The organism is Phenylobacterium sp. (genome assembly GCF_030681155.1).
Lineage (GTDB): Bacteria > Pseudomonadota > Alphaproteobacteria > Caulobacterales > Caulobacteraceae > Phenylobacterium.
Window position 1 is genome coordinate 1 of the sequence record NZ_JAUXXE010000017.1, and the last position, 53,869, is coordinate 53,869.

General features: G+C 66.3%; 60 protein-coding genes and 3 pseudogenes (1 of these 63 cut by a window edge). 43 read left to right on the plus strand and 20 right to left on the minus strand.

Annotated features, from left to right (window positions below):
- On the plus strand, positions 1-924 hold a 924-nt coding region (locus Q8M13_RS02945), incomplete at its 5' end, for an RNA polymerase sigma factor (protein ID WP_305298123.1).
- A 63-nt stretch (positions 925-987) separates the two neighbouring features.
- On the opposite strand, the gene Q8M13_RS02950 is transcribed toward Q8M13_RS02945, so the two are convergent.
- The gene (locus Q8M13_RS02950) at positions 988-1,641 is read right to left on the minus strand and encodes a DUF642 domain-containing protein (RefSeq protein ID WP_370869930.1); all 654 of its coding nucleotides are present in this window, start codon (positions 1,639-1,641) and stop codon (positions 988-990) included.
- A 273-nt stretch (positions 1,642-1,914) separates the two neighbouring features.
- Complete coding sequence (locus Q8M13_RS02955) at positions 1,915-2,703, minus strand: THxN family PEP-CTERM protein (RefSeq protein WP_305298125.1); 789 nt, start codon at positions 2,701-2,703, stop codon at positions 1,915-1,917.
- 294 nt (positions 2,704-2,997) lie between these two features.
- On the opposite strand from Q8M13_RS02955, the gene Q8M13_RS02960 reads away from it, so the two are divergent.
- From Q8M13_RS02960 to Q8M13_RS02980, 5 genes are all read left to right on the plus strand, one after another.
- Positions 2,998-3,675, plus strand: a complete 678-nt coding sequence (locus Q8M13_RS02960; RefSeq protein ID WP_305298126.1) for a hypothetical protein — start codon at positions 2,998-3,000, stop codon at positions 3,673-3,675.
- A 108-nt stretch (positions 3,676-3,783) separates the two neighbouring features.
- Positions 3,784-4,122 (plus strand): VOC family protein, encoded by a 339-nt coding sequence (locus Q8M13_RS02965; protein WP_370869926.1) that lies wholly within the window; start codon positions 3,784-3,786, stop codon positions 4,120-4,122.
- 95 nt (positions 4,123-4,217) lie between these two features.
- The gene (locus Q8M13_RS02970) at positions 4,218-4,631 is read left to right on the plus strand and encodes a DoxX family protein (RefSeq protein WP_305298127.1); all 414 of its coding nucleotides are present in this window, start codon (positions 4,218-4,220) and stop codon (positions 4,629-4,631) included.
- A gap of 17 nt (positions 4,632-4,648) precedes the next feature.
- Complete coding sequence (locus tag Q8M13_RS02975; RefSeq protein WP_305298128.1) at positions 4,649-5,023, plus strand: DUF1801 domain-containing protein; 375 nt, start codon at positions 4,649-4,651, stop codon at positions 5,021-5,023.
- Between the two features lie 119 nt (positions 5,024-5,142).
- Complete coding sequence (locus Q8M13_RS02980; RefSeq protein WP_305298129.1) at positions 5,143-6,069, plus strand: LysR substrate-binding domain-containing protein; 927 nt, start codon at positions 5,143-5,145, stop codon at positions 6,067-6,069.
- 117 nt (positions 6,070-6,186) lie between these two features.
- Here Q8M13_RS02980 and Q8M13_RS02985 read toward each other — a convergent pair whose 3' ends face one another.
- Positions 6,187-6,846, minus strand: coding sequence for a hypothetical protein (locus Q8M13_RS02985; protein WP_305298130.1), 660 nt, complete (start codon positions 6,844-6,846; stop codon positions 6,187-6,189).
- A 271-nt stretch (positions 6,847-7,117) separates the two neighbouring features.
- Between Q8M13_RS02985 and Q8M13_RS02990 the strand changes: the two genes are divergently transcribed.
- Complete coding sequence (locus Q8M13_RS02990; RefSeq protein WP_305298131.1) at positions 7,118-7,894, plus strand: hypothetical protein; 777 nt, start codon at positions 7,118-7,120, stop codon at positions 7,892-7,894.
- 58 nt (positions 7,895-7,952) lie between these two features.
- On the opposite strand, the gene Q8M13_RS02995 is transcribed toward Q8M13_RS02990, so the two are convergent.
- Together Q8M13_RS02995 and Q8M13_RS03000 are read right to left on the minus strand one after the other, a co-directional pair.
- Positions 7,953-8,399: a chemotaxis protein CheW gene (locus Q8M13_RS02995; protein ID WP_305298132.1), complete on the minus strand. Its 447-nt coding sequence runs from the start codon at positions 8,397-8,399 to the stop codon at positions 7,953-7,955.
- A complete protein-coding gene (locus Q8M13_RS03000) occupies positions 8,399-9,892 on the minus strand; it encodes a methyl-accepting chemotaxis protein (RefSeq protein WP_305298133.1) in 1,494 nt (497 codons plus the stop codon). The genes Q8M13_RS02995 and Q8M13_RS03000 overlap by 1 nt, the downstream gene beginning before the upstream one ends.
- Positions 9,893-10,149: 257 nt before the next feature.
- On the opposite strand from Q8M13_RS03000, the gene Q8M13_RS03005 reads away from it, so the two are divergent.
- Positions 10,150-11,019: an SDR family NAD(P)-dependent oxidoreductase gene (locus Q8M13_RS03005; RefSeq protein ID WP_305298134.1), complete on the plus strand. Its 870-nt coding sequence runs from the start codon at positions 10,150-10,152 to the stop codon at positions 11,017-11,019.
- Positions 11,020-11,057: 38 nt separating this feature from the next.
- On the opposite strand, the gene Q8M13_RS03010 is transcribed toward Q8M13_RS03005, so the two are convergent.
- Positions 11,058-11,972, minus strand: a complete 915-nt coding sequence (locus Q8M13_RS03010; protein ID WP_305298135.1) for a hypothetical protein — start codon at positions 11,970-11,972, stop codon at positions 11,058-11,060.
- A 158-nt stretch (positions 11,973-12,130) separates the two neighbouring features.
- Between Q8M13_RS03010 and Q8M13_RS03015 the strand changes: the two genes are divergently transcribed.
- Positions 12,131-12,490 carry a hypothetical protein gene (locus Q8M13_RS03015; RefSeq protein ID WP_305298136.1) on the plus strand — a complete coding sequence of 120 codons (360 nt, stop codon included), beginning with the start codon at positions 12,131-12,133 and terminating at the stop codon, positions 12,488-12,490.
- A gap of 71 nt (positions 12,491-12,561) precedes the next feature.
- Positions 12,562-12,720, plus strand: coding sequence for a hypothetical protein (locus Q8M13_RS03020; protein WP_305298137.1), 159 nt, complete (start codon positions 12,562-12,564; stop codon positions 12,718-12,720).
- Between the two features lie 64 nt (positions 12,721-12,784).
- On the opposite strand, the gene Q8M13_RS03025 is transcribed toward Q8M13_RS03020, so the two are convergent.
- Complete coding sequence (locus Q8M13_RS03025) at positions 12,785-13,540, minus strand: PEPxxWA-CTERM sorting domain-containing protein (RefSeq protein WP_305298138.1); 756 nt, start codon at positions 13,538-13,540, stop codon at positions 12,785-12,787.
- A 207-nt stretch (positions 13,541-13,747) separates the two neighbouring features.
- Between Q8M13_RS03025 and Q8M13_RS03030 the strand changes: the two genes are divergently transcribed.
- Positions 13,748-13,975 (plus strand): hypothetical protein, encoded by a 228-nt coding sequence (locus Q8M13_RS03030; RefSeq protein WP_305298139.1) that lies wholly within the window; start codon positions 13,748-13,750, stop codon positions 13,973-13,975.
- A 64-nt stretch (positions 13,976-14,039) separates the two neighbouring features.
- Here Q8M13_RS03030 and Q8M13_RS20930 read toward each other — a convergent pair.
- The 3 genes and pseudogenes from Q8M13_RS20930 to Q8M13_RS03040 all read right to left on the minus strand — a co-directional run.
- Positions 14,040-14,153, minus strand: a pseudogene (locus Q8M13_RS20930) (PEPxxWA-CTERM sorting domain-containing protein); the annotation flags it as partial.
- 63 nt (positions 14,154-14,216) lie between these two features.
- A pseudogene (locus Q8M13_RS03035) lies at positions 14,217-14,735 on the minus strand (discoidin domain-containing protein); the annotation flags it as partial.
- 72 nt (positions 14,736-14,807) lie between these two features.
- Positions 14,808-16,076, minus strand: coding sequence for a lipopolysaccharide biosynthesis protein (locus Q8M13_RS03040; protein ID WP_305298141.1), 1,269 nt, complete (start codon positions 16,074-16,076; stop codon positions 14,808-14,810).
- A gap of 188 nt (positions 16,077-16,264) precedes the next feature.
- On the opposite strand from Q8M13_RS03040, the gene Q8M13_RS03045 reads away from it, so the two are divergent.
- From Q8M13_RS03045 to Q8M13_RS03130, 19 genes and pseudogenes are all read left to right on the plus strand, one after another.
- Positions 16,265-17,794 (plus strand): CoA transferase, encoded by a 1,530-nt coding sequence (locus Q8M13_RS03045; protein ID WP_305298142.1) that lies wholly within the window; start codon positions 16,265-16,267, stop codon positions 17,792-17,794.
- A gap of 4 nt (positions 17,795-17,798) precedes the next feature.
- Positions 17,799-19,178: a carbohydrate porin gene (locus Q8M13_RS03050; RefSeq protein WP_305298143.1), complete on the plus strand. Its 1,380-nt coding sequence runs from the start codon at positions 17,799-17,801 to the stop codon at positions 19,176-19,178.
- A 119-nt stretch (positions 19,179-19,297) separates the two neighbouring features.
- A complete protein-coding gene (locus Q8M13_RS03055) occupies positions 19,298-20,047 on the plus strand; it encodes a DUF899 domain-containing protein (protein WP_305298144.1) in 750 nt (249 codons plus the stop codon).
- A complete protein-coding gene (locus Q8M13_RS03060; RefSeq protein WP_305298145.1) occupies positions 20,044-20,265 on the plus strand; it encodes a hypothetical protein in 222 nt (73 codons plus the stop codon). Before Q8M13_RS03055 ends, Q8M13_RS03060 begins: the two co-directional genes overlap by 4 nt.
- Positions 20,266-20,285: 20 nt before the next feature.
- On the plus strand, positions 20,286-20,639 hold the full coding sequence (locus Q8M13_RS03065; RefSeq protein WP_305298146.1) for a helix-turn-helix transcriptional regulator: 354 nt from the start codon (positions 20,286-20,288) through the stop codon (positions 20,637-20,639).
- Positions 20,623-21,144 carry an SRPBCC domain-containing protein gene (locus Q8M13_RS03070; protein WP_305298147.1) on the plus strand — a complete coding sequence of 174 codons (522 nt, stop codon included), beginning with the start codon at positions 20,623-20,625 and terminating at the stop codon, positions 21,142-21,144. Before Q8M13_RS03065 ends, Q8M13_RS03070 begins: the two co-directional genes overlap by 17 nt.
- Positions 21,141-21,794 carry a glutathione S-transferase family protein gene (locus tag Q8M13_RS03075; protein ID WP_305298148.1) on the plus strand — a complete coding sequence of 218 codons (654 nt, stop codon included), beginning with the start codon at positions 21,141-21,143 and terminating at the stop codon, positions 21,792-21,794. The genes Q8M13_RS03070 and Q8M13_RS03075 overlap by 4 nt, the downstream gene beginning before the upstream one ends.
- Before the next feature lie 100 nt (positions 21,795-21,894).
- On the plus strand, positions 21,895-23,382 hold the full coding sequence (locus Q8M13_RS03080; RefSeq protein ID WP_305298149.1) for an MFS transporter: 1,488 nt from the start codon (positions 21,895-21,897) through the stop codon (positions 23,380-23,382).
- A 14-nt stretch (positions 23,383-23,396) separates the two neighbouring features.
- Complete coding sequence (locus Q8M13_RS03085) at positions 23,397-23,747, plus strand: DUF2200 domain-containing protein (RefSeq protein ID WP_305298150.1); 351 nt, start codon at positions 23,397-23,399, stop codon at positions 23,745-23,747.
- 124 nt (positions 23,748-23,871) lie between these two features.
- Positions 23,872-24,042 carry a sulfatase-like hydrolase/transferase gene (locus Q8M13_RS03090; protein ID WP_305298151.1) on the plus strand — a complete coding sequence of 57 codons (171 nt, stop codon included), beginning with the start codon at positions 23,872-23,874 and terminating at the stop codon, positions 24,040-24,042.
- The gene (locus tag Q8M13_RS20935; RefSeq protein WP_370869931.1) at positions 24,039-24,275 is read left to right on the plus strand and encodes a PEP-CTERM sorting domain-containing protein; all 237 of its coding nucleotides are present in this window, start codon (positions 24,039-24,041) and stop codon (positions 24,273-24,275) included. Before Q8M13_RS03090 ends, Q8M13_RS20935 begins: the two co-directional genes overlap by 4 nt.
- A 645-nt stretch (positions 24,276-24,920) precedes the next feature.
- Positions 24,921-25,031, plus strand: a pseudogene (locus Q8M13_RS20940) (PEPxxWA-CTERM sorting domain-containing protein); the annotation flags it as partial.
- A gap of 173 nt (positions 25,032-25,204) precedes the next feature.
- Positions 25,205-25,885 carry a MarC family protein gene (locus Q8M13_RS03100; RefSeq protein WP_305298153.1) on the plus strand — a complete coding sequence of 227 codons (681 nt, stop codon included), beginning with the start codon at positions 25,205-25,207 and terminating at the stop codon, positions 25,883-25,885.
- 63 nt (positions 25,886-25,948) lie between these two features.
- The gene (purB, locus tag Q8M13_RS03105) at positions 25,949-27,271 is read left to right on the plus strand and encodes an adenylosuccinate lyase (protein ID WP_305298154.1); all 1,323 of its coding nucleotides are present in this window, start codon (positions 25,949-25,951) and stop codon (positions 27,269-27,271) included.
- 242 nt (positions 27,272-27,513) lie between these two features.
- Complete coding sequence (locus Q8M13_RS03110; protein WP_305298155.1) at positions 27,514-28,737, plus strand: CAP domain-containing protein; 1,224 nt, start codon at positions 27,514-27,516, stop codon at positions 28,735-28,737.
- A 73-nt stretch (positions 28,738-28,810) separates the two neighbouring features.
- Positions 28,811-29,302: a pyridoxamine 5'-phosphate oxidase family protein gene (locus Q8M13_RS03115; protein WP_305298156.1), complete on the plus strand. Its 492-nt coding sequence runs from the start codon at positions 28,811-28,813 to the stop codon at positions 29,300-29,302.
- A 102-nt stretch (positions 29,303-29,404) separates the two neighbouring features.
- Positions 29,405-30,949: an ATP-binding protein gene (locus Q8M13_RS03120; protein WP_305298157.1), complete on the plus strand. Its 1,545-nt coding sequence runs from the start codon at positions 29,405-29,407 to the stop codon at positions 30,947-30,949.
- Positions 30,950-31,017: 68 nt separating this feature from the next.
- Positions 31,018-31,263, plus strand: a complete 246-nt coding sequence (locus Q8M13_RS03125; RefSeq protein ID WP_305298158.1) for a hypothetical protein — start codon at positions 31,018-31,020, stop codon at positions 31,261-31,263.
- Between the two features lie 143 nt (positions 31,264-31,406).
- Entirely contained in the window at positions 31,407-32,831 is a 1,425-nt protein-coding gene (locus tag Q8M13_RS03130) for a coniferyl aldehyde dehydrogenase (RefSeq protein ID WP_305298159.1), read from the plus strand.
- 205 nt (positions 32,832-33,036) lie between these two features.
- Here Q8M13_RS03130 and Q8M13_RS03135 read toward each other — a convergent pair whose 3' ends face one another.
- The 4 genes from Q8M13_RS03135 to Q8M13_RS03150 form a co-directional block, all read right to left on the minus strand.
- Positions 33,037-33,777 carry a PEPxxWA-CTERM sorting domain-containing protein gene (locus Q8M13_RS03135; protein WP_305298160.1) on the minus strand — a complete coding sequence of 247 codons (741 nt, stop codon included), beginning with the start codon at positions 33,775-33,777 and terminating at the stop codon, positions 33,037-33,039.
- 257 nt (positions 33,778-34,034) lie between these two features.
- Positions 34,035-34,814: a PEPxxWA-CTERM sorting domain-containing protein gene (locus Q8M13_RS03140; protein WP_305298161.1), complete on the minus strand. Its 780-nt coding sequence runs from the start codon at positions 34,812-34,814 to the stop codon at positions 34,035-34,037.
- 114 nt (positions 34,815-34,928) lie between these two features.
- Positions 34,929-36,623 (minus strand): hypothetical protein, encoded by a 1,695-nt coding sequence (locus tag Q8M13_RS03145; protein ID WP_305298162.1) that lies wholly within the window; start codon positions 36,621-36,623, stop codon positions 34,929-34,931.
- Positions 36,624-36,914: 291 nt separating this feature from the next.
- Complete coding sequence (locus Q8M13_RS03150) at positions 36,915-37,238, minus strand: DUF1476 domain-containing protein (RefSeq protein WP_305298163.1); 324 nt, start codon at positions 37,236-37,238, stop codon at positions 36,915-36,917.
- Positions 37,239-37,482: 244 nt separating this feature from the next.
- On the opposite strand from Q8M13_RS03150, the gene purC reads away from it, so the two are divergent.
- The 6 genes from purC (at position 37,483) to Q8M13_RS03180 (ending at position 41,463) form a co-directional block, all read left to right on the plus strand.
- Positions 37,483-38,241 carry a phosphoribosylaminoimidazolesuccinocarboxamide synthase gene (gene purC, locus Q8M13_RS03155; RefSeq protein ID WP_305298164.1) on the plus strand — a complete coding sequence of 253 codons (759 nt, stop codon included), beginning with the start codon at positions 37,483-37,485 and terminating at the stop codon, positions 38,239-38,241.
- The gene (gene purS, locus Q8M13_RS03160) at positions 38,241-38,480 is read left to right on the plus strand and encodes a phosphoribosylformylglycinamidine synthase subunit PurS (RefSeq protein ID WP_305298165.1); all 240 of its coding nucleotides are present in this window, start codon (positions 38,241-38,243) and stop codon (positions 38,478-38,480) included. Before purC ends, purS begins: the two co-directional genes overlap by 1 nt.
- Positions 38,477-38,857 carry a hypothetical protein gene (locus Q8M13_RS03165; protein WP_305298166.1) on the plus strand — a complete coding sequence of 127 codons (381 nt, stop codon included), beginning with the start codon at positions 38,477-38,479 and terminating at the stop codon, positions 38,855-38,857. Before purS ends, Q8M13_RS03165 begins: the two co-directional genes overlap by 4 nt.
- A gap of 7 nt (positions 38,858-38,864) precedes the next feature.
- Positions 38,865-39,353 carry a DUF3291 domain-containing protein gene (locus tag Q8M13_RS03170; RefSeq protein WP_305298167.1) on the plus strand — a complete coding sequence of 163 codons (489 nt, stop codon included), beginning with the start codon at positions 38,865-38,867 and terminating at the stop codon, positions 39,351-39,353.
- Between the two features lie 10 nt (positions 39,354-39,363).
- The gene (purQ, locus tag Q8M13_RS03175; protein WP_305298168.1) at positions 39,364-40,026 is read left to right on the plus strand and encodes a phosphoribosylformylglycinamidine synthase subunit PurQ; all 663 of its coding nucleotides are present in this window, start codon (positions 39,364-39,366) and stop codon (positions 40,024-40,026) included.
- A 165-nt stretch (positions 40,027-40,191) separates the two neighbouring features.
- Positions 40,192-41,463 (plus strand): cytochrome P450, encoded by a 1,272-nt coding sequence (locus tag Q8M13_RS03180; RefSeq protein WP_305298169.1) that lies wholly within the window; start codon positions 40,192-40,194, stop codon positions 41,461-41,463.
- A gap of 20 nt (positions 41,464-41,483) precedes the next feature.
- Here Q8M13_RS03180 and Q8M13_RS03185 read toward each other — a convergent pair whose 3' ends face one another.
- Both Q8M13_RS03185 and Q8M13_RS03190 read right to left on the minus strand, forming a co-directional pair.
- On the minus strand, positions 41,484-41,885 hold the full coding sequence (locus tag Q8M13_RS03185; RefSeq protein ID WP_305298170.1) for a hypothetical protein: 402 nt from the start codon (positions 41,883-41,885) through the stop codon (positions 41,484-41,486).
- Between the two features lie 82 nt (positions 41,886-41,967).
- Positions 41,968-42,861 (minus strand): DMT family transporter, encoded by an 894-nt coding sequence (locus Q8M13_RS03190; protein ID WP_305298171.1) that lies wholly within the window; start codon positions 42,859-42,861, stop codon positions 41,968-41,970.
- A 305-nt stretch (positions 42,862-43,166) separates the two neighbouring features.
- Here Q8M13_RS03190 and Q8M13_RS03195 point away from each other — a divergent pair, with 305 nt between their 5' ends.
- On the plus strand, positions 43,167-43,724 hold the full coding sequence (locus Q8M13_RS03195) for a hypothetical protein (protein ID WP_305298172.1): 558 nt from the start codon (positions 43,167-43,169) through the stop codon (positions 43,722-43,724).
- A gap of 9 nt (positions 43,725-43,733) precedes the next feature.
- Here the strand turns inward: Q8M13_RS03195 and Q8M13_RS03200 are convergent, their stop codons facing one another.
- A complete protein-coding gene (locus tag Q8M13_RS03200; RefSeq protein WP_305298173.1) occupies positions 43,734-44,201 on the minus strand; it encodes a hypothetical protein in 468 nt (155 codons plus the stop codon).
- A 138-nt stretch (positions 44,202-44,339) separates the two neighbouring features.
- Here Q8M13_RS03200 and Q8M13_RS03205 point away from each other — a divergent pair, with 138 nt between their 5' ends.
- Positions 44,340-45,359: a DUF2804 domain-containing protein gene (locus Q8M13_RS03205; protein ID WP_305298174.1), complete on the plus strand. Its 1,020-nt coding sequence runs from the start codon at positions 44,340-44,342 to the stop codon at positions 45,357-45,359.
- A gap of 5 nt (positions 45,360-45,364) precedes the next feature.
- On the opposite strand, the gene Q8M13_RS03210 is transcribed toward Q8M13_RS03205, so the two are convergent.
- Entirely contained in the window at positions 45,365-46,645 is a 1,281-nt protein-coding gene (locus Q8M13_RS03210; RefSeq protein ID WP_305298175.1) for an MFS transporter, read from the minus strand.
- 134 nt (positions 46,646-46,779) lie between these two features.
- Here Q8M13_RS03210 and Q8M13_RS03215 point away from each other — a divergent pair, with 134 nt between their 5' ends.
- Entirely contained in the window at positions 46,780-47,922 is a 1,143-nt protein-coding gene (locus Q8M13_RS03215; protein ID WP_305298176.1) for an aminotransferase class I/II-fold pyridoxal phosphate-dependent enzyme, read from the plus strand.
- 3 nt (positions 47,923-47,925) lie between these two features.
- Here Q8M13_RS03215 and Q8M13_RS20945 read toward each other — a convergent pair whose 3' ends face one another.
- Entirely contained in the window at positions 47,926-48,039 is a 114-nt protein-coding gene (locus Q8M13_RS20945; RefSeq protein WP_370869929.1) for a hypothetical protein, read from the minus strand.
- 37 nt (positions 48,040-48,076) lie between these two features.
- Positions 48,077-48,412, minus strand: a complete 336-nt coding sequence (locus Q8M13_RS03220; protein ID WP_305298177.1) for a hypothetical protein — start codon at positions 48,410-48,412, stop codon at positions 48,077-48,079.
- Positions 48,413-48,977: 565 nt separating this feature from the next.
- On the opposite strand from Q8M13_RS03220, the gene Q8M13_RS03225 reads away from it, so the two are divergent.
- The 4 genes from Q8M13_RS03225 to purL all read left to right on the plus strand — a co-directional run.
- Entirely contained in the window at positions 48,978-49,217 is a 240-nt protein-coding gene (locus Q8M13_RS03225) for a hypothetical protein (RefSeq protein ID WP_305298178.1), read from the plus strand.
- Positions 49,218-49,302: 85 nt separating this feature from the next.
- On the plus strand, positions 49,303-51,393 hold the full coding sequence (locus Q8M13_RS03230; protein WP_305298179.1) for a catalase: 2,091 nt from the start codon (positions 49,303-49,305) through the stop codon (positions 51,391-51,393).
- A gap of 53 nt (positions 51,394-51,446) precedes the next feature.
- A complete protein-coding gene (locus Q8M13_RS03235; RefSeq protein WP_305298180.1) occupies positions 51,447-52,028 on the plus strand; it encodes an RcnB family protein in 582 nt (193 codons plus the stop codon).
- A gap of 86 nt (positions 52,029-52,114) precedes the next feature.
- A protein-coding gene (gene purL / locus Q8M13_RS03240; RefSeq protein WP_305298181.1) for a phosphoribosylformylglycinamidine synthase subunit PurL crosses the window boundary here: on the plus strand, positions 52,115-53,869 show its 5' portion. 444 nt of this gene lie beyond the right edge of the window; 1,755 of the gene's 2,199 nt are visible here — the first part of the coding sequence; it begins with the start codon at positions 52,115-52,117; its stop codon lies beyond the right edge, outside the window.

A 53,869-nucleotide genomic window follows, 5' to 3' on the forward strand; every position in this document is an offset into this window, starting at 1 on the left:
CTGCTGTTCATCTGCTGCCATCCCGACCTGCCCGCCGTGCAGCAGGTGGCCGTCGCCCTGCGCATCGTCTGCGGCCTGTCGGTGGCGCAGATCGCCCGCGCATTCCTGGTCGGCGAAAGCGCCATGGAGCAGCGGATCACCCGCGCCAAGGCCCGCATCGGCCAAGCCAAGGTCGCCTTTGAAACCCCGGGTCCGGCAGAGCGCGCCGAGCGCCTAGCCGCCGTCGCCGCCGTCGTCTACCTGATCTTCAACGAGGGCTATTCCTCGACCGGCGAGGAGGCTGACCGCAAGGCGCCCTTCGCCGAGGAGGCGATCCGCCTGGCGCGCCTGCTGCTGCGCCTGTTCCCGGCCGAGCCGGAGATCATGGGGCTGACGGCCCTGATGCTGCTGCAGCACGCCCGGGCTCCGGCCCGCTTCGCGCCCTGCGGAGAACTGATCCTGCTTGCTGACCAGGACCGCACGCTGTGGAACCGCGCCCTGATCGCCGAGGGTCTGGCCCTGCTCGACAAGGCCCTGCGCCACGCCGCCCCCGGCCCCTATCAGGTCCAGGCCGCCATCGCCGCCTTGCACGACCGCGCCCCGCGCGCCCAGGACACCGACTGGCGCGAGATCGACGCCCTCTACGCGACGCTGGAGCGCATGACGCCCTCCCCGGTCGTGACCCTCAACCGCGCCGTCGCGGTCAGCAAAGTGGCCGGGCCGCAGGCTGCGCTCGACATGATCGAACCCCTGGCCAAGCCCCTAGGCGGCTACTTCTATTTCTACGGCGCCAAGGGCGGCTTCCTGATGCAGCTGGGCCGAGGCCGCGAAGCCTACGAAGCCTTCGACCGCGCCATCGCCCTAGCGGGCACCGCCGCCGAGGCCGCCCACATCCGCCTGCACCTGGACCGCTTGGCGAAGGATGCCGAGGCCGGCGCCCGCTGAGCAGCAAAAAGCCCGCCTCCAGCACTGGAGGCGGGCCAATTTCGCTCAGTTCAGATCGCCGTCTCAGGCGAGGCTGAGTGCGTCCCGGCGACGGGCGGTGCGGACCATCGAGCCGGCCACGCCGAAGCCGATGATCATCATCGCCCAGGTCGCTGGTTCAGGAACCGCCGCCATCACCGAAACATTGTCGAGCGCCGCGCCCCAGCAGCAGTTGGCGGGGTTGTCGCTCGTGCCGGTGAAGACAATCTGGGTGAAGGCCCCGGTCGCGACGAACGACATGCTGCGCGACGACCACACCATGTTGTTTCGGGTGTTGGCCGAACTCAGCACGTATTGGGCCTCACCAATCTCAGCGCCCCCGGCGCTGACGGTGATGAGGCGCCCGGCGTCACGATACATGTCGGGATTGCCGGAAATGTCGAACGTCAGGTTATAGGTCCGGCCCGCCTGGGTCGCGATGGTCTGGGCGATGGCGCCGCGACCGAAGCCTCCTATGAGATCAAGGCTATAGCCGTCGCCATCCGACGATTGCCATGCGCCGTTGGACCAATCGACGTAGTTGGTGAGCACTGTCCAACCGGCGATCTGCGCGGGGGTTACGGCCGAAACGGTAGTGAAGCCAGTCCGCGTGTCGCCCTTGAACCCGCCATTGACGACGAGTTCGGTGGCCGCGCTCGCCGCGCCCGCGGTGGATAGCGCAGCGACGACGCCGGCCATGAGCAGTTTGAGTTTCACGGAATACTCCCCTCGATTGATCGAATGCTTGGAGAGGTGCGCCCTCGCCTCCGCGGTCCCGAGTTGGGACAAGCCACGCTTCCAATAGCTAGGCCGATCACCACAATCAAAAGGTGCGAACGGCGACTTGTGAACCGCCGTTAACAATTCGCCGAACGGGCGAAATCCTTCGCGCCAGTCTCCCTTCACAGGGGCAAAAAGCCGAAAGGCCCGCCCCCAGGGGTGGGAGCGGGCCAAGGTCGTGAGCCGGGTCGATCAGGCGGCGCTGAGTGCGTTCCGGCGGCGATTGCTGCGAACCATGGTCCCGACGCCGCCAAAGCCGATGATCATCATCGCCCAGGTCGAGGGCTCGGGAACGCCCGCCGCCAGGCTGTAGAGGTTGATCTTGCCCTGGATGAAGGCGCTGTTGCTGGCCTGTTCCTTGGTCCAGAAGCCGTCGCTCGGATTGCCGCCGACCAGGAAGCCGGCGATGTCCAGGGTGTAGGTGTCGGCACCGATCATGAAGGTGTCGGAACTCGCATTGAAGTTCATCGTCACCCGATCGGCGCAGCCGTTCACGTTGATGCCGCTGTTGTTCGCCCCGCCGTTCGCGCAGCTGTTGCCCTGGTTCGGCGTCTCGAAGTGGGTGAAGTTGTAGGTGAAGGTGCGGTCGCCGAGATTGACGTTGTCGACGATGACCTCAGCGGTGAACAGCAAGGTGATCCCGGTGATCGAAGTGCCCGAGCTGATCGGGAAATTCAGATGCTGGAACTCGCCCATGGTGAACGCGCCGGACGAATAGGGCGAGTTCACGCTGATCGGCCCAAAGTCCGATCCAATGAAGTTATAGCCGCTCTGGCCATAGCCTTGCGCGACGCCCCAACGCACCTGGGCGTTGGCGCTGTCGTTGTTCGTGTAGGTCGCGCTCGACCCGATCGCGTTGGACCACGCCCCGCGGACGTTTTCGAATGACACCGTCGCGGCGGCTGCGGGCGCAGCCAGAACCGTCGTCAAAGCAAAAGCTGAAATCGCGACAGCGCGCGCAGTCGAACCAATATTTTTCATGTTAACTCCCCGTTAAGCAGCCTCAATCCGCCCAATAACGGTCACAAACTTGCGCGTCAAATATCCACCGTTCACTTTTCCACGCGATTACTTATATTTCTCCTCACTAGCGAAATTTTACATTCTGTCATCACAAGATTCGCCTCACAGGAACTGCAAATCAAAATTTGTATTGCGAAGATTCAGCTCACCTTGAACAACTGACGCCCAAGGCGGAAACCTAACCCCCAGGGCAGACCCATGCTTGCCGGCGCCCAGGTGACGGGTCATCTAGCCGGACGTCAGGGGGCGATCATGGCCAAGAGCGAACTTCAGGGCCTGCTTGAGCAGCGGCTGACCGAGGAACTCGGCGAGGCTGAGGCCGCAGCACGCCTGACCGGCCAGATATTCGAGATCGCCTTGAGCTGGCGCCCGCCTCAAGCGCCCGCGGCCCAGGTCTCACGGATCGTGGCCTATGCGTTTGGCAATCGGCCTCGCGATGGGGCCGGGCCAAACGACCTCGCCGACCCTGGCCCTGTGAACGAGGCCCTGGCCCAGGCGGTGCGCGCGATCCACCGGCTGAACCCCGTCAAGATCTACGCCCAATGGGAGATCGCCCGCTTCCTGGTCGATCAGCCCGGCATGGCGGACATGGTCTCAATCGAGCCGGTCTATCTGCCGGACGGAACGCTGGAATATCTCTCGACCGATGGCGTCGCCGCGGAGGTTCTCCGCCACGAAGGCGGCGCGGCAGCGTCGATGGGCGCCGTCGCCATCGTCGCCCACAGAGACCACGCCAAGCGCTGCGTCCAGATTTCGCGCCGCCACGGCATGAACGCCATCGTGGCCGCGGAGATCGAACTGCCCGTCACCTACGACCCCCTTTCGGGGCAACCCTGGACGCGCCGCCGCGATATCTACCTGGCCCACGATCTCGCCGCCCAGTTCATCGCCCTGCGCAGCCAGGCGATCGCCGAACCGGGCGAGATCTAGTTCACCGCCAGAGAAATCCGACGGTCCCTGTCGGAAACGCCAAAACCGGTTCGTCCTTGGGTCATCTGCAGCACAGACTGCGACGATCAATCGAAGAGGACGGAAACGATGGCCAGTGAAACCATGACCCCGCCGACCGTGACCGGCGTCACGCCCTACATCAACGTCCAGGGCGCCAGCGAAGCCTCGGCCTTCTACCAGAAGGCCTTCGGCGCCAAGGAGTTGATGCGGATGCCGGCCGAGGACGGCAAGCGCCTGATGCACTGCCACCTCGAGATCAACGGCGGACCGCTCTTGATGAGCGACTGCTGGCCTGAGGAAGGCCACCCGCACCAGCCCTCCAACTCCTTCACCATGCACCTGCAGGTCGACGACATCGACGCCTGGTGGAAGCGCGCGATCAACGCCGGCGCGACCCCGGTGATGCCGGTGGCCGACATGTTCTGAGGTGACCGCTACGGCACGCTCCGCGACCCCTTCGACGTCAACTGGTCGCTCGGCCAGACCAAGCGCTGACCCTCAGCCGAGCCGGAGCCAAACCCATGGTCACCATCACCGACACCGCGCCCGCCACCACCCTAAAGCTGATGCTCTGGGCGGGCCGTATCCTGACCGGCCTGGTCGTCGCCTTCATGACCTTCGACACGGTCATCAAGCTGATCGATCTGCAGGTCGTGCGCGACAGCCTCGACCAGCTCGGCTACCCGGCCGCGCTTGGCCCCACCATCGGCGCGATCGAGCTGATCTGCCTGCTGCTCTACATCTTCCCGCGGACCGCGGTGCTGGGCGCGGTGCTGCTGACGGCGGTCATGGGCGGCGCGATCGCCAGCCACCTGCGGGTCGGCGACCCGCTGGTCTCCCACACCCTGTTCGGCGTCTATCTCGGCGCGGCGATCTGGGGCGGCCTCTATCTGCGCGACGCCAGGCTGCGCGCCATCTTCCCGATCCGGCTCTAGTAAAGGAACGCCCTCCCATGTCCGACAAGGTGGACGCCTACATCGCCGGCCTCGATGGTTGGCAGGCGCAAAGCGCCCAGCTCCTGCGCCGCGAGATCCTCGCCGCCGGCGACCTGGCCGAAGACTTCAAGTGGGGCCACCCGATGTGGTCGGCGAGCGGCGCGGTCTGCCTGTTCAAGAGCTTCAAAAGCCACATGACGCTCGCCTTCTGGCGCGGCGCCCAGATGACCGACCTCGACCCGCGCCTGGAGCCTAGCGGCGGGTTCCAGATGGCCGCGATCAAGCTCACGGGCCCAGACCAGATCACCGCCGAGGAAGTCCGCCGCCTGGTCGCCGCAGCCATCGCCCTCAACCGCGAACATGGCGACCCGATGACGATGGCCAAGACCTAAGCGCCGCCTTTCCTCCCCTGCGAAGCGGGGGAGGAAAGGCTAGGCCGGAGCAGGCACACCTTCGCAACGCTTGCCCGGAAGCTTGCGAAATTCCGCCCCAACGTCCTAATGACAGGACGATGCGCGACCTCAACGACCTCTACTATTTCGTCCAGGTGGTGGACCACGGCGGCTTCGCACCGGCCGCCCGGGCGCTGGGCCTGCAAAAATCAAAGCTGAGCCGGCGGATCGCCCAGCTGGAAGAGCAGTTGGACACCCGGCTCATCCACCGATCCTCACGCAAGTTCGCCGTCACCGAGGTGGGCCGCGAGTACTACGAGCACTGCCTGGCCATGCTGGTGGAGGCCGAGGCCGCCCAGGCGGTGATCGACAGCGTCAAGGCCGCGCCGCGCGGCGTCATCCGCATGAGCTGTTCGGCCGGCCTGCTGACCTACCAGATGGGCGCCCTGGTCGCGCGCTTCATGGCGCTGCACCCCGAGGTCACGGTCCACCTTGAAAGCACCAGCCGCCGGGTCGACGTGATCGGCGAGGGCTTTGATCTGGCGATCCGGGTTAGCGAGCCGCCACTGGAACAGTCCGACCTGGTGATGCGCAAGCTGGACGAAAGCGTCCACCGTCTGGTCGCCAGTCCCGATCTGGTGGCCCTGCATGGCGCGCCCGCCGGCCCGGCCGACTTGGGCGGTTGGCCCAGCCTGGATTTCGGCCCGGCCCATCGCGACCACGCGTGGGCCCTCCACCATGAAGACGGCATGACCGCCGAGGTTCGCCACCACCCTCGGCTGATCACCGACGACGTCCACATGCTGCACGAGGGCGCGCTGCAGGGCCTTGGCGTCGTCCTCCTGCCGAGCGTGGTCGTGATCGGCGATATTAACGCCGGCCGGCTGATCGACCTGCTGCCGCAGTGGCGCCCCCGACGCTGGGTGCTGCACGCGGTGTTCCCGTCGCGCCGCGGCCTGCTGCCCTCGATCCGCATGCTGATCGACTTCATCGCCGAAGGCTGCGCCGCCCAGCACGTCCACGACGAAACCAACGAGACTGAATGAACGACCGACGCCATTGGCAGGTCGCTGTCGCAACAGCCCATCGGGCGGCGACAAACGCCAGAGCTCGGCTCAGCGCGCCTCGTGCATCCTTGGGTGAGCGAGGGCCCTCGTGGCTCCTCAGTCGAAGAGATGACTCTCGTAGGCGAGGCCAATCGCGACAAGAAGGATGATCGCCAACGCCTTCACCAATTGCCAGAGCGCGATGCTGAACGCTTTCCAGCGGCTCTTATCGCCACGGCTTAGCCACGCGGTCTGCACGGCGAGGTACCAGACTGTCGCCCCGGCCGCGAGCGCGCCCCCGGCCATCCGACCATGTTGAAGGCCATGCTCCATCGTCATGCCGATCTGCAGCAGCAGCGCGAACACTGACGCCGGGTAGCATTCGATGAAGAACGGCGCGCGCAAGGTGGTGCGCGACAGCGAGAGCCCCGAGGCCTTGACGTAACGCAGTGCGAACATCAGCGGGAAGAGCGCAAACACGAGCGACCGGAACACGATCAGATTCTGCTGCGACATCTGCAGGATGGGCGCATTGACCTGGCCAACAGGGTCGATGTGGAGCCCGATCTCGAGGAAGTGGGAGAGCAGCAAACTCAATAGGAGAAACAGCGGCGGCGACAGCGAGCGGTCAAACCGCTCCTCCTCCGGACGGTGGAACTGCGCCTTGCAATATTCGAGGGTCTTGAGCGGCTGGACCAGGGTGAGCAACACCGTGCGAGGATAGAAGACCAACCAGGTCATCACCTCGTAGAGAAGTTCCTCCAGCGACCGGAGCATCCTCATAAAATCCATGATCGGTACTCTCTCGCCTCAGTGATCAGGTGGAGTCTCACGAGGAATCGGTAAACGAGCTCTCATCGGAGCACGGCGTCACTGCCGGCACGGTGACATGGATCCGGACTATTGCATGCAAGCCAAGCGACATCCGCGCGCCAGCCGCCATTGACACGTTCGGGTGGAACGCTTTCGCGCCTTGACCCTTTTAGCGCTTCAGAATTTGCTGATGCGGGACCTAGTCTCCCTCAACCTAAAGTCATGGAGCCGGCCTGTGCCGATATCGTCTGAAAGCGCCCGCATCTTCGGGCTAGCCGCGCTGGCCGCCAACGCCCTGGTCGCCCTGCCCGCCGCAGCTCAGGTGACGCCTTCGGATGTTCGCGACTTGGTTGGCGCACGCGCGGCGAGCGGGGAGTCCGAATTGGCCTCCCGAGGGTATGTGAATGTCGGCGGACAAACCGGCGCCGATCGCAAATGGACCTATTGGTGGAATGACCGACGAGGCGTCTGCCTCACCGTCTCGACCGCGGAGGGTCGATACGATTCCCTGGTTTCAGCTCCGAACGCCGACTGCCGGCAGCGTGCCGATCAGGGGTTTGCGCCGCCGCCATTTGGATATGGCGGACCTGGCCGGGACGACTATCGCGAGCACATCGCGCTCATCTGTTATGGCCAGGGGGACAAGCTCACCACCCAGCCGCAGACCGGCTACCAATGGGACGATGACAAGCGGAAATATGTGCCCAAGAGCGGCTACGAGCTCACCCACCAAGACTACAGCACGTCTGTGACCATCGAGATCGATGGGGAGAGGGGCCGTATTCGTCCGGCCAAGAACATGCTGCCGCCACTCCGCTCCGGCGGGGCCGACGGCTGGTATGACCTCGCCAACCTTTCGATCTCCCGTGATTTCATCCGCGGCGAGTTTCGGCTCAACGGCGCGAACAAACCGAAGATGACCATCGATCGCCGCGCGGGTCACATCAGTCTTGATGGGCTGACCAAGTTCAACGGGACCTGCACGCCGCTCGACGCGGACCGCAAATTCTGACCGACGCCTGCTAGGGCTTATCCCGCAGCCTGATCATGGCTGCGGGGTTGTCGAGTTGCTAGGCCGCGGCCCGTTCGGTCGGCAGCACCTGGTCCAGCGACAGCAAGGTCACGATGCCCTCGTCGGTGGAGATGATCCCCTGCACGAACTCGCGCACATCGTCGGTTCCGACGCCGGGCGGCGGCTGCACCATATCCTCGGTCACCGCGATGATGTCGCAGACCGCGTCCACCAGCAGGCCGACCGGCACGCCATTGATGTGAGCGACCACCACGACGGACGATGAGTCCGGCGTGCAGGCCCCGAGCCCCAGCCGGGCGCTGAGATCGACCACCGCCAGCACCACGCCGCGCAGGTTGATCATTCCCATCACATAGGACGGCGCATGGGGCACGGGGGTCGAAGCGCTCCACCCCCGGATCTCCCGCACCGCCATGATGTCCAGGGCGAACTGCTGCCCGCCGATGCGGACGCTGATGAGTTCGGCGCCCGATCCGGCGTCCATCAGAACTCCTCCCAGGTGTCGGCGGCCGGAACCACCGCCAGCTTGCGCGCCGTCGCGCCCATGGAGATCGGGCCACGCGCCGGTTCGCTGCGAGTCGCCTGGCCCCGACGCGACGCTTGCGCGCGGCCCCTGGCCTCGCCGATCTCGAACTCCTCCATCAATTGGTCCAGCTCGCTGGCCTGGTGAGCCAGGGCATGGCTCGCCGCGGTCGACTGCTCGACCATGGCGGCGTTCTGCTGGGTCATCTGGTCCATCTCATTGATGGCGGTGTTGACCTGGCCAAGACCCACGGCCTGTTCCTGGGCCGAGGCCGCGATCTCCGTGACCAGTTCAGTGATCTTGCCGACCTCGCCGACGATGCGCTGCAGCGCCTGGCCGGTCTTGCCGACCAGATCGACGCCGGAACTCACCTGGGCCGTCGAGGCCGAGATCAGCGCCTTGATCTCCTTGGCCGCCTCGGCCGACCGCTGGGCGAGGGCCCGGACCTCGGAGGCGACGACCGCGAAGCCGCGACCGGCCTCGCCCGCCCGCGCCGCCTCGACCCCGGCGTTCAGCGCCAGCAGATTGGTCTGGAAGGCGATCTCGTCGATCACCCCGACGATCTGGCTGATCTGGGTGGCCGAGGCCTCGATCTTGCCCATGGCGCTGATCGCGTCGGCGACCACCGCGCCGGAGGCTTCGGCGTCGCCGCGCGCGGCGTTGACCACGCCCTGCGCTTCGCGTGCGCCCTCGGCGGTCTTGCGCACCGTGGCGGTGATCTCGTCGAGCGCCGCGGCGGTCTCTTCCAGATTGGCGGCCTGACGCTCGGTGCGGCGTGAAAGGTCGTCGGCGGCCGAAGTGATCTCGCCAGTGCCCGACCGGATCGCGCCCGCGGCGCCGGCCACATTGCCCATCACCTCGTGAAGGCGGTTGATCGCGGCGTTAAAGTCGGCCTGCAGCCGCTGATATTCCTCTGGGAAATGTCCGTCGAGGCGATAGGTCAGGTCGCCCGCCGCCAGCTTCGACAGCGCGGTCGCCGTCGCCTCCACCGCAAAGACCTGCTGCTCGCGCGCGGTGTTGCGCTCGGCGCTGCGGCGCAGATGCTCCTGCTCGGTCGCGGTGATGTCGGTGGCCAGCTTGATGACCTTGTAGAGCCGGCCCGACTTGTCGAACATCGGATTGTAGGACGCCTGCAGCCAGACCTCGCGGCCGCCCTTGGCCAACCGCAAGAACTTGTCGGCGACGAACTCCCCATTGTTCAGCGCTCGCCAGAACGCCCGATACTCTTCGCTCGCCGCATATTCTGGCGTTGCGAACATGCTGTGCTTTCGACCTTCGATCTCAGCGGCCGAATACCCCATTACCTTACTGAAATTCTCGTTGGCCCGAATAATCGTTCCGTCGAGCTGAAACTCGATCACAGCCTGGGATTTATGGATCGCTCCCAAAATCGCTTCGAGTTCAATTGCTTGCTCGCTACCCTTCTCGCTTCCGCGATTTTTCCCGAAGATCATGAACCCTGCCCCCCAGCAGAAACACGAACGTCCCGACGCTCATGGCGTCGCTCTATGGTTGCGCCCGCTCAAGTAAACGAAACCGTAACGGCGTTGTATTCTATGTCCAACACCTCACGAGTCCTTGCCGTGCTTGCTATTTGCGCCGACGAAGACCTATCTCAGGGTGTGGACCGCCCCTCCAGATATCGCCAAACTGGCAGGCGCAGGCCCTCGGCGGCTGCTAGCATGCCCTCCCCGCCGCCCTGGAGATCGCCATGAACCTCGACGCCATCCTGAAGCCCGGCGCCATCGCCGTGATCACCGGCGCGGCCGGCGGCATCGGCCTGGCCGCCGCCGAGCTCTGCGCGCGGCGCGGCATGAAGGTCGCACTGGCCGACCTTCCCAGCCAAGCCCTCGATAGCGCCCGCGAGGCCGTCGCCCAGCTCGCCCCCAGTCCCGGCGATGTCGTCGCGATCGCCACCGACGTCGCCGACTTCGACCAGATCCAGCGCCTCCAGGCCCAAACGGCGAAGGTTTTCGGCGCACCCCCAGCCCTGCTGATGAACAACGCCGGCGCAGGCCTGAACCCAGGCGGGACGGCGCAGGATCTAGCGGCCTGGCGTCGCCTGCTGGACATCAACCTCTGGGGCGCGATCCACGGGGTCCAGGCATTCCTGCCCGGCATGGTCGCCGCCGCGGCGCCCGCCCTGATCGTCAACACCGGCTCCAAGCAAGGCATCACCACCCCGCCAGGCAACGCCGCCTACAACGTCTCGAAGGCCGCCCTGAAGGTCTACACCGAGGCGCTCGCCCACGAGCTGCGCAACACCCCCGGCGCGGAGGCGATCACCGCCCACCTGCTGATCCCAGGCTTCACCTTCACCGGCATGACCACGCGCCCCGGCGCCGACCCGGCCGCCAAGCCGCCCGCCGCCTGGAGTCCGCAGCAGGTCGTCGACTTCATGATCGAGCGCTTGGCCCGCGACGACTTCTACATCCTCTGCCCAGACAACGACGTCGACCGCGCCACCGATGAGCGCCGCATGCAGTGGGCGATGGGCGACGTGATCGAGAACCGCCCCGCCCTCTCGCGCTGGCACCCCGCCTGGAAGGAACGGTTCGAGGCCTTCATGGCCGGACACTAGTCTCCAACCCGGCCAAGGTTCGGCACGCGCCCAGGCGGTCAGCCGCCAAGCATCGCCTGCAGGGCGGTCATGTCGAGCTGGCCCGCCGCCGCGATCAGCCGCCGCCGCTCCTGCGCGTCGCCGATCGTCCCGAGCTGCGGCACGATCAGGACGATGACCCTCGCCTTGCTGGCGGCCCCGACGCCTGCGCCCAGCGCGGGGTTGACCCGCATCATCGGCCGCGCGCCCGGCTCTGCGCAGCGCCCGCTCAGGTTGGCCGTCGCCGCGGCTCTGGTCATGCAGTAGGGCGCGGCGCGGCCGCCTGGCGCCAAGCCGGCCAAGGCCTGCCGCATCTCGGCGGCCTGCTCCGGCGACCCGGCCTTCTCCTGCCACGCGGCGGTCGCGCCCAGATATTCGCCGATGCTGACCGGTACGAAGCCGGGCGTTCCGGCCGGTGTGATGACCGTGTACTCGCTGCCTGCACGCGTGAACCGCAGGATCCCGCCAGCCTCTTTCCGCTGTTCGGGCAAGGTGAAGAAGCCGCTGTCGTCGGCCGCCAGCGCCTTGTCGGTCTTGTTGATCATGTATCGCAGCACCGGTCCCTCCCCGTCGCCGGGATAGCGGCCCGCGGCGTCGGGCTGGCTCCACGTCACATTGATGCGCCGCGAGATCACCCCGCCCCAGACCATGTCGGGATCGCCGGCGGCCACCGGCTGTTCCAGGACCACGCTGGCATGCAGCGCAAAGCCGCGCCGATCCTTCAGCGCCGGAGTCGCCAGGATCGTGTCCCGCAGCTTCACCCCCTTGGCCTGCAACGGCGTCCGCTCGGCCGCCGACGGCGTGGGCCGTGAGCGATTGTAGGTGAAGTCCACCTGACCGAGCGCCGCGGCGGACGCGGCGTCCTGCGGCAGGTCGGCCAGGGCAGGAATGGCTGAAAGTCCAAGGGCGATCGAAGCTAGGGTTAGGTGTTTCACGCGCCTGCGATGTCGCCATCACCGCCGCGCTGAACAGCCGCCATCGCCCAGCCCCGCTTAGAATGCGACGGAATGCGCCACCCACGGCGCCTTGCGCCCTCGACTACCTAAGATAGGCTTAGCCGCCCTCTGGTAGTGGGGCGAGATGGAGTAGCCGCATGCGCACGCTCATGATCGCAGTCTTCGCGACACTCACCCTGGCAGGAACCGCCCACGCCGAACGCGTCGGCTGCCGAGAGGTCTTCGGTGGGGGCGAGCGCTGCAAACAGGCGGACGGCCACGTCACCGAGACCATTCCTGACGGCGAGGGTGGCGTGCGAAAAACCTCGACCAATCCCCACTATTGGAAAAGCACTGACGGCCGCGGCGTGGCTGTGACGCCGCCGGACAGCATGATCCGAAATTCACCCATGCTGCGCCGCGACTATTGGGGTCGGGTGACCGAGCCTTGGGAGCCGAAGAAGCAGCCGACCCCGATCGACGGCGGCTGGAAGGCGCCCCGTTCGGACCCCCGTTGACCGCCTCTGGAACCGCCCGCCCCGGTCCCCGTTCAGCCAAAGAGGGATAGTCGTTAACTACGGCGTTCAACATGAGTACGGCAGAGCAATATCTAGCCCTGGCCAGAGACGCGCGAGCCGCGGCGGCGAGGGCCAATCTCCCCCACGACCGCGCCCGCTTGCTGCAACAGCACGACTACTGGCTGAAATGCGCGTTAAAGGCCGGTACGCGCTCGGCCCAGGCTGGCTAGCAACCAAGAAAAAGGCCCTCCCGCCGAGGCGAGAGGGCCCTGAAGTTCTAGCGCCAAGCCTGGATCAGGCGGCGCTAAAAGCGTTACGGCGGCGCGAGGTGCGCACCATCGAGCCGACCGCCCCGAAGCCGATGATCATCATCGCCCAGGTCGCCGGTTCGGGCACGCCAGTGCCGGTGATGGTCTTGAAGTAACCGACCGTGTGGTTGTCGCTCTCGTAGCCGCCGCCCGCCGGATTTTCCAGGAAGACGACGCGGTCGAACTTGGTGCCGCCGGTCGCGTAGAAATTCACGAAGGCATAGGGCTCGCCGCTGTTCTGGCCTTGGTTCGGCGCATCAGGCTTGCCGAAGTACGCCGAGTTGCCGCCGATCTTGCTCAGCACGGTGGAAGCGTCGAAGGTGAAGATCTTCGTCCCGCCGGAATAGAGTTCCAGCACGTTCCCGCCATCCAGGGCCGGCAGATAGTAGCCGAAATAGGTCACGCCAGCGGCGTCCTGCGTGCTGGTGAGGTTCAGCGAATAGCCGTTGCTGTCGAAGGTCACGGCGTAGTTGCTGCCGCCTTCGCCGCCGTACTGGTCGCCGGCATGCACCTGGGTCGAGGCGCCGTACTGGCCGCTGATGACGCCGTTGCCGCCGAAGTTGGAGCTGAAGCCGCCAACGCCCACCGCCCGGCTATCGAAGGTCTCTTTGCCGAGAACGTCGAACAGCGCCGTGGTGTTGGTCACCCCAGGGGCTTCATAGGTGACGGTGATGCCGGCCTGAGCCGCTCCGGCCATGGCCGCGGCTGCGGCGACACCGGTGATAAGCAAACTGAGCTTCATTCGTTTCCCTCGTCGCGAATGGGTGCGCTGTACTCCGCCCCTATTTTTGGAAAACACCGTTCTACGGCGCCTCGCGCACCTGAGCTTTCAGATTCTCTTCTCGCGTGAATCTGCGTGCGCGGGTCACAATTTTCGTGAGGCGGCACTAACTGCGGCGCTTTGCATTGGATCAACGGGAACCCTCTGAAAATCGGAGGTCACGTCACCATGCAGAAGCTCAAATTCCGCGACTTCATCGCCAGCTATACCCAGCGCGAGGAACTGGTCGGCGAAGTCCCCACCGAGATCCGCCTGAACGCCAAGGCCCTCGAAGTCCGCACCTGGCTGGAGTTCGAGCAACGCCTCAAGGCGGCCGGCGCCGACGATGAACTGTGCCAAGCCGGCAAGCGCATCTGGCGACGCTATCGCATCGCGGCGAGATCGAGCCTGTCGTGATCGGCCCAGCAAAAGACCCTCCCGCCGAAGCAAGAGGGTCCGCGGCAAGGTAAGAGGTGATCGACTAGGCGAGGCTAAGGATGTTCCGACGACGCGCGGCGCGCACCGCCGAGCCGGCCGCGCCAAAGCCGATGATCATCATCGCCCAGGTCGCCGGCTCCGGCACCGCCGAACCTTCGAAACGCACTTCCGACAGACCCACCGGCGAATAGCCGTAGGTGGCCGGGTCGCTCTGGTGGTTGCCGGTCAGGTTCAGGCGCACGAACCGCGCCGCCCCGCTCAGGCCGAAGCTCTCACCGGCCAGAAGCTTGCCGGTCCCGCGCGAGAAGTTGTCGGCCAGGATGTCGGTATAGGTCACGCCGTCGGTCGAGATCGCCAGGGTAAAGGCGTTGGCCGCGCGGTCCAGGGTCGAGGCGTATTCCTCGACGCCGAAGTTATAGTTCCACACCTTCAGGCCATCGAGCTTGTAGAGCCCGCCCAGATCGAAGGTCAGGGTCGCGGCGTCCACGCCCAGGTCGGTCATCCACATGTTGGTGAACCCGGCGTCGTGCAGGTCGCCGACCATGCCGCTGCCGTTGATCAGGTTCTCGGCCTTGTACTGGTTGTAGTGGGTGAAGGTGCTCGAGGCCTCGACGCCGACCGGGGCGATCGTGGCCGCGGCGGCCGGGCTGGCCAGAGCGATGGCGGCGGCGGCGAGCGCCGAGGAGATCAAGGCCTTGGTCATCATGCTTTCCCATTGGTTAAGACGTGGGCGAGACATGACCCAGACCCGTGGCGGGCCGATTACGCTTTCATGATGGTTTAAACAGCCGAGCGAGCACCTGCGCGGGCGTCAGGCCGCGTTCTTCAGGGCCGCCACCTCACGATAGGCCAGTAGGGCGAACACCCCATACATGCCGCACATCGACACCCCGTAGGCCGCCGCCGCGCCGGTGGCGCCGTAGGCGGGAGCGAGGGCCACAAGCAAGACCAGTTGGCACGCCGCCGCGCCTCCGACCACTGCATAGGTGGTTTGATTGCGCTTCTGGAATTTCAGATAGGTCGGGGCCAGCGAGAACAGCACCGTGAACGCGGTGGTCACGGCCAGTATACGCAGCGCGACCGCTCCCTCCTGTGCGAACTCGGGCCGAAACAACCCCAGCACCCGGCCAGGAAACCCGAACGTCGCAAGCAGGAAAACGGCGACGAGCGGGCCCAGCCAAAGCAGTCGCTGCCGACGCAGCACCATCAGCGTCCGGAAATCGCGTCGGTCGAGCAGCACCGACAGTTCCCGGCCATAGGCCCGGTTCGTCGATGTCGCCAGCACCGCGGCCATGCCTACAGTGCCCGTCGCGGCCGCATATGCGCCCACCGCCACCGGCGAGGAGTGCAACAATTCCAGCGCGATCACCCCGGCCTGTCCGACCAGGGCCAATGACACCCGGTAGACGAAGAACGGGCGCGTCTCCGATCGCCACACCGCCAGCTCCGTGACCGGATCGGCGGCCAGCATCACGCGCGGCGCCGAACGTCGGAACGCCGTCGCCATCACCGCTAGCGCAGCCACCCACGCCAGACCCCAGCAGCCGATCACCAGGGCGCCGCTCACCTCCGCCATCCCCGCGAACAGAGCGCCGGCCAGGGCCAGGGCGAGCGCCGGGACGAGCAGCTTGAACGTCCCCAACGCCAGCATCGGCCGGCCCATCGCGCTCAGGACCTCCACCCCATAGTGCGCCAAGGCTCCGGCCGGCAGCGACAGGCAAGTGACCAGGATGGCCATCCGCGTCTCGTCGGAATGCGCGCCGCCCCAACCGATCCAGACGCCCACCGATGCGCCGATCACCAGCGAGGTCAGGATGGTGCGGCGCAGTCCAAACGTCAGCAGCCCGCGCGCCCGGCCCCAGTCCCTGCGCTCCAGCATCGCCGGCAGCCGGCGCAGCGCGTACTTCTCGGCCCCGCGCGGAGCGAAGGTGGCCAGGAGAATGAAAACCGCCGACGCGACGACATAGGCCTCGAAGCCGTCGACGCCGAGGCGCCGCGCCACAAGCACCGACAGAACATAGGCGACCGCCTGCCCCGCGATCGCGACGCCGACCAGCGAGGTCGCCTGCCAGCGGTCCATCAGCCGCGACCGCGCCCCTTGAAGCCTTCTAGGGAAAACACCTGATATGCGCCCTTTATTGGGATCGGTAGCGTCATCGCCAATATCCCACCTACGGGCATTGGAAATTTGACGCAATCGGGAGCCATGCTTTGAGTATTAGCCGTAGAGACGCTGTCAAATATTCTGGCTTTGCAGTCGCCGGTGCGATGGCCGCCGCCAAGTTCTCGCCCGCAGCCATGGCCGCCACCCCAGACTTCGACATCAACAAGGCATTCGCGACATTCATGCGCGACCTGGGCGGCGCTCCGACTGACGGCGGCGGCGCCGTCACCTTCACCGGCAGCGACCCCATCGTCCGCAGCCGCTTTCGCATCGGGACCTGCATGGCGATCCCCGCCATGGCCGCCGGGGTCGGCGCCGCAGCGATCTGGAAACAGCGCACCGGACAGGGCCAGGACACCCGCGTCGATCTGCGGGAGTCGGTCTACAACACCATGCCGGCCACCGGCCTGATCCTGCAGCACAAGCATGCCCTGGGCATGTTCGACGCCGAGGATCCGCTGCCCTCGAGCTTCACCTTCGCCCCGACCGTCAACGGCCTGTTGCCCCAGGCGCCGCTGCTATTCGGCAACCCACTTTCGTTCGCCAGCTTCCAGACCAAGGACGGTCGCTGGGTCACCCCAACCGGACTTTATCCACAGCACCTCAACGGCTTCCTGAACATCGTCAAGGCCAGCCCCAACACGGAATCGATCACCGCCGCGATCAAGACCTGGAACGCCGACGAACTCGACGAGGTCGTCGCCAAGGGCGGCATGGTGATGGGCGTCCATCGGACGGCGGCCGAGTGGGCCCGTCACCCGGAAGGCATGCACCTGGCACGGCGCCCCGTGATCGACATCGTCAAGATCGCCGACTCCGCCCCCATCCCCTTCGGACCAAACCCGACCCAGCCGCTATCGGGGGTCAAGGTTCTGTCCCTCACCCACGTCATCGCCGGCACCACCGCGGCCCGGACCCTGGCCGAGTATGGCGCCGATGTCCTGCACGTCGCCCGCGACCAGTCCTTCGAACACGAGATTATCGTGATGGACGTCAATGTCGGCATGCGGTCCTCGTTCATCGATCTGCGCAATCCGGCCCAGAAGCGAAACTTCGAAACCCAGCTGCTGCCGAAGGCCGACGTCTTCATCGAAGGCTTCCGCGGCCGGTCGATGGAGCGCCTGGGCTTTGGCCCCGAGGAAGTCGCCAAACGGCGTCCCGGCGTCATCTACTGTTCCGTTCGCTGTTACAGCTGGGATGGCCCCTGGAAGGACCGCGCCGGCTTCGACATGGAGGCCCTGACGGTGTCCGGCTTCACCCTCGCCGAGGGCGGCGGACGTCCGCGCTTCCCGCCGACGATGGTGCTGAACGACTATATCGCCGGCTATCTGGGCGCGGCCGGCATCCTGGCGGCGCTGCGGCGGCGAGCGAGCGAAGGCGGCAGCTATCACGTGCGCATCAGCCTGACCCGCGCAGCTATGTGGTTCGCCAGCCTGGGCCAGTTTCCCACCACCGACTTTGACGCCACGCTCCCCGATCACCGGATGATCGACCCGGAAACCATCAAGGGCCAGACTCCCTACGGCGAGGTCCACAGGCTCGCGCCCCAGGTCAAGCTCTCCAAGACGCCGGGGCGTTGGCGCACCCCGCTGGTCACCGTTCGCGGCTCTGACCGCCCGACTTGGGAGGCCTGACACCGTGCGTAGATTCGTGTTCCGCCCGCGTAGCGCCGGGCCTTTGATCGCCCTCGCCGCTCTGCTTGTTCCCACCCTGGCCGCCGCCGAGGAAGCCGTCGCACAGACGGCCCAGGCCGACACACTGTCCTTCCAGTTGGCCTCTGCCGCCCAGGATACGGCCGCCCCGTCCGAGGCGCCGTCCGAGGGCCTGGACATGCTCGAGCTCTATCCAAACCTTCTCGACACCACCCTCTCGGTCGAGGGGGACCTGGCTGAATCCGACGCGCCGCACAGGTCGTTCCTGCGGGGCCAGACCCTGCTCGGCCCGTGGTTCGCCTGGAAGCAGCAGCTGACCCAGAACACCGGCCTGAGCATCGGCGGCTCGTGGGGCCTGCTCTATCAGAACTACTCGGTCAGCAGGATCGGCGAGCGCGACGCGGTCGGCAGCAAGTTCACCTTCAACCTCTCCTATGTCCTCGCCAATCGCGGCCAGGCCAATGCGCTCACCTTCGACATGGCGGTGGAGGACCGGCGCCCCTTCGGCACCGATCTGGCCCCGCTGCAGGCCGGGGTCGGCGCCGGATCCGGCGTGCCAACCGCCGCCACCTGGGGCGACTTCAGCCTCGGTGTCACCCAGGCCTATGTCCGCCAGAACCTGGCGAACAACCGCTACCAGTACGCGGTCGGCAAGGTGTTCGCGCCCAACTTCGTCAACCCCTATCCGTTCTTCGACGACAACCGGCAGTTCCTCAGCCTGGCCTTCTCGACCAGCCCGACCATCGCCGTCCCGCTGCGCGGCTTCGGCTTCGTCGGGGCGGCCTATCCGACTGACGGCAACCTCTATCTGAAGGGCGGGATGTTCACCGCCAACAGCAGCGACACCGGCTGGACCGTCGACGACTTCTTCAACAAGGACGAGCACTTCTACTTCTTCGAGGCGGGCTTTAGCGGGTTCGCGGGCATGGGCGTGCCGATCCACGGGCGCGGGCCGATGGACCGCAACAACTTCCACATCACCAGCTGGTACCGCGACGCGATGAGCGACGGCAGTCCGCGCGCCTATGGCTTCGCCTTCAACGCCAACTTCATGGCGGGCGAGAACACCATGTGGTTCGTGCGCGGCGGCTGGTCCGATGGCTGGCTCGCCGATCAGGCCCTCAGCGTCGGCGTCGGCTGGCGGCCGGGCCGGGAGTCCTCCGACCTGCTCGGTCTTGGCCTTGGCTGGGTTCACCCCTCCAACGACAACTTCGACAGCCAATACACCGGCGAACTCTTCTACCGGTTCCACGTCACCCAGAACCTAGCCTTCACCCCGAACCTCCAGCTGGTGATCAATCCCACCCTGAACCCGAACAAGGACGCCATGGCGGTCCTCAGCTTCCGGGGCCGCGTGACGTTCTAGCCCGCCGGATAAATCTCTCTGGAATTGACTCGTGGCTTCGACACTCGTATTTAACTGATACGTTAAATAACTCATCGGCTAATTAACCGACTGGATATCCGACAGAAGGACAGGCCCCGATGCAAACGCCCGCGATCGTCTCGCCGCAGGACTGGGAAGCCGCCCGCCTGCAGCTCCTGGTGAACGAAAAGGCCCACACCCGGGCCCGCGACGCCCTCGCCGCCGAGCGCCGGCGGATGCCCTGGATGGCGGTGGACAAGGCCTACAGCTTTGAAGGGCCAGCCGGCCCCATCAGCCTCCTGGACATGTTCGAAGGCCGTCACCAGCTCATCGTCTACCGCGCCTTCTTCGAACCGGGCGTCCACGGCTGGCCCGATCACGCCTGTCGCGGCTGCTCGTTTGGCGCCGACCAGGTCAGCCATCTGGCCCACCTCAACGCCCGCGACGTGACCTTGGCCTATGTCTCGCGGGCGCCGCAGTCCGACATCGCGCGCCTGAAGTCCAAGATGGGCTGGGACATGCCCTGGCACACCATCACCGACAGCTTCGACGCCGACTTCGGCGTGGACGAATGGCACGGACACAACGTGTTCTTCCGGCGCGGCGACCAGATCTTCCGCACCTACTTCATCAACAACCGTGGGGATGAGGCGATCGGCACCACCTGGAGCTATCTCGACCTCTCGCCGCTCGGCCGCCAGGAGACTTGGGAGGCCTCGCCCCCCGGCTATCCGCAGACCCCGCCCTACCAGTGGTGGAACTGGCACGACGGCTACGTCACGGACGCCCCGGCCGATCCCGTGTGGGTCGCTGTCTCGGAGGCCGGTGAAGCCGCATTCCGGGCCGCCAGCGCCGCCGCCCAGCCATGAGCCGGACATCTCCGCCCGAGGCGGCCGCCGGCTATCTGGCCCTGGCGGCCTCGCCGACCTTCGCGGTCATGGCGCTGGCCACCGCTCTCCTTGGCGGCCCGGCGGGCGCGTTTTGCGGGACCGGCCCGAAGGGTTGGCCGCCGGGCGGAATGGCCGTGATGTACCTGCTAATGAGCGCGTTCCACCTCTCGCCATGGCTACGGCGGCGAACGCGATGAACGATCCAGGAGTTGAATGAATGCAGGCCGCGACCGACCACCTGAGCGCGACGCTCTCGGCCTTGGCCGACCCCACGCGCCGGGCGATCCTGGCTCGGCTGGCCGATGGAGCCGCGACGGTCAACGAACTGGCCGAGCCGTTCGACATCAGCCTGCCGGCCGTGTCGCGCCACCTGAAGGTGCTGGCGTCGGCCGGCCTGATCTCCCGCGGCCGCGAGGCCCAGTGGCGGCCCTGCCAGTTGGAGGCTGGTCCGCTGAAGGACCTGGACGGCTGGCTCGCCCAGTACCGCCGCTTCTGGGAGGGCAGCTTTGACAAGATGGACGCCTATCTGGCGTCGCTCACGAAAGGGAACCCCGATGGCCCCAAGAACTGACGCCGAGGCGATCTCGACCCGGCCCGCGGTAGATCCCGGCATGCCGCTCCGCGACGACGAGCTGCTGATCGTCCGCGCCTTCGCCGCGCCGATCCCGCTGGTGTTCCGGATGTGGGAGGACGCGGTCCACCGGGCGCACTGGTGGGCGCCGAGGGGCTGCCGCTGCAGCCACTTCAGCCACGACTTCCGCGAGGGCGGCGCATGGCGGGCCTGCTTCCTGTTCGAGAAGTCCAACGAGGAGAACTGGCAGGGCGGCGTCTACCAGGAGATCGACCGCGATCGCCGGATCGTCTTCACCTTCACCTGGGACAACGGGCCGGCCGCTGGCGTCGAAATGCGGGTGACCATCACCTTCGCCGAAGCCCACGGCCAGACCATCCAGACCTTCCACCAGTCCCCGTTCACCGACGTCGAGCGTCGCGACAGCCACATAACCGGCTGGAGCGGGCTGCTGGATCGCCAACAGGCCTATATCGAGGGCAAAATCGAAGGAGATCTCTCATGATCACCCTCTACGCATTCAAATGGGTCCCGGATTTCGCCCAGGGCCTGGTCCGTGACCTGCGGGTCCGCTGGGCGCTGGAGGAAGCGGGCCTTCCCTACACCACCAAGCTGCTCGGACCGGAAGACCAGAACACGCCGGAATACCGCGACCTCCAGCCGTGGGGCCAGGTGCCGGTCATGGAAGACGACGGTCTGGCGCTGTTCGAAAGCGCCGCCATCGTTCAGTACATCGCCGACAAGTCGCAGGCGCTGTCGCCGCCCGATCCCGCCGGCCGGGCCAAGGTGGCGCAGTGGTTGTTCGCGGCCATGAACTCCGTCGAGCCGCACGTCGCCAACCTGGCCACCATCGACCTCTTCTGCGCCGATCAAGACTGGGCCAAGGCGCGTCGGCCCGACCAGGAGGCCTTCACCCGGCAGACGCTGGCGGCGCTGTCCAAACGCCTGGACGGCCGCGCGTGGCTGGAGGACCGGTTCACCGCCGCCGACCTGCTGATGGTGACCGTGCTCAGAATCCTGCGCCACACCGACATCGTCACCGCCGATCCTGTGCTCGGCCCCTACCTCGCGCGCGGCGAGAAAAGGCCTGCGTTCCAGAGGGCGCTGGCCGCGCAACTGGCGACATTCAGGGAAAACACGCCAGCGGCGGCCTGACCCGGCGGCGGCGCGATCGCCCGCCATATATCCCCTCTTCCCCTACGCTCGGACTGGCCCCACAGTCGGTGCAACGAAAAGAGACTCCGGGGAAACGCCAATGGCCACGATCGACGCCGCCGCACCGCCTGCGGGGCCCAAGCCGCTGTTCTCGGAGAGTTACAAACAGTCGGTGCTCTGGCTGCTCGTGCTGGCCTACACCTTCAACTTCATCGACCGCACAATCATCTCGACCATCGGTCAGGCCATCAAGGTCGACCTGAAGCTGACCGACACCCAGCTCGGCCTGCTCGGCGGCTTGGCCTTCGCCCTGCTCTACACCACGCTCGGCATCCCGATCGCGCGGCTGGCCGAGCGCCGCAGCCGCATCAACATCATCACCATCGCCATCGTGATCTGGTCGCTATTCACCGCGCTCTGCGGGATGGCGACCAACTTCTTCCAGCTCATGCTGTTCCGTGTCGGCGTCGGGGTCGGCGAGGCGGGCCTGTCGCCGCCCGCCCACAGCCTGATCTCCGACTATTTCGAGCCACAGAAGCGCGCCTCGGCCCTGTCAATCTATTCGTTCGGCATTCCGCTGGGCACCATGTTCGGCGCCGTGGCCGGCGGCTGGATCGCACAGAACCTCGACTGGCGCATGGCCTTCATGCTGGTCGGCCTGCCAGGCATTATCGTCGCCATCCTGCTCAAGGTGTTCGTCAAGGAGCCCCCGCGCGGCTACTCCGACCGCCTGGTCGCCGATCAGGTCGCCGACGTCCCCCGCCTGGAAGGTGACGAGACCGCGCCCCCCGTCCACGCCAAGCCGCCGTCGATCATGGCGGTGGCCAAGCGGATCTTCGGCAAGTGGGGCTTCTTCCACATGGTCGCCGGCATCACCATGGCCTCGTTCGCGGGCTACGGCACCGGCCAGTATTCGGCCCCCTACTTCATCCGCATGTTCGGCCTAGACCTGGCCACGGTCGGCCTGATCTTCGGTGTGGTCGGCGGGATCGCCGCCGGCATCGGCACTCTGATGGGCGGGTTCCTGACCGACTGGGCGGCCAAGAAGTCGGGCCGCTGGTACGCCCTGGTTCCGGCCATCGGCCTGCTGATCGCCTGCCCGCTCTACATCCTCGTCTACACCCGCGACGACTGGAAGCTGGCCGCCGGCCTGCTGCTGATCCCCGGCATTTTCCACTACACCTATCTCGGCCCGACCTTCGGCGTGATCCAGAACGCGGTCAGCTTGCGCATGCGCGCCACCGCCACAGCCCTGCTGTTCTTCGTCCTCAACCTGATCGCGCTCGGCTTTGGCCCTCCCTTCTGCGGCTGGGTCATCGACACGCTCAGCCAGGCGCAGTTCGCGGCCAATGACCTGGGTCCGTTCTTCGAGATGTGCCCCGGCGGGGTCGGCAAGGAAGGCGCCGGCGCGGCCATTGACGCAGCCTGCAAGGCCGCCGTCGCCCAGGGCACCCGCGAGGGCATCGTCTGGAACCTGCTGATCTACGCCTGGGCCGGCGTCCACTACCTGCTCGCCGCCATCACTCTGCCCAAGGACATGGCCGAGGCCCTGCGCCTGACCGAAGCCGAGGCGACCGCTGCGGCCTGAAGGCCGGAAGGATCATGACCGAGCACCGGATCTACAAGACCAGCTTCGCCAGCGTCTATCCGCTCTACGTAGCCAAGGCCGAAAGGAAGAGACGAACGAAGGCTGAGGTCGACCAGATCATCGCCTGGCTGACCGGCTTCAGCCAGGCGCAGCTCGACGACCAGCTTGCCCGGAAGACGGACTTCCAGACCTTCTTCGACCAGGCCCCCGACCAGAACCCGGCGCGCGCCGACATCAAGGGCGTCGTCTGCGGCGTCCGCGTCGAGAATATCGCCGAGCCGCTGATGCAAGAGATCCGCTACCTCGACAAGCTCATCGACGAGCTCGCCAAGGGCAAGGCCATGGAGAAGATCCTGCGGCGCTGACGACGTCCGCGTGGCTCAGCAGAGGCCGGCCCCCGCCCCAGGGTCAGCCCTGATTGCCGCGCGCCAGCGGCGGACGACGACGGGCGCCAGGGAGCGCCCGGCCCAACCTCGTCGCGAGCGCGACATGGCAAAGCCGAACATCCTTTTCATCATGGGCGACGACATCGGCTGGTTTAACGTCAGCGTCTACAACCTCGGCATCATGGGCTACCGCACGCCCAACATCGACCGCATCGCCCATGAGGGCGCACTGTTCACCGACTGGTACGTCCAGCGGAGCTGCACTGCGGTCTGACCTGTGGAGTTCCTGAACCGGCCACCTGGTCGATGATCATCGGCTTCGGCGCGGCCGGTTCGATGGCCCGGCCGCGCGTTGGTGGAACTCCGCGCTCGCGGCCAAAATGGCCACCGCACCCCTCGACAAACCGCCCGCTCATCCGAGCGGGCTGGTTTCGTTTCCGCCGTCCGGTGACGAGCAGGCGCCTCCATCGCTCAATCGCCTTAAGCGGGAACCAGGTGGACCGCTAGTTGCAAGCAGAACTAGGTGAGTGGAACTGTTCCGATTCGGGACAGCGGCAGGGGCTATAAGCAGCCTCCGCCATTGGGGGAATTATGTTGAAAATGAAGTTTCTGGCGGGAGTTGCACTCGCGCTCGGCCTGAGCAGCAACGCTAGCGCGGCCATTACGGTCTTCACCGATCAAGCCAGTTTCCTGGCGGCCATCTCCGCTCCCGCAACCGATACGTTCCAGGGTCTATCGATTGTCGGCGTCACCGACTCGCCGATCACGCGCTCCGCGGGGGCCTATGGCTATCGCGCCGCCGTCAGTACGACGTCCTTCTTCGGCGCCGGCACATCTGCCAACCCATGGCTGTCGACCAACACCGCGACCGACACGATCGCCTTCAGCAACTTCACGGGCGGCGTGTACGGCCTGGGTGGGAACTTCTTTGGGTCGGACCTTGGCGGCGCGTTCGCTTCAGGGGGCGTGATCCTCACCGCCACCGACGCTGATGGTAGTATTTCCCAGTCGATCCTGAACGCCACGACTTCCAGCTTCTTGGGCTTTGTGTCCACCAGCGGGCTGACGGGCGTAACCCTGGCCGCTGTCCAGCCAGGCGGCAACTCCGTCTTGTGGCCGACGGCCGACAATCTCACGCTGGGCGGGCAGGCTGTCTCCGCCGTTCCCGAACCTGCGACCTGGGCGATGATGATCATCGGCTTCGGCGCCGTGGGTTCGATGGTCCGCACCTCGCGCCGTCGCAGCGCGGCGCTCGGGGCCTAGACGACCAATCGGCTATTTCGACATACAGCCCGCTCCTCCGAGCGGGCTGTTTTCGTTTCCAGGCCCCATCGCCTCGGAAATGACGCTGTAGGCGAGGCGTTGAATCGCCTTCGCAACGAAGGCGTGCGACGCCCCTAGCTCCGAATCTCGGCCTCGGCCTAGGTTCGGGGACCATGAGCCTCAGTCCACTGCCCCTCACCACCGTGATCGGCGCCTTTCTCCTGGCGTTTCCCGCGCTGTTCTCGATCGTCAATCCGGTCGGGGCGGCGATCACCTTCCATCAGGTCACCGAGGGGCGCGCGGACCGCCACCAGCTCGCCTGGCGCATCGCCCTCAACGCCCTGCTGATCCTGCTGGGATCACTGCTGCTGGGCAGCTACATCCTGAATTTCTTCGGGGTCAGCCTGGGCGCCCTGCGGGTCGCCGGCGGCCTCGTGGTGGCGATCCGAGCCTGGCAGCTGCTGATGCAGCCCGAGGTCAACGAGAACCGCAAGACTAACGCCGCGGCCCCCGCCGAACACGGCCAGGAGGATGTGGCCTTCTTCCCGCTGACCATGCCCTTCACCACCGGCCCCGGCGCGATCTCGGTCGCGATAGCCCTGGCCTCGCAACGCCCTTCCGACGGCAACGGCGTGGTGGAGTTCTTTGTCGGCGTCAGCATCGCCGCGATACTGGTCGCCCTCCTGGTCGGGATCTCCTACCGCTGGTCGGGCAAGGTGCTGGCCCTGCTCGGAGCTTCCGGGGCTCGCGTGATGTCACGGCTCGTGGCCTTCCTGCTGCTCTGCGTGGGCGTGCAGATCATCACCAGCGGGCTTGAAAGCCTGATCAGCTCCTACCTGAAAGCCATCGCCTGACGCCCCCGAACATTGCGATCAGCGGCCTACGGGGCTAAGCAGCGCCCCGAAGGAGCCCTCGCCATGATCCCCCGTTACGCACGCCCCGAAGCTTCCCAGATCTGGGATCCCCAGACCCGCTTCAAGATCATGTTCGAGATCGAGGCCCACGCCGCCGACAAGATGGCCGAGCTTGGCGTGATCCCGAAAGAGGCCGCCGCGACCATCTGGGCAAAGGGCGGCGACGCGGTGTTCGACGTCGAGCGCATCGACGCCATCGAGCGCGAAGTGAAGCACGACGTCATCGCCTTCCTGACGCACGTGACCGAGATCGTCGGCCCCGAGGCCCGCTTCCTGCACCAGGGCATGACGTCGTCGGACGTCAACGACACCGCGCTCGCGGTCCAGCTCTCACGCGCCACCGACCTGCTGATCGACGACGTCGACATGGTTCTGGCCGCCCTGAAGAAGCGCGCCTTCGAGCACAAGCTGACCCCGACCGTCGGCCGCAGCCACGGCATCCACGCCGAGCCCACCACATTTGGCCTGAAGCTCGCCGGCCACTACGCCGAGTTCGTGCGCGCCAAGGAACGCCTGGCCATGGCCAAGTTCGAGATCGCCACCTGCGCGATCTCCGGCGCGGTCGGCACCTTCGCCAACGTCGCCCCAGAGGTCGAAGCCTACGTCGCCGAGAAGATGGGCCTGGCCGTCGAGCCGGTCTCGACCCAGGTCATCCCGCGCGACCGCCACGCCGCCTACTTCGCGGCCCTCGGCGTCGTGGCCTCGTCCATCGAGCGCCTGGCCACCGAAATCCGCCACCTGCAGCGCACCGAGGTTCTTGAAGCTGAAGAGTTCTTCGATGTCGGCCAGAAGGGCTCGTCGGCCATGCCGCACAAGCGTAACCCGATCCTGACCGAGAACCTGACGGGCCTCGCCCGCCTGATCCGTTCGGCCGTCGTCCCGGCTATGGAAAACGTCACCCTCTGGCACGAGCGCGACATCAGCCACTCCAGCGTCGAGCGCGGCATCGCCCCCGACACCACCATCCACCTCGACTTCGCGCTGCGCCGCCTGGCCGGCGTCGTCGACCGCCTGCTGATCTATCCGGAAAACATGCTGAAGAACCTCGACCGCCTCGGCGGCCTGGTTCACTCCCAGCGCGTGCTGCTTGCCCTGACGCAAGCCGGCGTCGCCCGCGAAGTCGCCTATAGCGCGGTCCAGCGTAACGCCATGAAGGTCTGGCGCGGCGAGGGCACGTTCATGGAGTTCCTGCTGGCCGACCCGGAAGTCACCCTCACCGAGGCCGAGCTCTCCGAACTCTTCGACCTCGGCTACCACTTCAAAGCCGTAGACACCGTCTTCGCCCGGGTCTTCGGCCAAGAGGCGATGGCGAAAGCCGCGGAGTAACAAGCCTTCTCCTCTCCCCGCCGGGGAGAGGCCGGGTGAGGGGCGCGCCGCAAGGCGCAACACGGCCACGCCGAGACAACCAGCCCCCCAAAGACCCCTCACCTAACCTCTCCCCAGCGGGGAGAGGAACAAGGCCGCGCCAACCTGCCGCAGTCCCGACAAGGCCAAGGTGACGCAATTTCGCCCTCGGCGCGAAATACCCCAAAATCATCAATTAGTTCAGTATGATGATGGGGGAACGAATGTACGAACCAAGCGCCGAAGAGCAGTACATGCTCGAGCTGATGAACGCCGAGCGGGCCAAGGTCGGCGCCCAGCCCCTGGCCTTCGACTTCGACCTCAATGAAGCCGCCGAACTCCACAGCGAGTGGATGATCGGGGCGGACGTCTTTTCCCACACCGGCGCCGGTGGTTCGACGCCCACAGCCCGTGTCCAGAGCGCCGGCTACACGCTCAGCGGCTCCTGGGCGACCGGCGAGAACATCGCCTGGGCCAGCCTGCGCAACCCGGCCGGCCTGCAGGACGAGGTGCAGCTCCTCCACACCAACCTGATGAACTCGCCCGGCCACAAGGCCAATATCCTGAACGCCAATTTCCGCGAGGTCGGCGTTGGCTTCGAGACCGGCGAATACCAAGGATGGCAAGGCGCCTTCGCCACCCAGAGCTTCGCCAAATCCGGGTCCGCCGTCGCCCTCACCGGCGTGGCCTACACCGACAAGGACGCCGACCGCGCCTATGATCCGAGCGAGGGCTTGGCGGGCGTGAAGGTGACTGCGGTCGGCGCCGGCGGAGCGACCTACACCGTCACCACCTATGTCTCGGGCGGCTACGACCTGACCCTGCCGGCCGGCAGCTACAAGGTCAGCTTCTCCGGATCATCGGCCACCCACGACGTGACCATCGGCGGCCAGAACGTGAAGCTCGACTTCAGCAGCGCAGCGACCACTACGCCGACGCCCACCCCGACACCGGAGCCCATCGTCGGCGACAGCCGCGGGAACACCCTGCTCGGCACGATGGGGGCCGACACCATCCGCGGCCTGGACGGCTCGGACAAGATCCAGGGCCAGGCCGGCGCCGACGTGATCGAGGGCGGCGGCGGAAACGACACCCTGACCGGAGGCCAAGGCGCCGACACCCTGACGGGCGGCAGCGGCTATGACAGCTTCGTCTTCAACCACCCGACCGCAACGGGCGTGGATCGCATCACCGACTTCTCCAGCGCCTACGACACGATCCAGCTTGAGAACTCGGTCTTCACGGCCCTGACCAAGACCGGGTTCCTGGCCTCGTCCGCCTTCTGGAAAGGCGGCGCCGCCCACGACGCCACCGACCGGATCATCTACGATCCCGCGACCGGCGTGGTGTCCTACGACCCCGACGGAACCGGCGCGGCGGCGGCCCAACAGATCGTCAAGCTCTCCGCCAATCTGGCGCTGACCAACTCCGACTTCGTGGTGATCTGAGCCGGCGTTCCATGGTCACGCCTGGAACAACCGTGGCGATCCTCCGTTCCTTCCCCCCTGAACGGAGGATCCCATGACCACAACCCCAGCCGAACTCCAAACCAAGCTGTTCAAGTCCCTGAAGTCCGACATGACCCTGATGCTGGGGCTGTCCGGCGTCGATGAAGGCCACAGCCAGCCGATGACCGCCCAGTTCGATGGCGACGACCACCGCACCATCTGGTTCTTCACCGCCAAGGACACCGACCTGGCCCAGGCTCTGGGCGGCCGCCACGAAGCCATCGCCCACTTCTCGTCCAAGGGCCACGACCTGTTCGCCACCATCCACGGCGACCTCTCGGCCGACAACGACCCGGCCATGATCGACAAGCTCTGGAACAAGTGGGTCGCGGCCTGGTTCGAGGGCGGCAAGACCGACCCCAAGCTTCTGTTGCTGCGCTTCGACCTCGACCGCGCCCAGATCTGGTTGAACGAGAACAACCTGCTGGCCGGGGTGAAGATGCTGCTCGGCTCCGATCCGAAGAAGGACTACGCCGACAAGACCGCCGAGGTCCGCCTGAACTAGGCGCTATAGCCCTCTCCCCTAGGGGAGAGGGCGCTGCGGCGTTAACCATCTGCTACCGGTGAGGGTCTAGCTTCCCCTGAGTAAGAGGAGCTTCCGACGCCGATGACCGCCGCCGACGACATGTTCACGGCGGCGCTCGACGGGGCGGGGCCGGACCTCGCCAAATTCTTCACAGTCTCGCGCGACCTGCTCTGCATCCGCGACCGGGAGTTCCGCTTCGTCCGCGTGAACCAGGCCTGGGAGTTGGCTCTCGGCTACCGGGTCGAGGAACTGGAAGGCCAGAAGATGGCCCCCTTCATCCACCCCGACGACATGCCGGCCAGTCTTGAGCACATGCAGCGGCTGGAGATCGAGGACGAGGTCGTCGGCTTCATCAACCGCTACCGCCACCGTGACGGCTCCTATCGCCAGCTCGAATGGCGCGCCCGGCGCAGCGGCGATCACGTCTATGGCGTCGCCCGCGACGTCACCGAGCGGCTGGAACTGCAAGCCCAGATGGCCGCCGCCCACGCCGCCGCCGAGGCCGCCAACCGCGGCAAGAGCGATTTCCTGGCCAATATGAGCCACGAGATCCGCACCCCGCTCAACGGCGTGATCGGCATCGCCAGCGCCCTGGCGCGGACCGACCTGACCGCCGAACAGCGCGACATGCTGGGCATGATCCTCAGCTCCGGCTCGACCCTGGAGCGGCTGGTCTCCGACGTGCTGGACTTCTCGAAGATCGAGGCCGGCCGCCTGGAGATCGAGGCCCGCCCCTTCGACCTGCGCGCCGAGCTCGGCGACCTGCTGGAGGTGTTCCGCGGCCAGGCCCTGGCCAAGGGCCTGGACTTCCCCATCGCCTATGGCGACGCCGCCCAGGGCCAGTTCGTCGGCGACGCGGTGCGGCTGAAGCAGGTCGTCGGCAATCTGCTCTCCAACGCCGTGAAATTTACCGCCCAGGGCCAGGTCTCGATCTCCATCACCCTGGACGAGCCGCCCGCCGGCCCGGCCACCCTGCTGCTGGAAGTCCGCGACACCGGCGTCGGCTTCCCGCCCGACTTCGCCGCCGCCCTGTTCCAGCGGTTCCGCCAGGCCGGTTCGAGCCGCTTCGGCGGCGCCGGCCTTGGGCTCTCGATCACCCGCGCCCTGGTCGAGATGATGGGCGGCGAGATCGAGGCCGCCTCCACCCTGGGTCAGGGCAGCGCCTTCCGCGTCAGCCTGCCGCTCGCCCGCGCCCCGGCCCGTGAAGCCCATGCCCCCGCCGCGCCCGAGGCGCACCCGCCCCGCTCGCTCTCGACCCTGCGCGTGCTGCTGGCCGAGGATCACCCGATCAACCAGCGCGTGGTCGAGCTGATCCTGGCCCCCTACGAAGTCGCCCTGACCATCGTCGACGACGGCGCCCAGGCCCTGGCCGCCCACGCCGCCTCCCGCTTCGACCTGGTGCTGATGGACATGCAGATGCCGGTCATGGACGGCCTGGCCGCCACCCGCGCCATCCGCGAGCGTGAGCGTGAGACCGGCGCCCACATCCCCATCGTCATGCTCAGCGCCAACGCGATGACCCAGCACCGCCAGGACGCCGCCGACGCTGGCGCCGACCACCACCTGGCCAAGCCGATCACCGCCGCCGCCCTGATTCAGGCGCTGGACATCGCCCTGCCCCTCTAGGCCCCGCCCAGAACAGATAAAGAACATTGTCGTTGACAGGGGCCGCCAATCAGGCGCCTGCCATAGGCATGGCCAAAGAAACCGTCCACATCATCCAGGCTTACAAGCAAGGTCGCGGCAAGAGCCTCAAGGCCGAGCAGCAGGTCGGCTGCGCCAATCCGGAAGAAGCCCGCCGCAAGGCCGAGCGCCTGGCCCCGCACCGCGCCGCCGTCGTCGCCTTCACCGTCACCGCCGACACCGAAATGGGCGACTACGACGAGAACCCCACCATCATCTTCCGCTCAGGCCCCTTGCCGCATCCCTTCGCTGAGTAGCCGCGCCCCCTACTCCTCTCCCCGCCGGCGAAAGGCCGACGCCGCCAGGCGCAACACCGCCACGCAGCAGCAAGCCACCCTTCCATTCCCCCACGTCACTATCCGAACACTAACCGGATAAGATCCTTGGGGAGGACACCACGATGGAAGCTGCCGCGATGAACGCGCTGCTGAGCAAGCAGAAAGCCGCGCATCTGCGCGACGGGGCGCCGAGCGCGGCCCAGCGCATCGAGCGCATCGACCGCTGCATCAAGCTGCTGATCGACAACGCTGGCGCCATCGCCGACGCCCTGAACCAGGACTTCGGCTCGCGCAGCAAGGAGGCGACCGCCTTCACCGACATCGCCGCCTCCATCGGCCCGCTGAAGCACGCCCGCGCGCACCTGACCAAGTGGATGGCCCCGGAAAAGCGCAAGGTCACCCCGGCGATCCTCGGCCTATTCGGCGCGAAGGCGGAGGTCCGCTACCAGCCCAAGGGCGTGATCGGGATCATCAGCCCCTGGAACTTCCCGGTGAACCTCACCTTCGCGCCGCTGGCCGGGGTGCTGGCGGCCGGCAACCGGGCGATGATCAAGCCCTCGGAATTCACGCCCGCCACCTCCGAGCTGATGGCGGTGATGTTCTCCAGCGCCTTCTCCGACGAGGAGATCGCCTTGGTCACCGGCGGGCCGGAGGTCGGCCAGGCGTTCGCAGGGTTAGCCTTCGACCACATGATCTTCACCGGGGCGACGAACATCGCCCGCCACGTGATGCGCGCGGCCGCCGACAACCTGGTGCCGCTGACCCTGGAGCTGGGCGGCAAGAGCCCGGTGATCCTGGGCAAGTCGGCCGACATCGCCGTGGCCAGCGCCCGGATCATGAACGGCAAGACCCTGAACGCCGGCCAGATCTGCCTGGCGCCGGACTATGTGCTGACCCCGCGCGAGAGCCTGGAGCCGTTCGTCGCCGGGGCCCAAGCCGCGGTCGCCAAGATGTTCCCGACCCTGAAGGACAATCCCGACTACACCGCCATCGTCGCCCAGCGGCACTATGACCGGATCAAGAACTATGTCGACGACGCCCGCGCCAAGGGCGCCCGCATCGTCGAGCTGAAGCCCGACGGCGAGGACCTGTCTCAGCAGGAGCATCGCAAGATCGCCCCGACCCTGATCATCGACCCGACCGACGACATGCTGGTCATGCAGGAAGAGATCTTCGGCCCGGTGTTGCCGGTGAAGACCTATGGCGCCATCGACGAGGCCATCGCCTACGTCAACAAAGGCGACCGCCCGCTCGGCCTCTACTATTTCGGGACCGACGAGGCCGAGCGGGAAAAGGTGCTGAACGCCACCACCGCCGGCGGGGTGACGATCAACGACGTGGTCTTCCACGTGGCCCAGGAAAACCTGCCGTTCGGCGGGGTCGGTCCGTCCGGCATGGGCAGCTATCACGGCGTCGACGGCTTCCGCGAGTTCAGCCACGCCAAGTCGATCTACACCCAGATCAAGGCCGACAAACCCCTCCAGCAAATGCGCCCACCCTACGGCCCGGCCATCCGCAAATACCTGGCCGGGCAGTTGAAGGCGTAGCGGCCGCCCTCCCCTCACCCGACCTCTCCACAGCCGGGAGAGGAGAGGACATCCCTCTCCCTCGGGGATCATCAAGCGCGGCAAGGCTGCAAGCCCCCTCCGTCGCGCAAACGCGCGCCACCTCCCCCAGCGGGGGAGGATCTGCGCCCCAGATGCTCCCCCTCAGGGGGGAGCTGGCGGCGAAGCCGACTGAGGGGGCTTGAGCTCAGACCCAGGCCACCGCGCCCCGGCGCCGCGCGGACCGCACCATCGACCCCACCCCGCCAAACCCGACGATCATCATCGCCCAGGTCGCCGGCTCCGGCACCGCCGACACGCTGAGCGGCGAGGCGTCGAGCATGGCGTTGTCGAAGGCCGCGCCCCCGCCGGTGCCGCTGATGAGGATGTAGAGCTGCTTGCCGAGGAAGGCGTCATTGGCCCCGGTTTCGAACACCAGGCTGACGGTCCCAAAGGTCCCCGGCAGGATGGTGATCCCGCTGGTCGCGTCGGTCAGCTGGGCGAAGATCTCGCCCGTGCCGTCCAACAGCCCGCCCAGCAGGCCGATCTCGAACCCAAAGGCGCCGTTGCCCCGCATCTGGCTGCCGACGTCCATCGTCAGGGTGTAGCGGGTGTTGGCCAAGATCGTGTGGCCGGCGACCTTCTGGGCCAGCATGCCGGGGTTCGCGGCGTTGGAAATCCCCGTGCCGCGCGTCCAGCCCACGCCGCCATGCGCCGCTTCATTGGCGAAGTCGGCGACGGTCGGGTTCCAGTGGCCGGTGGACGAACCGCCCGAGGCGCCCCACCCGTCCGGATTGCCGCCCGCATGGCCAGGACGGAAGTCGCCGTCCGCCTGCGACCAGCCGGCGTTGAAGTTGCCGTTCTCGAGCGCCACGGTGGCGGCGTTGGCGGCTCCCGCCGCGCCCAGCAGGGCCGCGCCGGCGATGGCCGCGCCAATGATCTTATGCATGGGTGATCTCCCCCAAAGTTAAGCCGCACATCGCGGCGGGTCGGGGAGATCGATCGCGGTATGCCGCCCGCCGGCCAACCGGCCTGCGACAAGCGGGCGAGGTTCCTGCGACGAACGCGCAAAAGTCCCTCTCCCTCGGGAGAGGCTAGGTGAGGGGGCGCTGCGAAGCGGCGCTCAACTGCCGCTCGATCATCAACCAGGCAAGGCCGAAGCCCCTCACCCGACCTCTCCCCAACGGGGAGAGGAGAAGAGGCCCTCTACGCGGCCGCGAGCGCCAGGGTCTTGCGGCGGTTGGAGCGGATCGCCCCGCCGACGCCGGCGAAGCCGATGATCATCATGGCCCAGGTCGCCGGTTCAGGCACCGCGCCCGACACCGGGGGCAGCACGCCACCGAAGCCGTCCAGATAGGCGTAGCCGGCGTGCGCGCCGTACGGGCAGTCATTGGCCAGCAGCGACAGCATGAAGTTGTGGCCAAGCAGGCCGGCGCCGGCCACGTCGAAGCTGATGGTCGTCCAGTCGGTGTAGTACCAGCCTTGGCTGGAACGGGTGAAGCTGGACGGAGTCGCGGCCGAATTGACGTTTACGGTCAGCAGGTTAAGGCCGGTGGTCAGGTCGTCCAACGAGATGATGAAGGCGTCGGAATCGCTGACGCCGTGGGAATCCTGCAGCACCGCGGCGTAGGCGAAGGCGATCAGGTTGTCGGAATAGCCGTCGACCCGCTGGCGGATCGTGGCGACGCTGTAGTTCGAGTTCTGGTCGTTGACGCGAGCCGAGTGATCGCCGGAATAGACGGTCCGCAGCTTGTTGTCGGTCCGCGAGTCAAAGCCGGCATTGGTGATCGAGACCGGGCCGCTGCCGGGATAGTAGGCCGACGGCGTCGGATAGGATCCGCCGTACCAGGAGCCGCCACCGGTTTCCCAGTTGGCGAAAGTGCCGGTTTCGAAATTGCCGTTCACGAAACCGGCGGCGCTGGCGGCGGCTGGCAGGGACAGGCTGAGCGCCACGGCGGCCAGACCCCCAAGAATAATCTTCTGCATCGATACACACCTTCTCGAAAGAACGGCCACAGCCCAGGTGCCCCCTGAGGAAATGTGGCCAGATTGTGTGTTCGACGTAGAGGGATGAGGCGCGCTCGCCATCGCCCAAATAAACTAAGTGTTAGGGATATTTTCGCCGGGGGCCGGCTGGTCGGCCGCCAGATCCTCGAGCATTTCGCGCCAGCGGGCGAGCATCAGAAGGTGGCCGTGGCCTGCAAACCGGCGCAACACGGCGGGCGGGGCGGCCAGGCTGGGCAGCAGGTCGTCCAGCAGCGCCGATCCATCCTGCATCCCGTGCCACACCACGACCGAGGTGTTCAGCCGGGCCGGCGCCGCCACGGCGTTCCGGTAGCAGGCGATGTCGGCCAGCGGCCCGGCGAACCCGCGGGCGAAGCACTCGGTCCCCCGCGCGGTCAGGAAGTCGATCAGCCCGGCGTTGGACTGGACGTAGGCGCGGTCGAGCGGCGCCTGCGCCGTGGAGCGCTTCAGGCTGCCGGCCACGAACTCGCGCGAATAGAGCTGGACGTAGAGCCGCAGCATCGCCTCGGCCAGCCAGGGGCTGGACAGCATCTCGCGGCGATAGCGGGTCAGGAAACTCTGGTGCGCGGGGGCGGGCGCGGTCGGGGTTGCGCCTCGGCCGGAAACCAGCAACAGCCGCTCGCAGGCGCCGCCCAGCAGCCGCGCGGTGACGATGGCGAACGCCGCGCCCGAGGCCGCCGCCGCTAGGCGGACGGACCCTAAGTCCAGGCCCTCGATCAGCGCCGCATAGTCCGCCGCGACGCTGTCGAAGCCATAGCGCGGCGAGGGATCGGACTGCCCAAACCCCGGCCGCTCCGGGATCACGAGCCGCAAGCCAAGCTCGCGGGCCATATCATCCGTACACGGAGGAGCTAGGGAGGAACCCATGCTGTCATGGAAAATCACCACGGCCCGCCCGGCCGGATCGCCATACTCCCGGTAGCAGAGCCTGCGTCCATCGCTCAGCACGAACAGCCGCAACGCCGGCGCGTTGGCCAGCAAGGCCCGAGCGCTCGGCGTCAGCGCCCTGGCCAGCGCCTTGGACGGCGCGGCGGCGACCGGGACCACGGCGTTCAACAGCCCGTCAAACTGCTTGAAGGCCAAGGCGAGCTCGCTCTGGCGGCGCACCCCCACCTTGGCGAAGATCGCACGAAGCTGGGCCCGCACCGTGAACACCGACAGGCCGAACGCCGCCGCCGCCTCGTTCAGAGTGACGCCCTCTTCCATGTGCTGCGCCAGCCGCGCTTCGGCCGGCGTCAGCGAGAAGGTCGCCTGGATGGCGCTCCACTTCTCTCGCCCATCGCGCTCAGGGCTGACCAGCAAGATCGCGCAGCCGTCGCCGAACGGCGTCTCAGTCAGGCTGGCCCACACGTCCGGCAGCCGTTCAGCGCGGACCAGCACGCCAAAGCGCCGGCGGCCGTCGCTCTCCGACAGATCGACGAAGGCCGCGTGCAGGCCACGTTTCAGGGTGCGGCGCGCCAGGCGCAGCGACAGCGCCGCTGCGCTGTCCTCGGCCGCGACGCCGGCCGCCAGGGCCTGGCCCAGGCGATTGGCGCCGCGCTTTCGTCCCTCGCCGCTGATCGCCACGGCGGCCATCGCGTCAGGCTCTTCCGCAGCGCCGGCGCTGAGGATCAGCCGGCACACCTCTTCCAAGGTCGCAGGATCGAGCGCCTCGCCGTCGCGGGCCACCCAGTCCAGCAGCTTGGTCCAGTCCTCGACTTCGAGCGCCTGACGCAAGGCGTGCGCCAGCGCGTTGGCCTCCCGATCCCGCTCTGCAGTCGCTTGAGTCAAACGCCGCCACCCCCAACGCCCGATTGCACGACGGCAATCATATAACGCAGATATCACCAGGAAGTGTGCAGCGCAGTCGGCGACCCGACGCTCATCATGAGTCTCAATGCACCACGCCCAAATAGACCTGGCCAAGTGGTCCACTCTGGCTAGATCAGGAGTGAGACGATAGCCGCCAGGACGGCAAACCAGCGACCGCCCCGCCTGCGTCCGGCGACGGCGCTAAAGGGCTAGGCAACAAAAAACGCCGCCCGGATGGGCGGCGTTCATGTCGTCGGCTTAGCCGAAGGCCTATTCGCCGGAGCGAAGTTGCTCGCGGGCCTGGGCCAGCAGCTCGTCCATCTTCATCCGGACTTCGCCTTCGCTGACGGCGACGCCTGAACCCTTCAGGTCCTCGAACACCTTGCGCAGCACGTCCTCGTCGCCGGGCAGTTCGAAGTCGGACTTCACCACCGCCTTGGCGTATTCGGCGACGCTGTCTTCTCCGAGACCCATCAGGCCGGCAGCCCATTCACCCAGCATGCGGTTGCGGCGCGCGCCGGCCTTGAATTCCTGCTCCTGGTCGAGCTCGAACTTCTTTTCGAAGCCACGCTCGCGATCGTCGAAGGTCGTCATGTGTTCCCCAGTAGTCCGTCGGTCGGGCGTTCCATATCCCTTGCGTCGTCCCCTCGCAACGTAAACGCATCAAGACGTCGTGCGGCGCTGACGCCGTTTGCGCCGCAGCGCCGGTTCCGCTAATTTTCGTGGGCCTCAGATGAGCGAGAGGGCCTTCGAGTCGGAGCCGCGCGCGTTGGGATCAGCCGCGCGCGTTTTTCTTTTCCGAACAATGGCCAAGCCCTCGCTCAGGGAGAAGGCGCATATGACCACCCGTCGCAAGAAGATCTACGAAGGCAAGGCCAAGATCCTCTACGAGGGCCCCGAGCCCGGCACGCTTATTCAGTACTTCAAAGACGATGCGACAGCATTCAACGCCCAGAAGAAGGCCATTCTTGAAGGCAAGGGCGTCATCAACAATCGTATCAGCGAATACGTCATGGTGAAGCTCAACTCCATTGGAGTTCAGAACCACCTGATCCGCCGTCTGAACCTGCGCGAACAGCTGATCCGCGAAGTCGAGATCATCCCGCTGGAGGTTGTGTGCCGCAACGTGGCGGCCGGCAGCCTGTCGCAGCGTTTCGGCCTGCCTGAGGGCCAAGCCCTGCCCCGCTCGATCATCGAGTTCTACCTGAAGGACGACAAGCTCAACGATCCGATGGTCGCCGAGGAGCACATCACCGCCTTCAACTGGGCCTCGACCCAGGAGATCGACGACATGATGGCCCTGACCCTGCGGGTGAACGACTTCCTGACCGGCCTGTTCGCCGGCGTCGGCATCACGCTGGTCGACTTCAAGGTCGAGTTTGGCCGAATCTACGAAAACGACTTCGCCCGGGTGATCCTCGCCGACGAGATCAGCCCCGATTCCTGCCGCCTCTGGGACACCCAGACGAACGAGAAGCTGGACAAGGACCGCTTCCGCCGCGACATGGGCGACGTCATCGAGGGCTACACCGAAGTGGCCCGCCGGCTCGGCATCATGAAAGAGATGCCGACCGTCATCCAAGGAGGTCTTCACTAGTGCGCGCTAAAGTTCATGTGTTCCTGAAACCCGGCGTGCTCGACGTCCAGGGCAAGGCCGTCGAGAACGCCTTGCACGGTTTGGGCTGGCCGCAGGTCGAGGGCGTGCGCGTCGGCAAGACCATCGAGTTCGACCTGAAGGCCGAGAGCGCCGCCGAGGCCGAGGCCGAGGTCAAGCAGATGTGCGAGAAGCTGCTCGCCAACACCGTGATCGAAAGCTACCGGATCGAAGTGGCGTGAGGGACGCGGCGCTCCTCGCGCTGATCCCACTGCTCGCCCTTCAGGCTTGCGCGCCGGAACCACCACCGGCGCGCCAAAAGCTGGTCCTCGACTGCAACCTTCCCTACGAGACGCTCGCCGCGAGGGTCCTGGCCCAGCCCGGCCTGAAACCGGCGCCGCAGGAACGGGGCGAGCCCTATCGCTTCTACAATATGGAGGGCGGCGGCGAGGCGTTCGTCCTCACCCAACCCGGCGCCCCCGGCCATCCGGCGGTCTTCAAGCAGGAAGCCGCCCAGGAGAATGGCCGCAAGGTCATGAATAACACCGGCTGCGCCTATGGCGACAAGGCTGGATTTGACCAGGTGATGACCTATCTGGAGAGCCTCAGTTCACGATGAGGGCCATATGACCGGCGGCTTCCACCTCGCGCAGATCAATGTCGGCCGGCTCAAGGCGTCCATCGACGACCCGCAGATCGCCGAGTTCAAAGACAACCTCGACGCCATCAACGCCCTGGCCGAGGGATCGCCCGGCTTCGTGTGGCGCTTTACCGGCGAGGGCAACAACGCCACCGACGTACAGGCTTTCGACGATCCGCTGATAGCGATCAACATGTCGGTCTGGGAAAGCGTCGCGGCCCTGGGCGCCTTCGTCTACCGCTCCGAGCACGTCGCCTTCATGCGTCGCCGCCGCGAGTGGTTCCACGAGATGGACAACTTCATGGCCCTGTGGTGGACGCCCGCTGGCCACAGCCCAACGCCGGAGGAAGCCATCGCGCGCCTCGCCACCTTGGGGCGCCTCGGGCCGACTTCAGAAGCTTTCACCTTCAAAACACCGCATCCAGCCCCGGATGCGGCACATCCGCCTCTCCCAATTCTCGACGAATGCGCCTAGAGAACCGCCCATGAAAGCTGCCGTCATCGTTTTCCCCGGATCCAACTGTGACCGCGACTGCAAGGTCGCCATCGAGCGCTCGACCGGCGCGAAGGTGGACATGGTTTGGCATGCCGAAACCGCCCTGCCCCAGGGCCTGGATCTGATCGTGCTGCCGGGCGGGTTCTCCTACGGCGACTATCTGCGCTGCGCCGCCATGGCCTCGCTCTCGCCGGTCATGGCCGAGGTCCGCGCCGCAGCCGAACGCGGCGTCGCCACCGTTGGCATCTGCAACGGTTTCCAGGTGTTGACCGAGTCGAAGATGCTGCCGGGCGCCCTGCTGCGGAACGAAAAGCTGAAGTACGTCTGCAAGCCGGTCGGCCTTGAGGTCACCAACGCCCAGACCCGCTTCACCGCCGCCTACAACGGCCGGCGCGAGATCGAGATGACGGTCGGCAACGGCGAAGGCAACTTCTTCGCCGACGAGGAAACCCTCGACCGTCTGGAGGGCGAGGGCCAAGTGGTCTTCCGCTATCTCGACAACCCCAACGGCTCTTCGCGCGCTATCGCGGGCATCGTCACCGCCAAGGGCAATGTTCTGGGCCTCATGCCCCACCCCGACCGCGCCTTCGAAGAAGAGCTCGGCTCGGCCGATGGCGCCCTGCTGTTCCAGAGCGCGCTCGCCAGCGCCTGACGACGGCCTGAACTCCCGACAATCTCCTACGCATCGCCGACCGCGGCGACGCGTAGGAGATTTCGCGCGCTCAAATACCTATCAAAACAACGTTCGGTTCTTCCTACTCGTCGCCAACGAGAACAAGGCGCGCCCTTGAGGCCGCGCCATATTGGAGGACGGACCATGAGCGACGGCTCCATCGACATCGCCCAAGAGGCGCGCCGGCAGGCCCAAGACATTCCACTTGAGCAGTTGAACCCGGCCCAGCCGGAACTTTTCAGCGGCGACGCCATGTGGGAGCATTTCGCGCGCCTGCGCCGCGAAGACCCCGTGCACTTCACCGCCGACAGCGACTACGGCCCGTACTGGTCGATCACCAAGTACAACGACATCATGGCCGTCGACATTAATCACCAGGTGTTCTCGTCAGCCGATGGGATCGTCCTGCAGAGCCTGGAGTCCAAGGCCGAGAGCGCCGGGCGCCCCATCCGGCCATCCTTCATCGCCATGGACCCGCCAAAGCACGACGTGCAACGCAAGGCGGTCAGCCCGGCCGTGGCGCCAGCCAACCTCCACCTCATGGCCCCGGTCATCCGCGAACGGGCCGGCGCGATCCTCGACGGCCTGCCGATCGGTGAGGAATTCGACTGGGTCGATCTGGTCTCGAAAGAGCTCACGGCCATGACGTTGGCCACCCTCTTCGACTTCCCCTTCGAGGATCGCCGCAAGCTCACCTACTGGTCGGACATGATGACCAACCCGCCCGGCCACGGGGTCTGCGAGAGCTGGGAGCAGAAGCGCCGGGAGCTCGGCGAGTGCTTCGACGCCTTCGATCGGTTGTGGAACCAGCGCATCAACGCCCCGCCGCAGTCCGACATGATCTCCATGATGGCCCATGCCGAGGCGACCCGGGACATGGATCCCAACGAGTATCACGGCAACGTCACGCTGCTGATCATTGGAGGCAACGACACCACCCGGAACACCATATCCGGCTCGATCTACGCCCTGAACAAGAACCCCGACCAGTACGCCAAGCTGAAGGCCAATCCGGGGCTCATCAGCTCCATGGTGTCGGAAACCATCCGCTGGCAAACGCCGCTGGCGCACATGGCCCGCACCGCCCTTGCGGACATCGAGCTCGGCGGCAAACTGATCCGCAAGGGCGACCGGGTGGCCATGTGGTACGTCTCGGGCATCCGCGACGACGTGGTCATCGCCAATACCGACTGCTACATCATCGACCGCGAGCGGCCGCGCAACCACCTGTCGTTCGGCTTTGGCGTCCATCGCTGCGTCGGCAACCGGCTGGCCGAGTTGCAGCTCACCATCATCTGGGAAGAAATCCTCAAGCGGTTCCCGACCGTCGAGGTCGTCGGCGAGCCGCTTCGCACCCATTCGGTCTTCGTGAAAGGCTACGAAACGCTGCCGGTGATCATTCCCAGCCGCAATTGATCTAAGCGGGCGGCGAGGCCCTAGTCTTCGTCGCCCTCTTCGTCACCGATCGCCTCGGTGACGAGCCGGCGCCAAACCGGATCGGTGTCGTCCACCAGATCGACATCCTCCAGCAGAGCGACCGCGCCACCGCCGTCGGGCGTGACGAGGCCCAGCACCTCCATGGTTTCGCCATCCTCGGTGTCGTGGGCCTCGGCCTGGACCACGATCGCGGCCTCCTCGCCGTCATCGGTCCACCAGATCACCGGCTGCGGCAGCTCCATGTCGATGGGCCTGCCATTCTCGGTGTCGCCCAGGGCGAAGATCGCCACGCGCCGCTGAACGTCGTCGAGGGTCGCCAGCACCCCGACAAAGGGCTTCAGCCGCGCCCAGTCGTCGACGTCGAAGCCGGTGTCATCGAAGCTCGGTTGGTCGTCCGTCATCGGCCCTGGTCTCCACGTGCAAACCGAAACCGTATCATGCGATCCGGCGTCCGGGCTCAAGCCCCGATGTCATTCGATCCGTTCAGGCGGGCGTGGGCGGCACGGCGGGCAGTTCGGACGGCGGGGTCTGCTTTTCGCCGAGCACCACGACGAAGCTGCCGATGAGAATGAGCAATCCACCGACGCCCAGCGCCAGCGTCAAATGATCGCCGAACAGCAACACCCCAATCGCGGCCCCCATCAGAGGCTCGATATTGATGAACACCCCGGCGCTGGCGCTGCCCACACGGGCCGATCCGAACTGCCAGGCGGCGGTGGCCAGCAGGGTGGAAAACAACCCCTGCCCGACAATCCCAGCCCACGCGCCCACGCTGAGATCAAGCTTGGGCGCGCCGTGCATGACTAGGGCGATAGGCAGGATTGTCGCCGCCGCGACGACCACGGTGACGGCCGGGATCGCCATGGGAGCCGCCGTCGCCGGCGCTTTGCGCAGTACGAACAGCCACGCGAGAAAGATGACCAGTGCGGCGAGAGACAGCGCCACGCCTAGCGGCGTCCCGGCGCCGCCCGGCTTTCCGGCTATCAGCACCGCCCCTAGCGTCGCGGCTGCTACGCCGATCCAGGATGCTCCGCTTACCCGCTCGCCCAGGAACCGCGCGCTGAGCGCGATCAGGGCTGGCATCACCCCGACCAGCAGCGCCGCAAGCGTGACGCTGACCCGCGCCAATCCCTCGAATTGCACCAGGAAAGCAACGCCGTAGAGCGCGCCGGCGAGCAACACCACCGGCGAACGGAACAAGGACCGCGTCTCCCGCCCCCTCAGGGCGAACGGCAGCGCCACCAGGGCCGCAACGGCAAAGCGCAGCAGCACCACATGGGCGGCGGCGGTCTCGCGCAGCGCTAGCTTGCCCAGCGGAAAGCCCATGCCCCAAAAAACGCCGGCGGCGGCGAGAGCAAGAAAGGCGAGGCGGTTCATTTCTGCTTCCTGCCGTATTCGCCAGGCGAAGGCGATAGGCGGTGAGCAAGCCCCCTCTCAGGTGATCAACCGAGCGTCGGCGTCATCAGGTCGGCCGCCTTTTTGAGGCACTGGCTCGTGGACTGCAAACACGCCACGGCGGCGACGACGGCCTTGAGCTTTTTCACTTGAGTGTTCCGCGCCGGCTTTCGCACGCGATACCGATCAACGTGACGCCGCGCCCAAAGGTTCATCTGGGTCTCGGAGCAATTGTCAAACCCGGGCACCTGCGATCTAGTTGAGCGTCAGTCTATCGGAGATCGCCCATGGCCGAGAAAATGACGAACTTCGTCGCCGAGTGCCGGACGCTTCGGGCGAGGGCCGATTGGCCCGCGCAGATCGCCGACGCGATGAAAAGGCTGCTGGCCACCGGCGATCTCGCCGCCGAACTGCACAGCGAGCTGGAGCCGGGCCAGATGGCCCGGATCTATGTCCAGTCCGCCGACCTGACGATCTATTCAGTCTGGAGCGAGGGTGGATTGCGCGGGCCGCCGCATGACCACGCCACGGCTGCGATCATTGGCCTGGTCGAGGGCGTCGAGCAGTACAAGACCTACCAATCGACCGGCGACCAGTGCCAGGAGACGGGGCTCAAACGCGTCACGGCGCCATCAGTGGCTGTTCTTGGCCACGAGGCGATCCATGCCATGTGGAATGAGCCGGGCGAAGGCGGCCTGTCGCTGCACGTCTATGGCAACGCCCACTTCGATGCGACGGACCGTCGGATGTGGGATCCACAGACGCACGCCGAGACGGCGTTCGATCACCGCCAACAGTTCAAATGGACCAAGCAGCTCACCGCCGAGGCTTTGAACCCAGCCTAGCCGCCCGGGCTAGTGAAGCGTGGCGGGACAAGCCTCGTCGTCCCACATCCGCACCGGCATCGGAAAACCGGCGTTCCCGAGCGCGATATTGAGCGTGCGCGCCAACAGGACGGGCGCTTCACGCTGCTTCACCAGCGGCCCCAGGAGCTGCATGGAGACGTCCGGCGCCACCCGCGCCAGGCCACAGGCCAGGACCACTCGCTGTTCGTCGTAGGAATAGCCGCCGCATGCCACGCAATGGACCTGCATGGCGCGCGCGGCTTCGCGCTCGATATGTTCCATCATCGCCACGAAGACCGAGGCGACCGGCCGCGACGCCACGTGGGTCAGGCTCGGCCGGATCAGGGCCCTAGGCTCCTCTCCCACCATCCTGGCCCGCGCCCAGGTCCGTAGCCCCGCCAGAACCAGCTGCTCGGAGAGCGCCAAGCCGGCTGGGCCAATCCGCAGGCTGGCGGCGGCGAGAGGTCCGGGTCTCATGTGGCGATCCTTATTTGCGAATGACTCGCAATATCGATAAGCCTCGCCGGGCGAACGGTCAATGCTGATGACCGCTTGGGCTGACGCCGCGTCATGGACTAAGCACCTTCTCCTCCAGGGGCTTTACGAGGGACAGTCATGCAACATCGGATGGGTGTCGGGGAGTTGCTGGACGCGAACGGCGCGCTGGCCGAACGCGGCTGGGCGACCGAAGAAGTCCGGCGATACGACCGCGCTGTGCTCAAGTCTCCCGATCCCCGGATCAAGGAGTGGGACTACTACTGCGTCCTAACCGACGATTTCGGTATCGCCCTCACCGTGGCCGACAATGGCCACATGGGCTTCCTCGGGGTGTCTTGGATGGACTTCCGCGAGCGAAGCTTCGTCAATGGCGGTGTCGGAACACCGGCCCCGCACGGCGCGATGGCCCTACCCTCCAGCGCTGACGCCGGCGATATCGTCCAAGTCCACCCGAAGATGCAGATCGCGTTTCGCCATGAGCCGGGCGGACGGCGCCTGACGATAGATGCGCCGGACTTCGACAAGGGCCGCGGTCTATCGGGCGAGCTCTGGCTGGCCCAGCCGCCGATGGACCGGATGGTCATCGCCACCCCGTTCACCGAGGTCCCCGAGGCGTTCTACTACAATCAAAAAATCAACTGCCTGGCGGCTTCCGGGCACATCGACTACGCCGGCCGCCGCTACGAGTTCACGCCTGAGCGGGCCTTCGGCGTCCTCGACTGGGGCCGCGGCGTCTGGACGTTCGACAACACCTGGTACTGGGGCTCGGCCTCGGGATTGGTCGATGGCAAGCCGTTCGGCTTCAACATCGGCTACGGGTTCGGCGACACCTCGGCGGCGAGCGAGAACGTCGTCTTCTACGACGGCAAGGTCCACAAGCTGACCGATCTGAAGTTCCACCTGCCCCAGGACGGCTACGACACCGCTCCCTGGCGGTTCACCTCAAGCGATGGCCGCTTCGAGATGACCTTCGAGCCGCTCGTCGATCGCCACGCCAGCTTCGCGATGGGCGAGATCAGCTCGGCCCAACACCAGGTGTTCGGCCGGTTCACTGGCTATGTCGGACTGGACGATGGTTCACGCCTGGAGGTCCGAGACCTCATCGGCTTCGCCGAAGAGGTCCATAACCGTTGGTGAGCGCCTCAGTCGTGATGCTCGTTCTTGAGCATCGACAGCGCCACCAGACTGATCAGGGCCGCGACACCCAGATAGACGCCCACCGGAACAAGACCGCCCTGGCTCGAAAGAGCCTGGGCGACCACTGGCGTCAGGCCGCCGCCGATGATGCCGCCGACATTGAAGGCCATCGAGGCGCCGGTGTAACGCACCCGCGCCGGGAACAGGCCCGGCAGGAAGGCGCCCAGGGGGCCGTAGACGAAGCCCATGGTTAGCAGCGCCAGGGACAGGAACGCCCAGCTGGACAGTAGCGAGTGCGCGCCTAGCATCGGGGCCAGCAGCACCCCGACCACCACCGCCATCAGGCACCCGGCCATCAACACCCGGCGCGGATTGGTCGCGTCGGCCCAATAGCCCGCGATGACGATGCCGAGCGCCATGAAGCCAATGGCGCCCAGTTGGACGCCCAGGAAGGTCTCGCGGCTATGCCCCTGAGTCTGGACGCCGTAGCCAAGCGCGAACGCTGTCGAGAGGTAGAACACCGCGAAGCAGGCCACCACGGCGAAGGTGCCGGCGATGGTGGGCATCAGGTGCCGCTTGAACAGTTCGGCCAGGGGCACGGTGGAAGGCGCTTCCTCCGCCAAGGCCTTGGCGAAGGACGGGGTCTCGGTGAGCTTGAGGCGCACCCAGAGGCCGACGCCGACCAGCAGGATGCTGCCCAGGAACGGGATCCGCCAGCCCCAGGACTGGAACTGCTCGGGGGTCAGCGCCATGCCGAGGATCAGGAAGAGGCCATTGGCGGCGATGAAGCCGACGGGGGCGCCGAGTTGCGGGAACATGCCATAACGCGCGCGCCATCCGGGCGGCGCGTTCTCCACCGCCAGCAGGGCCGCGCCGCCCCACTCGCCGCCGAGACCGAAACCTTGGCCGAAGCGCAAGAGGCACAGCAGGATTGGAGCCAGCGCCCCGGCCTGGGCGTAGGTCGGCAAGAAAGCGATGGCCACGGTCGACCCGCCCATCAGCATCAGCGAGGCGACCAGCGTCGACTTGCGCCCGATACGGTCGCCGTAGTGTCCGAACACCACCGCCCCGAGCGGCCGGGCGAAGAAGGCGACGGCCATCGTCGCGTAGGACGACAGCAACTGCATGGAAGGCGAAGCCGAGGGGAAGAACAGCGGGCCAAACACCAGCGAGGCGGCGGTGGCGTAGATGTAGAAGTCGTAGAACTCGACTGCGGTCCCGACCAGGCTGGCCGTCAGGACTCTCCGCGTGGACGGTGGCGTCACCGCCGCTGAACTGTTCGCCATCGTTTTCCCCGACCCTTTTGTGCGGACGGCTTCGCGCCTGAGACGGCGCAGGTCAAGTCGCCAACGCCGCATGAAGCGCCGCCGCGACCTGGAGCCGCGCTTGCCTTGACCGCTATGGTCGGCCAGATGGGCGCATGTCGTCCATGATCGAACCGTTCCACGCCATCGCCATCAGCGGGCTCGCCCATCAGCTCAAGAGCGATGGGCGTTCGGTCATCCATATGGAATTCGGGCAACCTTCGACCGGCGCGCCGCGCGCAGCCATCGAGGCGGCCCACAAGATCCTCGACACCGATCCGATGGGCTATTGGGAAAGCCCTGAGCTGAAGGCCCGGATCGCCCGGCACTACAAGGAAAGCTATGGCGTCGATGTTCGCCCCGGCCAGCTCATCCTGACCTGCGGCGCGTCGCCCGCCCTAGTCCTGGCCCTATCCTCCTGCTTCTCCCCTGGCGACCAGATCGCTTTGGCGCGGCCGGGCTACGTCGCTTACCGCAACACCCTGCGGGCCTTGCACATGGTTCCGGTGGAGCTCGAGTGCGGACCTGAGGAGCGGTTCCAGCTGAGCGCCGCCCGGCTGGCGGCTCTTGACCCAGCTCCGGCCGGCGTGATCCTGGCCAGCCCCGCCAACCCCACCGGGACGATCATTCCGGCCGCCGAACTGGAGGCGATCGCCAAGGTCTGCCGCGAGCGCGGCATCAAGATCATCTCCGACGAGATCTATCACGGGCTCAGCTATGTCGAGCCGGCCCGCTCGATCCTGGAGTTCGAGCCGAGCGCGCTGGTGGTGAACAGCTTCTCGAAATATTTCAGCATGGCCGGCTGGCGGCTGGGCTGGTTGCTCAATCCGCCGGAGCATGTGGAGCGGGCGCGGGCCTTCATGGGCGCGCTATTTCTGACGCCGCCTTCGCTCGCCCAGCATGCGGGCTTGGCGGCCATGGACAGCCGCGATGAATTGGAAGGCCATCTGGACGTCTATCGCCGCAACCGGACCCTGTTGCTGGAGGCGCTGCCGGCCCTCGGTCTCGACGCCATCGCGCCGCCGGACGGGGCCTTCTACATCTATGCCGACGTCGGCCATCTGACCCGCGACAGCCTGGAGTTCTGCCAGGTGCTGCTGCGCGACACCGGCGTGGCCACCGCCCCCGGCATCGACTTCGACCCGGTGGAGGGCGGTCACTTCATCCGCATGAGTTTTGCGGTCTCGACCGCCGAGATCGAAGAGGCGCTCACCCGCCTGAAGCCTTGGTTCGCGGCCCGCGAGCGCCTCGTCGTCTGACGCCTACTTCTTGGGCGTGATCGGCGACAGGAAGGACTTGCTCACCTCGGCGGGCTTGTCCTTCACCGTCTTCGGCTTTCGGACTTCGCGATTGCTCTTCTTTTGGCCCTTGGCCATGGCGCGTTCCTTTCAGAAACGAAACGACTATCGAAGTTCAGACGTCGGTGGCGCGGGTCTCAGCAGAGGCGGCGAGCGCCAACTGCGAGCGCTTGCGCGCATAGGTTTGGTCGGTGACGAAGGCGCTGACCGCGCGGCGGTGATGGCGGTCGCGCTCCAGCGAATGGAAATGCTGGCGCAATAGGCGAAAGACCCAGACCTCCACCCCGACTTCGTCGCTGGCCGCCAAGGGCGACGCACGCGCGGCGGCCAAGGTTTCGCTCACCAGCGCCTTGGCCTCGTTGGCGTCCCGAGTCATGCGGATGGCCGATTCCAGAAGCCGCGGCTCCAGGGCCATGATCTCCTGACGGCGTTCCTGGGATAGACCGCTCATAGGCGAACCAGTGAAGCACAGGCCGGCTCAGGCGCCTGATGGTCCCGCCGCTGAAGGGGGCCTTCCAAAATGAGCGTCATGTTCGAAGCTTTCCGGAGCGGAGGCGAAGACACGCGACGCATGTCGATTTGCACCCTTCCCGGCCGAGCGGCCAGCATCCGTTAGCGCATCATACCACGCCATCGACTTGATTTCGCGCGCTATCGATAAGGGTATGGCGTTCGAGACTCCCGCCATTCTCAAAATAGCGATTTCATTGGCAGATTTCCGAAAACAATCGCTACCCGATACAGGCGCCTTTTCTCACTTTCTGAAAATAAATATCAGCCGCACGCGGTCAGCTTCACCATCGGAATTTCAGTTTTACTGGCGCAACGCGAGATGAAGGCCCATATTTGCGGTGTGCGCCGTCGAGCCCGCACCGCTAGGCAAGCGGTCGATCTGGTCCGACGCGGCGCCCTTTCGAGATCCCGATGCCCGCCCTCTTCATTGCATCCGCCGTCTGCGTCCTGGCGGCCCTGGCTGTTCCAGCCGTCTACGCTTTTCGCCGCCCGGAGCGCCGCCGTTGAAGGCGCTTAAGCGCGCTGCGCCACGGATCTGCACCTTCCGCGCCGGCCTTCGGGGCGGTGTCTGGCAGGTGACGCGCGACTATGTCTTCCATGGCGAATACGCCAGCCGCGAGGAAGCGGCCGAAGGCGCCTGCAATGCGGCCCGCTCGCTTGAGGCGGCGGGTGGCGCGGCTCGGGTCCTGGCCACGCCCGGCGACACGCCCATCCCCCATCACACCTCACGCTCCAAGCCCTAGGCCTGCCACGCGGCGTCTATTGGAGGAACCTTCGCCACCCCGAACGGTTCAGCGCTCATTCCAATAATCAGCGCGAGGACCGGCCATGGCGACTCGAGACGGTTTTGATACCGACGTGGGCAACGGCGGCGAGACTCATCAGCACGTTCCCGTCGAAGGATCTCACAAGCCCGAGGATCACCTGACGACCAATCAGGGCATCCGCGTTTCCGATAATCAAAACCAGCTCAAGGCCGGCGACCGCGGCCCCGTCTTGCTGGAAGACTTCGTGCTGCGTGAGAAGATTTTCCACTTCGACCACGAGCGAATTCCCGAACGCATCGTCCACGCCCGTGGCTCTGCGGCGCACGGCTATTTCGAGCTGTTCGAGTCTCTAGCGGACATCACCAAGGCCGACATCTTCCAACGGGCCGGTGAAAAGACCCCGTTGTTCACCCGCTTTTCTACCGTGGCGGGCGGGGCCGGATCCGTGGACACGCCCCGCGACGTGCGCGGCTTCGCCGTAAAGTTCTACACGAAGGAAGGCAACTGGGACCTGGTTGGCAACAATATCCCGGTGTTCTTCATCCAGGACGCGATCAAGTTCCCGGACCTGATCCACTCGGTGAAGATGGAGGCAGACCGCGGCTTCCCGCAGGCCGCCAGCGCGCACGATACGTTCTGGGACTTCGTGGGCCTGATGCCCGAGACGACCCACATGATCATGTGGGCGATGTCCGACCGCGCCATCCCGCGCTCGTTGCGGATGATGGAGGGCTTCGGCATCCACACGTTCCGGTTCGTCAACGCCGCCGGCGAATCGACCTTCGTGAAGTTCCATTGGAAGCCGAAGCTCGGCCTCCAGTCGACGATCTGGGACGAGGCGGTGAAGCTCGCGGGCGCCGATCCCGACTTCCATCGCCGTGACCTGTTCGAGGCGATTCAGCGCGGCGATTTCCCGGAATGGGAATTGGGCATCCAGACCTTCGACGAGGCCTTCGCCGACAGCCTGCCCTACGACGTGCTCGACTCCACCAAGATCATTCCGGAAGAAGTGCTCCCGGTGCGTATCGTCGGCCGAATGGTCCTTGATCGCTGGCCGGACAATTTCTTCGCCGAGACCGAGCAGGTCGCCTACTGCCCGGCCAATGTGCCGCCAGGCATCGACTTCACCAATGACCCGCTGCTGCAGGGCCGGCTGTTCAGCTATCTGGACACCCAGAAGAGTCGGCTTGGCACCGCCAACTTCCACCAGATCCCGATCAACGCGCCCAAGTGCCCGGTGATGAACTTCCAGCGCGACGGGCAAATGCAGATGCTGCAGCCCAAGGGCCGGGCCAACTACGAGCCCAATAGCCTGGGCGAGCACGGCGAGATCGGCGGCACGCGCGAATGTCCGGCCACCGGCTTCACCACCTTCCCGGCGACCGAAGCAGGCGACAAGTTGCGGATCCGGGCATCGAGCTTCGCCGACCACTACAGCCAGGCCCGGCTGTTCTTCCGCTCATTGGACGCGGCCGAGCAGAGCCACCTGGCCTCAGCTATCGTGTTCGAACTTTCGAAGGTCGTGATCGAACCGATCCGCGTCCGGGTATTGTCCAATCTGCTCAATGTCGATGCGAGCCTGGCCAAGCGGGTAGCCGCGGGCCTGGCCATGGACCTCCCGAAAGCGTCAGAGACGGCCGCTCCCGTCCAGGATCTGCCCCTCTCGCCCGCCCTGCGGATCGTCCGGGGGCCTCGAGAAATGGAGACGCTTGTCGGGCGCTCGGTCGGCATCCTCATCGCTGAAGGATCGGACGCACCCGCCCTCGCCGCCCTGATCAAGTCGGTCGAAAAGGCCGGCGGCCGTCCGGTGGTGATCGCGCCGAAAGTCGGCGGCGTGAAGCTGTCGGACGGGTCGGTGCGCAAGGCCGATGGTCAGTTGGCCGGCACGCCGTCGGTGACGGTCGACGCTGTCGCCCTCATCCTCTCGGACGCCGGATGCGCGGCCCTGCTCAAGGAGGGCGCTGCGGTCCAGTTCGTCATGGACGCCTTTGGCCACCTAAAGGCCATCGGAGCCAGCGACGCCGCCAAGCCCTTGCTGGACAAGGCAGGGGTCGAGCCAGACGAGGGCGTAACCGGTCTGGACGAGGCTTTCGTGCGCGCCGCCACACGCCGGTTCTGGGATCGCGAGCCCAAGGTGCGCACCCTGGCCTGAGCCTACGGCAATCAACTGAGAGGCGCTCAGTCTCAAGAGTGCGGAGGACATGCATGCACAGGCGCCTGTTGATCTCATCGGCCTTGGCCGCGCTGCTCGCGCCTAGTGTTGGGTTCGCCCAGGGCCAAGGACATGGTCGTCCCGGCGAGGGGCGACCGCCGGGCGGGGGTAATCCGGGCCACGGCGGGTCGCGGCCGCCCCCGGGCGGCGGCCGCCCGCCAAGCGGCGGCGGACATCCGCCATCGGGAGGTGGTGGAGGGCATCCTCCTGGCCAAGGCGGCGGTGGCCGACCGCCCGGATCGGGCGGTGGCGGACGTCCGCCACAACCCCATCCGCCGCGCCCGCCCGTCCCGAACGGTCCCTACCGTCCTGGAGGCGGCAGGCCGCCGAACTTCCGTCCCGTACCGGGACCACGGTGGCGCTATCCGCCCGGTTACAACTATCGGCGTTGGAACCCGGGGCTCATTCTGCCGTCGGTCTTCCTGAGCTCTGCCTACTTCTATGACGACTATTGGCGCATGGGCTTGGCTGGCCCGCCCTACGGCTATCGCTGGGTGCGATACGGGCCCGATCTGCTGCTGGTCGAGATCAGGACCGGCCGCATCGTCGATGTGATCTACGGTGCCTTCTACTGAGGTCCTGGCGCGGCGCGCAGCCGCAATGGGCGCTTGAACGTCTCTGCCCTATCGCGCGCCGCGCCGAGTCCGGCTATTACGCGCGCATGAGCGCTCAGCCTGCAAAGACCCTCCGCGAAACCGCCGCCGAGTACGGCCTGAAGTCGGAAGAATACGACGTCATCCTGCAACGCCTGAACCGGGAGCCGAACCCGGTCGAACTGGGCGTGTTCTCAGTGATGTGGAGCGAGCACTGCTCCTACAAATCCAGCAAAATCCACCTGGGCAAGTTCCCCACGACGGGACCCCGCGTGATCTGCGGACCGGGCGAGAACGCCGGTGTCATCGATATCGGCGACGGCCAGGCCTGCATCTTCAAGATGGAAAGCCACAACCACCCGTCCTACATCGAGCCCTATCAGGGCGCGGCGACCGGCGTCGGCGGCATCATGCGCGACGTCTTCACCATGGGCGCGCGTCCCATCGCCCTGCTGAACGCCCTGCGCTTCGGTGATCCCAGCCACCCGAAAACAAAGCGCCTGGTGTCGGGCGTGGTCAGCGGCATCGGCGGCTATGGCAACTGCGTGGGCGTGCCCACCGTGGCCGGCGAGACCAACTTCCACCGCGGCTATGACGGCAACATCCTGGTCAACGCCATGTGCGTGGGCATGGCCGACGCCGACAAGATCTTCTACTCGGCCGCCCCCGCCGCCGGCCTGCCGGTCGTGTACTTCGGTTCGAAGACCGGCCGCGACGGCATCCACGGCGCGACCATGGCCTCGGCCGAGTTCGACGACGCCTCCGACGAGAAGCGCCCGACCGTCCAGGTCGGGGACCCCTTCGCCGAAAAGCTGCTGATCGAAGCGACCCTGGAGCTGATGGCTTCGGGCGCGGTGGCCGCCATCCAGGACATGGGCGCCGCTGGCCTCACCTCCTCGTCGGTCGAGATGGCCGGCAAGGGCGGGGTCGGCATCGAGCTTGACCTCGACATGGTGCCTCAGCGCGAAGACGGCATGAGCGCCTACGAGATGATGCTGTCGGAGAGCCAGGAGCGGATGCTGGCGATCCTGAAGCCCGGCCGCGAGGCTGACGGTCAGCGTATTTTCGAGAAGTGGGGCCTGGACGCCGCCACCATCGGGGTCACCACCGACACTGGCCACATGGTGCTGAAGCACAAGGGCGAGATCGTCTGCGACGTGCCGCTGGCCCCGCTGTTCGACGACGCCCCGCTGTATGACCGCCCGTGGGTCGCGACCCCGGCGCCGGCGCGCCTGGCCCCTGCCGACGTGGCTGCGCCGGCCGACTATGCCGAAGCAGTGCTAAAGTTGATGAGCGCACCGGACATGGCCTCCAAGCGCTGGCTCTGGGAGCAGTACGACCGTCACGTGATGGCCGACACCCTGGAGGACAGCGCCACCGGCGCCGACGCTGGGATCGTCCGTGTCCACGGCGGCCGCAAGGCCCTGGCCGTGACCTCCGACTGCACCCCGCGCTATGTGCTGAACGACGCTTACGAAGGCGGTAAGCAGGTGGTCGCCGAGGCCTGGCGCTACCTGACCGCCGTCGGCTCCGACCCGATCGCCAACACCGACAACCTGAATTTCGGTAATCCCGAGCGCCCGGAGATCATGGGCCAGAACGTCCGCGCCATCGAAGGCATGGCCGAGGCCTGCCGCGCCCTCGACTTCCCGGTCGTGAGCGGCAACGTCTCGCTCTATAACGAGACCAACGGTCAGGCCATTCCGCCGACCCCCACCGTGGGCGCCGTGGGCCTGATCCCCGACTATGCGTTCCGCGCCGACTTCGCCGGCATGAAGGCTGGCGACGCCCTGGTGCTGGTGGGCGACACCGTCGGCGAACTG

Excerpts from the sequence above, each read along its gene's own strand:
- Q8M13_RS02950 (WP_370869930.1), bottom strand. The coding sequence starts at position 1,641 with ATGGCCGGCGTCGTCGCTGCGCTATCCACCGCGGGCGCGGCGAGCGCG.
- Q8M13_RS02955 (WP_305298125.1), bottom strand. The coding sequence starts at position 2,703 with ATGAAAAATATTGGTTCGACTGCGCGCGCTGTCGCGATTTCAGCTTTT.
- Q8M13_RS02960 (WP_305298126.1), top strand. The coding sequence starts at position 2,998 with ATGGCCAAGAGCGAACTTCAGGGCCTGCTTGAGCAGCGGCTGACCGAG.
- Q8M13_RS02965 (WP_370869926.1), top strand. The coding sequence starts at position 3,784 with ATGGCCAGTGAAACCATGACCCCGCCGACCGTGACCGGCGTCACGCCC.
- Q8M13_RS02970 (WP_305298127.1), top strand. The coding sequence starts at position 4,218 with ATGGTCACCATCACCGACACCGCGCCCGCCACCACCCTAAAGCTGATG.
- Q8M13_RS02975 (WP_305298128.1), top strand. The coding sequence starts at position 4,649 with ATGTCCGACAAGGTGGACGCCTACATCGCCGGCCTCGATGGTTGGCAG.
- Q8M13_RS02980 (WP_305298129.1), top strand. The coding sequence starts at position 5,143 with ATGCGCGACCTCAACGACCTCTACTATTTCGTCCAGGTGGTGGACCAC.
- Q8M13_RS02985 (WP_305298130.1), bottom strand. The coding sequence starts at position 6,846 with ATGCTCCGGTCGCTGGAGGAACTTCTCTACGAGGTGATGACCTGGTTG.
- Q8M13_RS02995 (WP_305298132.1), bottom strand. The coding sequence starts at position 8,399 with ATGGACGCCGGATCGGGCGCCGAACTCATCAGCGTCCGCATCGGCGGG.
- Q8M13_RS03000 (WP_305298133.1), bottom strand. The coding sequence starts at position 9,892 with ATGATCTTCGGGAAAAATCGCGGAAGCGAGAAGGGTAGCGAGCAAGCA.
- Q8M13_RS03005 (WP_305298134.1), top strand. The coding sequence starts at position 10,150 with ATGAACCTCGACGCCATCCTGAAGCCCGGCGCCATCGCCGTGATCACC.
- Q8M13_RS03015 (WP_305298136.1), top strand. The coding sequence starts at position 12,131 with ATGCGCACGCTCATGATCGCAGTCTTCGCGACACTCACCCTGGCAGGA.
- Q8M13_RS03020 (WP_305298137.1), top strand. The coding sequence starts at position 12,562 with ATGAGTACGGCAGAGCAATATCTAGCCCTGGCCAGAGACGCGCGAGCC.
- Q8M13_RS03025 (WP_305298138.1), bottom strand. The coding sequence starts at position 13,540 with ATGAAGCTCAGTTTGCTTATCACCGGTGTCGCCGCAGCCGCGGCCATG.
- Q8M13_RS03030 (WP_305298139.1), top strand. The coding sequence starts at position 13,748 with ATGCAGAAGCTCAAATTCCGCGACTTCATCGCCAGCTATACCCAGCGC.
- Q8M13_RS03040 (WP_305298141.1), bottom strand. The coding sequence starts at position 16,076 with ATGGACCGCTGGCAGGCGACCTCGCTGGTCGGCGTCGCGATCGCGGGG.
- Q8M13_RS03045 (WP_305298142.1), top strand. The coding sequence starts at position 16,265 with ATGGCCGCCGCCAAGTTCTCGCCCGCAGCCATGGCCGCCACCCCAGAC.
- Q8M13_RS03055 (WP_305298144.1), top strand. The coding sequence starts at position 19,298 with ATGCAAACGCCCGCGATCGTCTCGCCGCAGGACTGGGAAGCCGCCCGC.
- Q8M13_RS03060 (WP_305298145.1), top strand. The coding sequence starts at position 20,044 with ATGAGCCGGACATCTCCGCCCGAGGCGGCCGCCGGCTATCTGGCCCTG.
- Q8M13_RS03065 (WP_305298146.1), top strand. The coding sequence starts at position 20,286 with ATGCAGGCCGCGACCGACCACCTGAGCGCGACGCTCTCGGCCTTGGCC.
- Q8M13_RS03070 (WP_305298147.1), top strand. The coding sequence starts at position 20,623 with ATGGCCCCAAGAACTGACGCCGAGGCGATCTCGACCCGGCCCGCGGTA.
- Q8M13_RS03075 (WP_305298148.1), top strand. The coding sequence starts at position 21,141 with ATGATCACCCTCTACGCATTCAAATGGGTCCCGGATTTCGCCCAGGGC.
- Q8M13_RS03080 (WP_305298149.1), top strand. The coding sequence starts at position 21,895 with ATGGCCACGATCGACGCCGCCGCACCGCCTGCGGGGCCCAAGCCGCTG.
- Q8M13_RS03085 (WP_305298150.1), top strand. The coding sequence starts at position 23,397 with ATGACCGAGCACCGGATCTACAAGACCAGCTTCGCCAGCGTCTATCCG.
- Q8M13_RS03090 (WP_305298151.1), top strand. The coding sequence starts at position 23,872 with ATGGCAAAGCCGAACATCCTTTTCATCATGGGCGACGACATCGGCTGG.
- Q8M13_RS03100 (WP_305298153.1), top strand. The coding sequence starts at position 25,205 with ATGAGCCTCAGTCCACTGCCCCTCACCACCGTGATCGGCGCCTTTCTC.
- purB (WP_305298154.1), top strand. The coding sequence starts at position 25,949 with ATGATCCCCCGTTACGCACGCCCCGAAGCTTCCCAGATCTGGGATCCC.
- Q8M13_RS03110 (WP_305298155.1), top strand. The coding sequence starts at position 27,514 with ATGTACGAACCAAGCGCCGAAGAGCAGTACATGCTCGAGCTGATGAAC.
- Q8M13_RS03115 (WP_305298156.1), top strand. The coding sequence starts at position 28,811 with ATGACCACAACCCCAGCCGAACTCCAAACCAAGCTGTTCAAGTCCCTG.
- Q8M13_RS03120 (WP_305298157.1), top strand. The coding sequence starts at position 29,405 with ATGACCGCCGCCGACGACATGTTCACGGCGGCGCTCGACGGGGCGGGG.
- Q8M13_RS03125 (WP_305298158.1), top strand. The coding sequence starts at position 31,018 with ATGGCCAAAGAAACCGTCCACATCATCCAGGCTTACAAGCAAGGTCGC.
- Q8M13_RS03130 (WP_305298159.1), top strand. The coding sequence starts at position 31,407 with ATGGAAGCTGCCGCGATGAACGCGCTGCTGAGCAAGCAGAAAGCCGCG.
- Q8M13_RS03135 (WP_305298160.1), bottom strand. The coding sequence starts at position 33,777 with ATGCATAAGATCATTGGCGCGGCCATCGCCGGCGCGGCCCTGCTGGGC.
- Q8M13_RS03140 (WP_305298161.1), bottom strand. The coding sequence starts at position 34,814 with ATGCAGAAGATTATTCTTGGGGGTCTGGCCGCCGTGGCGCTCAGCCTG.
- Q8M13_RS03150 (WP_305298163.1), bottom strand. The coding sequence starts at position 37,238 with ATGACGACCTTCGACGATCGCGAGCGTGGCTTCGAAAAGAAGTTCGAG.
- purC (WP_305298164.1), top strand. The coding sequence starts at position 37,483 with ATGACCACCCGTCGCAAGAAGATCTACGAAGGCAAGGCCAAGATCCTC.
- Q8M13_RS03170 (WP_305298167.1), top strand. The coding sequence starts at position 38,865 with ATGACCGGCGGCTTCCACCTCGCGCAGATCAATGTCGGCCGGCTCAAG.
- purQ (WP_305298168.1), top strand. The coding sequence starts at position 39,364 with ATGAAAGCTGCCGTCATCGTTTTCCCCGGATCCAACTGTGACCGCGAC.
- Q8M13_RS03180 (WP_305298169.1), top strand. The coding sequence starts at position 40,192 with ATGAGCGACGGCTCCATCGACATCGCCCAAGAGGCGCGCCGGCAGGCC.
- Q8M13_RS03185 (WP_305298170.1), bottom strand. The coding sequence starts at position 41,885 with ATGACGGACGACCAACCGAGCTTCGATGACACCGGCTTCGACGTCGAC.
- Q8M13_RS03190 (WP_305298171.1), bottom strand. The coding sequence starts at position 42,861 with ATGAACCGCCTCGCCTTTCTTGCTCTCGCCGCCGCCGGCGTTTTTTGG.
- Q8M13_RS03195 (WP_305298172.1), top strand. The coding sequence starts at position 43,167 with ATGGCCGAGAAAATGACGAACTTCGTCGCCGAGTGCCGGACGCTTCGG.
- Q8M13_RS03200 (WP_305298173.1), bottom strand. The coding sequence starts at position 44,201 with ATGAGACCCGGACCTCTCGCCGCCGCCAGCCTGCGGATTGGCCCAGCC.
- Q8M13_RS03205 (WP_305298174.1), top strand. The coding sequence starts at position 44,340 with ATGCAACATCGGATGGGTGTCGGGGAGTTGCTGGACGCGAACGGCGCG.
- Q8M13_RS03210 (WP_305298175.1), bottom strand. The coding sequence starts at position 46,645 with ATGGCGAACAGTTCAGCGGCGGTGACGCCACCGTCCACGCGGAGAGTC.
- Q8M13_RS03215 (WP_305298176.1), top strand. The coding sequence starts at position 46,780 with ATGTCGTCCATGATCGAACCGTTCCACGCCATCGCCATCAGCGGGCTC.
- Q8M13_RS20945 (WP_370869929.1), bottom strand. The coding sequence starts at position 48,039 with ATGGCCAAGGGCCAAAAGAAGAGCAATCGCGAAGTCCGAAAGCCGAAG.
- Q8M13_RS03220 (WP_305298177.1), bottom strand. The coding sequence starts at position 48,412 with ATGAGCGGTCTATCCCAGGAACGCCGTCAGGAGATCATGGCCCTGGAG.
- Q8M13_RS03230 (WP_305298179.1), top strand. The coding sequence starts at position 49,303 with ATGGCGACTCGAGACGGTTTTGATACCGACGTGGGCAACGGCGGCGAG.
- Q8M13_RS03235 (WP_305298180.1), top strand. The coding sequence starts at position 51,447 with ATGCACAGGCGCCTGTTGATCTCATCGGCCTTGGCCGCGCTGCTCGCG.